This is a genomic window from Microbacterium sp. Leaf288, from assembly GCF_001422925.1.
Taxonomy (GTDB): Bacteria; Actinomycetota; Actinomycetes; order Actinomycetales; family Microbacteriaceae; genus Microbacterium.
On the sequence record NZ_LMNI01000010.1, the window covers coordinates 912,188 to 969,858 of the forward strand.

At 69.7% G+C, this 57,671-nt stretch carries 47 protein-coding genes, 1 tRNA gene and 3 rRNA genes (2 of these 51 running past the window's edge); 24 read left to right on the forward strand and 27 right to left on the reverse strand.

All coding sequences use genetic code 11. From position 1 onward, the window contains the following. A protein-coding gene (locus tag ASF40_RS08355; RefSeq protein ID WP_056367843.1) for a DUF6328 family protein crosses the window boundary here: on the reverse strand, positions 1-27 show its 5' portion. Its footprint begins 486 nt before the window's first position; 27 of the gene's 513 nt are visible here — the first part of the coding sequence; it begins with the start codon at positions 25-27; its stop codon lies beyond the left edge, outside the window. 92 nt (positions 28-119) lie between these two features. On the opposite strand from ASF40_RS08355, the gene ASF40_RS08360 reads away from it, so the two are divergent. Then, positions 120-193: transfer RNA gene (locus ASF40_RS08360), tRNA-Met, on the forward strand. Positions 194-259: 66 nt separating this feature from the next. Here ASF40_RS08360 and ASF40_RS08365 read toward each other — a convergent pair. After that, complete coding sequence (locus ASF40_RS08365; RefSeq protein WP_235560170.1) at positions 260-688, reverse strand: MarR family winged helix-turn-helix transcriptional regulator; 429 nt, start codon at positions 686-688, stop codon at positions 260-262. Between the two features lie 126 nt (positions 689-814). On the opposite strand from ASF40_RS08365, the gene idi reads away from it, so the two are divergent. Genes idi through ASF40_RS08400 form a run of 7 tightly spaced genes read left to right on the forward strand, consistent with a single transcriptional unit; the run spans position 815 to position 6,424 of the window. Next, positions 815-1,366 (forward strand): isopentenyl-diphosphate Delta-isomerase, encoded by a 552-nt coding sequence (gene idi / locus ASF40_RS08370; RefSeq protein WP_056367847.1) that lies wholly within the window; start codon positions 815-817, stop codon positions 1,364-1,366. Next, a complete protein-coding gene (locus ASF40_RS08375) occupies positions 1,363-2,418 on the forward strand; it encodes a polyprenyl synthetase family protein (protein ID WP_056367849.1) in 1,056 nt (351 codons plus the stop codon). The genes idi and ASF40_RS08375 overlap by 4 nt, the downstream gene beginning before the upstream one ends. Then, positions 2,415-3,296, forward strand: coding sequence for a phytoene/squalene synthase family protein (locus ASF40_RS08380; RefSeq protein ID WP_056367851.1), 882 nt, complete (start codon positions 2,415-2,417; stop codon positions 3,294-3,296). The genes ASF40_RS08375 and ASF40_RS08380 overlap by 4 nt, the downstream gene beginning before the upstream one ends. After that, positions 3,293-4,858 (forward strand): phytoene desaturase family protein, encoded by a 1,566-nt coding sequence (crtI, locus tag ASF40_RS08385; protein WP_056367853.1) that lies wholly within the window; start codon positions 3,293-3,295, stop codon positions 4,856-4,858. Before ASF40_RS08380 ends, crtI begins: the two co-directional genes overlap by 4 nt. A 2-nt stretch (positions 4,859-4,860) precedes the next feature. Further along, a complete protein-coding gene (locus tag ASF40_RS08390) occupies positions 4,861-5,214 on the forward strand; it encodes a lycopene cyclase domain-containing protein (RefSeq protein ID WP_056368364.1) in 354 nt (117 codons plus the stop codon). Continuing rightward, entirely contained in the window at positions 5,211-5,534 is a 324-nt protein-coding gene (locus ASF40_RS08395) for a lycopene cyclase domain-containing protein (protein ID WP_056367855.1), read from the forward strand. The genes ASF40_RS08390 and ASF40_RS08395 overlap by 4 nt, the downstream gene beginning before the upstream one ends. Beyond that, on the forward strand, positions 5,531-6,424 hold the full coding sequence (locus ASF40_RS08400) for a prenyltransferase (protein ID WP_235560171.1): 894 nt from the start codon (positions 5,531-5,533) through the stop codon (positions 6,422-6,424). Before ASF40_RS08395 ends, ASF40_RS08400 begins: the two co-directional genes overlap by 4 nt. A gap of 55 nt (positions 6,425-6,479) precedes the next feature. Here the strand turns inward: ASF40_RS08400 and ASF40_RS08405 are convergent, their stop codons facing one another. Together ASF40_RS08405 and ASF40_RS08410 are read right to left on the reverse strand one after the other, a co-directional pair. Then, on the reverse strand, positions 6,480-9,389 hold the full coding sequence (locus ASF40_RS08405) for a UPF0182 family membrane protein (RefSeq protein WP_056367857.1): 2,910 nt from the start codon (positions 9,387-9,389) through the stop codon (positions 6,480-6,482). 94 nt (positions 9,390-9,483) lie between these two features. Beyond that, complete coding sequence (locus tag ASF40_RS08410; protein ID WP_056367859.1) at positions 9,484-10,611, reverse strand: YlbL family protein; 1,128 nt, start codon at positions 10,609-10,611, stop codon at positions 9,484-9,486. Positions 10,612-10,756: 145 nt separating this feature from the next. Between ASF40_RS08410 and ASF40_RS08415 the strand changes: the two genes are divergently transcribed. Next, a complete protein-coding gene (locus ASF40_RS08415; protein WP_056367862.1) occupies positions 10,757-12,202 on the forward strand; it encodes a zinc-dependent metalloprotease in 1,446 nt (481 codons plus the stop codon). Between the two features lie 783 nt (positions 12,203-12,985). On the opposite strand, the gene ASF40_RS08420 is transcribed toward ASF40_RS08415, so the two are convergent. Beyond that, on the reverse strand, positions 12,986-14,758 hold the full coding sequence (locus ASF40_RS08420; RefSeq protein ID WP_056367864.1) for an ATP-dependent helicase: 1,773 nt from the start codon (positions 14,756-14,758) through the stop codon (positions 12,986-12,988). Further along, on the reverse strand, positions 14,755-15,669 hold the full coding sequence (nudC, locus tag ASF40_RS08425; protein ID WP_056367866.1) for an NAD(+) diphosphatase: 915 nt from the start codon (positions 15,667-15,669) through the stop codon (positions 14,755-14,757). Before nudC ends, ASF40_RS08420 begins: the two co-directional genes overlap by 4 nt. Before the next feature lie 77 nt (positions 15,670-15,746). On the opposite strand from nudC, the gene ASF40_RS08430 reads away from it, so the two are divergent. Then, positions 15,747-17,105: a phosphotransferase gene (locus ASF40_RS08430; RefSeq protein ID WP_056367868.1), complete on the forward strand. Its 1,359-nt coding sequence runs from the start codon at positions 15,747-15,749 to the stop codon at positions 17,103-17,105. Positions 17,106-17,153: 48 nt separating this feature from the next. Here ASF40_RS08430 and ASF40_RS08435 read toward each other — a convergent pair whose 3' ends face one another. Both ASF40_RS08435 and ASF40_RS08440 read right to left on the reverse strand, forming a co-directional pair. Further along, the gene (locus ASF40_RS08435) at positions 17,154-20,507 is read right to left on the reverse strand and encodes an ATP-dependent DNA helicase (RefSeq protein ID WP_442922688.1); all 3,354 of its coding nucleotides are present in this window, start codon (positions 20,505-20,507) and stop codon (positions 17,154-17,156) included. 5 nt (positions 20,508-20,512) lie between these two features. Continuing rightward, the gene (locus tag ASF40_RS08440) at positions 20,513-23,734 is read right to left on the reverse strand and encodes an ATP-dependent DNA helicase (protein WP_056367871.1); all 3,222 of its coding nucleotides are present in this window, start codon (positions 23,732-23,734) and stop codon (positions 20,513-20,515) included. 182 nt (positions 23,735-23,916) lie between these two features. Here ASF40_RS08440 and ASF40_RS08445 point away from each other — a divergent pair, with 182 nt between their 5' ends. Both ASF40_RS08445 and ASF40_RS08450 read left to right on the forward strand, forming a co-directional pair. Then, positions 23,917-24,141 (forward strand): DUF3107 domain-containing protein, encoded by a 225-nt coding sequence (locus ASF40_RS08445; protein WP_045296833.1) that lies wholly within the window; start codon positions 23,917-23,919, stop codon positions 24,139-24,141. Between the two features lie 13 nt (positions 24,142-24,154). After that, positions 24,155-24,445 (forward strand): hypothetical protein, encoded by a 291-nt coding sequence (locus ASF40_RS08450; protein ID WP_056367873.1) that lies wholly within the window; start codon positions 24,155-24,157, stop codon positions 24,443-24,445. 65 nt (positions 24,446-24,510) lie between these two features. Here ASF40_RS08450 and ASF40_RS08455 read toward each other — a convergent pair whose 3' ends face one another. Then, positions 24,511-25,224 (reverse strand): ferritin-like fold-containing protein, encoded by a 714-nt coding sequence (locus tag ASF40_RS08455; protein WP_056367874.1) that lies wholly within the window; start codon positions 25,222-25,224, stop codon positions 24,511-24,513. A gap of 212 nt (positions 25,225-25,436) precedes the next feature. On the opposite strand from ASF40_RS08455, the gene ASF40_RS08460 reads away from it, so the two are divergent. Both ASF40_RS08460 and ASF40_RS08465 read left to right on the forward strand, forming a co-directional pair. After that, a complete protein-coding gene (locus ASF40_RS08460) occupies positions 25,437-26,975 on the forward strand; it encodes a DEAD/DEAH box helicase (RefSeq protein ID WP_056367876.1) in 1,539 nt (512 codons plus the stop codon). 107 nt (positions 26,976-27,082) lie between these two features. Further along, the gene (locus ASF40_RS08465; protein WP_056367878.1) at positions 27,083-27,514 is read left to right on the forward strand and encodes an SHOCT domain-containing protein; all 432 of its coding nucleotides are present in this window, start codon (positions 27,083-27,085) and stop codon (positions 27,512-27,514) included. A 53-nt stretch (positions 27,515-27,567) separates the two neighbouring features. On the opposite strand, the gene ASF40_RS08470 is transcribed toward ASF40_RS08465, so the two are convergent. After that, on the reverse strand, positions 27,568-28,431 hold the full coding sequence (locus ASF40_RS08470; protein ID WP_056367880.1) for a PHP domain-containing protein: 864 nt from the start codon (positions 28,429-28,431) through the stop codon (positions 27,568-27,570). Between the two features lie 83 nt (positions 28,432-28,514). Between ASF40_RS08470 and ASF40_RS08475 the strand changes: the two genes are divergently transcribed. The 3 genes from ASF40_RS08475 (at position 28,515) to ASF40_RS08485 (ending at position 32,819) form a co-directional block, all read left to right on the forward strand. Beyond that, positions 28,515-29,537, forward strand: a complete 1,023-nt coding sequence (locus ASF40_RS08475; RefSeq protein ID WP_056367882.1) for an endonuclease/exonuclease/phosphatase family protein — start codon at positions 28,515-28,517, stop codon at positions 29,535-29,537. Positions 29,538-29,575: 38 nt separating this feature from the next. Continuing rightward, positions 29,576-30,997: an aminopeptidase P family protein gene (locus ASF40_RS08480; protein WP_056367883.1), complete on the forward strand. Its 1,422-nt coding sequence runs from the start codon at positions 29,576-29,578 to the stop codon at positions 30,995-30,997. Positions 30,998-31,079: 82 nt separating this feature from the next. Further along, complete coding sequence (locus ASF40_RS08485; protein WP_056368371.1) at positions 31,080-32,819, forward strand: gamma-glutamyltransferase family protein; 1,740 nt, start codon at positions 31,080-31,082, stop codon at positions 32,817-32,819. Between the two features lie 6 nt (positions 32,820-32,825). Here the strand turns inward: ASF40_RS08485 and ASF40_RS08490 are convergent, their stop codons facing one another. Beyond that, the gene (locus tag ASF40_RS08490) at positions 32,826-33,974 is read right to left on the reverse strand and encodes a citrate/2-methylcitrate synthase (protein ID WP_056367885.1); all 1,149 of its coding nucleotides are present in this window, start codon (positions 33,972-33,974) and stop codon (positions 32,826-32,828) included. A 115-nt stretch (positions 33,975-34,089) separates the two neighbouring features. On the opposite strand from ASF40_RS08490, the gene ASF40_RS08495 reads away from it, so the two are divergent. Further along, the gene (locus tag ASF40_RS08495) at positions 34,090-35,289 is read left to right on the forward strand and encodes a citrate/2-methylcitrate synthase (protein ID WP_056367887.1); all 1,200 of its coding nucleotides are present in this window, start codon (positions 34,090-34,092) and stop codon (positions 35,287-35,289) included. Here ASF40_RS08495 and ASF40_RS08500 read toward each other — a convergent pair. Beyond that, positions 35,265-35,963 carry an alpha/beta hydrolase family protein gene (locus tag ASF40_RS08500; protein WP_082496931.1) on the reverse strand — a complete coding sequence of 233 codons (699 nt, stop codon included), beginning with the start codon at positions 35,961-35,963 and terminating at the stop codon, positions 35,265-35,267. The two genes, ASF40_RS08495 and ASF40_RS08500, sit on opposite strands and share 25 nt — an antisense overlap. Continuing rightward, positions 35,960-36,700, reverse strand: coding sequence for a general stress protein (locus ASF40_RS21445; RefSeq protein ID WP_056367889.1), 741 nt, complete (start codon positions 36,698-36,700; stop codon positions 35,960-35,962). Before ASF40_RS21445 ends, ASF40_RS08500 begins: the two co-directional genes overlap by 4 nt. A 40-nt stretch (positions 36,701-36,740) precedes the next feature. Here ASF40_RS21445 and ASF40_RS08510 point away from each other — a divergent pair, with 40 nt between their 5' ends. The 3 genes from ASF40_RS08510 to ASF40_RS08520 are packed head-to-tail and all read left to right on the forward strand — an operon-like array spanning position 36,741 to position 39,744. Further along, on the forward strand, positions 36,741-38,069 hold the full coding sequence (locus tag ASF40_RS08510) for a magnesium transporter MgtE N-terminal domain-containing protein (RefSeq protein ID WP_056367891.1): 1,329 nt from the start codon (positions 36,741-36,743) through the stop codon (positions 38,067-38,069). Next, positions 38,069-38,596: a DUF1003 domain-containing protein gene (locus ASF40_RS08515; protein ID WP_056367892.1), complete on the forward strand. Its 528-nt coding sequence runs from the start codon at positions 38,069-38,071 to the stop codon at positions 38,594-38,596. Before ASF40_RS08510 ends, ASF40_RS08515 begins: the two co-directional genes overlap by 1 nt. Then, positions 38,593-39,744, forward strand: coding sequence for a P-loop NTPase (locus ASF40_RS08520; RefSeq protein ID WP_056367895.1), 1,152 nt, complete (start codon positions 38,593-38,595; stop codon positions 39,742-39,744). The genes ASF40_RS08515 and ASF40_RS08520 overlap by 4 nt, the downstream gene beginning before the upstream one ends. A 12-nt stretch (positions 39,745-39,756) precedes the next feature. Here ASF40_RS08520 and ASF40_RS08525 read toward each other — a convergent pair whose 3' ends face one another. Further along, entirely contained in the window at positions 39,757-40,137 is a 381-nt protein-coding gene (locus tag ASF40_RS08525) for a hypothetical protein (RefSeq protein ID WP_056367896.1), read from the reverse strand. A 72-nt stretch (positions 40,138-40,209) separates the two neighbouring features. Between ASF40_RS08525 and ASF40_RS08530 the strand changes: the two genes are divergently transcribed. After that, entirely contained in the window at positions 40,210-40,845 is a 636-nt protein-coding gene (locus tag ASF40_RS08530; RefSeq protein ID WP_056367899.1) for an O-methyltransferase, read from the forward strand. 63 nt (positions 40,846-40,908) lie between these two features. Here the strand turns inward: ASF40_RS08530 and ASF40_RS20845 are convergent, their stop codons facing one another. From ASF40_RS20845 to ASF40_RS08555, 6 genes are all read right to left on the reverse strand, one after another. After that, entirely contained in the window at positions 40,909-41,082 is a 174-nt protein-coding gene (locus ASF40_RS20845) for a DUF3117 domain-containing protein (RefSeq protein ID WP_019179788.1), read from the reverse strand. Between the two features lie 95 nt (positions 41,083-41,177). Continuing rightward, positions 41,178-42,401, reverse strand: a complete 1,224-nt coding sequence (locus tag ASF40_RS08535; RefSeq protein WP_056367901.1) for a hypothetical protein — start codon at positions 42,399-42,401, stop codon at positions 41,178-41,180. After that, a complete protein-coding gene (dapE, locus tag ASF40_RS08540) occupies positions 42,383-43,459 on the reverse strand; it encodes a succinyl-diaminopimelate desuccinylase (RefSeq protein ID WP_056367903.1) in 1,077 nt (358 codons plus the stop codon). Before dapE ends, ASF40_RS08535 begins: the two co-directional genes overlap by 19 nt. A 224-nt stretch (positions 43,460-43,683) precedes the next feature. Then, a 5S ribosomal RNA gene (gene rrf, locus ASF40_RS08545) occupies positions 43,684-43,800 on the reverse strand. Between the two features lie 126 nt (positions 43,801-43,926). Further along, positions 43,927-47,031, reverse strand: a 23S ribosomal RNA gene (locus ASF40_RS08550). A gap of 416 nt (positions 47,032-47,447) precedes the next feature. Then, positions 47,448-48,956, reverse strand: a 16S ribosomal RNA gene (locus ASF40_RS08555). Together the 16S, 23S and 5S rRNA genes form the textbook arrangement of a ribosomal RNA operon. Positions 48,957-49,521: 565 nt before the next feature. On the opposite strand from ASF40_RS08555, the gene dapD reads away from it, so the two are divergent. After that, on the forward strand, positions 49,522-50,478 hold the full coding sequence (gene dapD, locus ASF40_RS08560) for a 2,3,4,5-tetrahydropyridine-2,6-dicarboxylate N-succinyltransferase (RefSeq protein WP_056367906.1): 957 nt from the start codon (positions 49,522-49,524) through the stop codon (positions 50,476-50,478). A gap of 245 nt (positions 50,479-50,723) precedes the next feature. Here dapD and ASF40_RS08565 read toward each other — a convergent pair whose 3' ends face one another. The 6 genes from ASF40_RS08565 to ASF40_RS08590 form a co-directional block, all read right to left on the reverse strand. Beyond that, on the reverse strand, positions 50,724-52,022 hold the full coding sequence (locus ASF40_RS08565) for a citrate synthase (protein WP_082496932.1): 1,299 nt from the start codon (positions 52,020-52,022) through the stop codon (positions 50,724-50,726). Between the two features lie 189 nt (positions 52,023-52,211). Further along, positions 52,212-53,333 (reverse strand): succinyldiaminopimelate transaminase, encoded by a 1,122-nt coding sequence (gene dapC / locus ASF40_RS08570; protein ID WP_056367909.1) that lies wholly within the window; start codon positions 53,331-53,333, stop codon positions 52,212-52,214. A 1-nt stretch (position 53,334) separates the two neighbouring features. After that, positions 53,335-53,655 carry a ferredoxin gene (gene fdxA, locus ASF40_RS08575; protein ID WP_018170155.1) on the reverse strand — a complete coding sequence of 107 codons (321 nt, stop codon included), beginning with the start codon at positions 53,653-53,655 and terminating at the stop codon, positions 53,335-53,337. Positions 53,656-53,702: 47 nt separating this feature from the next. Beyond that, on the reverse strand, positions 53,703-54,104 hold the full coding sequence (locus ASF40_RS08580; protein ID WP_056367910.1) for a DUF6113 family protein: 402 nt from the start codon (positions 54,102-54,104) through the stop codon (positions 53,703-53,705). A 67-nt stretch (positions 54,105-54,171) separates the two neighbouring features. Next, positions 54,172-54,486, reverse strand: a complete 315-nt coding sequence (locus ASF40_RS08585; RefSeq protein ID WP_056367912.1) for an AzlD domain-containing protein — start codon at positions 54,484-54,486, stop codon at positions 54,172-54,174. Beyond that, positions 54,483-55,244: an AzlC family ABC transporter permease gene (locus tag ASF40_RS08590; RefSeq protein WP_056367915.1), complete on the reverse strand. Its 762-nt coding sequence runs from the start codon at positions 55,242-55,244 to the stop codon at positions 54,483-54,485. The genes ASF40_RS08585 and ASF40_RS08590 overlap by 4 nt, the downstream gene beginning before the upstream one ends. Positions 55,245-55,474: 230 nt before the next feature. Here ASF40_RS08590 and ASF40_RS08595 point away from each other — a divergent pair, with 230 nt between their 5' ends. After that, the gene (locus tag ASF40_RS08595) at positions 55,475-57,544 is read left to right on the forward strand and encodes a pectate lyase family protein (protein WP_056367916.1); all 2,070 of its coding nucleotides are present in this window, start codon (positions 55,475-55,477) and stop codon (positions 57,542-57,544) included. Between the two features lie 64 nt (positions 57,545-57,608). Here the strand turns inward: ASF40_RS08595 and typA are convergent, their stop codons facing one another. Further along, a protein-coding gene (gene typA / locus ASF40_RS08600; protein WP_056367918.1) for a translational GTPase TypA crosses the window boundary here: on the reverse strand, positions 57,609-57,671 show its 3' portion. The gene runs 1,851 nt beyond the window's last position; the window shows 63 of its 1,914 coding nt (coding positions 1,852-1,914); its start codon lies beyond the right edge, outside the window — the gene reads right to left on this strand; the stop codon is at positions 57,609-57,611.

The following is a 57,671-nucleotide window of genomic DNA, read 5'->3' on the forward strand; positions in this document are numbered from 1 at the left end:
AGGGTCGGTGTCGCGCTCGGTGGGCATGGGTTCATCCTCGCCCGCTGCCCGCGATCGGGGCAAGCAGACCACCCCGTGTCACGACCACCCCAAACCCCGTGCTAGGCTATTCCTTGTGCCGCGGGGTGGAGCAGCTCGGTAGCTCGCTGGGCTCATAACCCAGAGGTCGCAGGTTCAAATCCTGTCCCCGCAACAGAGAACACAGAAGAGGGCGTCCCGAAAGGGACGCCCTCTTCTGTGTTTGTCCCGCGTTGTCGCTTCAGTCCTCCGGGTCCATCGCACCGCACAGGTCGTCGAGGAACCGCGCGACCACGGCGAGTTCCTCTTCGTCGTAGTCCATCGCGACGCTTCGCATCGCCCGCAGCCGGTCGCCGAAGACCCGGAAGAACGCATTGCGCGCGTCCTCCGTGAGCACCACCACGCGCCCCCGCCCGTCGCTGGGATGCGGTCGGCGCTGAACATGCCCGGAATCCACGAGTCGATCGAGCAGCTTCGTGGTCGATGCTGTCGAGATGCGCAGATGGCGGGCGATGTCGCGCGGGCTGACCGACCGCCCTTGCCGCTCCCGGATGATGAGCAGCCGAAGGGCCGCGACATCGGAGGCGTTCATGTCCATGTCGCCCTTCATGCCGCTGTGCATGCGCTCCATCGCGTCGCTGACGGCGCGGATGGACGTGAGCACACGCATCACCGCATGCTCATGCTCTGTCTGTGGCAGCCATCGCTCGGACATCATGGAAGTTCCCTCCGACCCGTTGTAGCATCGCACGAGAGGTATTGCTAGTTTATCTAGCAATCTGAGAGGAATGATGGGATGCCCGACACCGACCACGTCGTCCTGCTCGACGATGACGGCCGCGCCATCGGCACGGCCCCGAAATCCAGCGTGCACGGCCCCGATACCGCCCTGCATCTCGCGTTCTCCTGCCACGTGGTCAACAGCGACGGCCAGGTGCTGATCACCCGTCGGGCCCTCACGAAGCGTACGTGGCCCGGCGTCTGGACCAACTCGTTCTGCGGGCATCCGCGTCCTGCCGAGCCGGTGCTCTCGGCGGTCCGCCGCCACGCGGATTTCGAACTCGGGCTCACGCTCACCGACCTCCGGGTCGCGCTTCCGTTGTTCCGGTACCGCGCCACCGACGCCAACGGCGTCGTCGAGCACGAGGTGTGCCCGGTGTACACCGCCTACACCGACGACGAGCCCGTGCTCAATCCGCTGGAGGTCGTCGACGCGCGGTGGGTCGAACCCGAGGCGCTCGCCATCTCGCTCGAGGCGACCCCGTGGGCGTTCAGCCCGTGGCTGGTGCTCCAGGCCCAGCAGCTCCACCTCTTCGAGACGCCATCGCGCGAGAGACGCGCGTCATGATCCCCGCGGCAGCCGACCCCGATCTGCGGATCGCGATCGACGGGGCGCTCGCGCGCATCCGCGAGCGCGCGTCGGAGCTCGGCCCCGCGTTCGGCGTCCTGGGCGACGCGATCACTCGTGCAGCGCAGGGCGGAAAGCGTCTGCGTCCCGCCCTGGTCACCGCATCCTTCGACGCGTTCCGCTCCGACGAGGCCGACACGTCCGCGGTCCTCTCCGTCGCGGCGGCCTTCGAGCTGCTGCACACGGCGTTCGTGGTGCACGACGACGTGATCGACCACGACACGATGCGCCGCGGGGTGCCCAACATCGGCGGCGAGTTCCGGCGGCGGGCAGCGGACGACGGCGCCGACCCCGACGGGGCGGCACTGGTGGGCGACGCCGCCGCGATCCTGGCCGGCGACATCCTGCTCCACGAGGCCTTCCGCCTGGTGGCGATGGCTCCCACCGACGGTGCGACGCGGGACCGGCTCCTGACCCTGCTCGACGACGCCGTCCTGATCTCGGCGGCGGGCGAACTCGCCGACGTCGAGAACAGCGTCGCGACGCGGCATCCGTCCCGCCTCTCGACCCTCGATACGGCGTTCAACAAGACCGCGGTGTACACGTTCCGCGCTCCGCTCCAAGCGGGCGCGCTCCTCGGGGGCGCCGACGGCGACGCTCTGCGCGTACTCGGCGAGGCCGGCGGGCGCCTCGGGCTCGCCTTCCAGCTCGTCGACGACCTCATCGGCGCCTTCGGGACCACGGCGCAGACAGGGCGTGACACCGGACCCGACCTCCGCGAGAACAAGCGCACCCCGCTCGTGGCGCTCGCGCGCGAATCGGGCGCCGCGCCGCGCGTCGACGAGGCGCTCGCCCTCGCGCGCACCGGACCCGTCGCGGTGCGCGAGGCTCAGGTCGTGCTGGAGGAGACCGGAGCACGCCAGCGCCTGGTGCAGCTCGTCGCGGACACGTTGACCGCCGTGCGGGCGGCGTCGCACGATCCCGCACTCCCCGACCGGGCCGGCGCACTCCTGCGCACCCTCGCCGACGGCATCGAAGGACGGATCCCATGAGCACCGTGCGCACCGCGACCCCCACGGGACTCGCCCTCTACAACCAGGCGGCGGCGGATGCTGCGGCAACCGTGATCGCGCGGTACTCGACGTCGTTCGGGCTCGCGTGCCGGCTGCTCGGTCCGCGACCGCGACCGCATGTGCGCAACGTCTACGCGCTGGTGCGCATCGCGGACGAGATCGTCGACGGCCCCGCCGAAGAGGCCGGGCTGCCTCCGGAGGTCGCCGGCGAGATCCTCGACCAGCTCGAGCAGGAGTCACTCTCGGCGATCGCGCGCGGCTTCAGCTCGAACCTCGTGGTCCACGCGTTCGCCGGGACGGCCCGCGAGTGCGGCATCGGCGAGGATCTCGTGCGTCCCTTCTTCGCGTCCATGCGCACCGACCTCGGCACGCACAGCCACGACGCCGCCTCGCACGACGCCTACGTCTACGGCTCGGCGGAGGTCGTGGGGCTGATGTGCCTGCAGGTGTTCGTCAACGCCGGGGCGCAGCATCCGGTCACGCCCTCTCCTGAGCTCGTCGACGGCGCCCGGCGCCTCGGCGCCGCCTTCCAGGACGTCAACTTCCTGCGCGATCTCCACCACGACGAAGCCGTGCTCGGACGCGACTACCTCGGTCTCTCGTCGGCCGATGGGGAGCGCGCTGCGGTGCTCGATCGCATCGATCGCGATCTGGCCGCCGCGGCCAGCGCCATCCCGGCGCTTCCCGCCGACTGCCGCCGTGCGGTGACCGCCGCGCACGACCTCTTCGCCGAGCTCGCCGTGCGCCTGCGCGCGTGCGACGGATCCGAGGAGCGGGTGCGCGTGCCCGACGCCGTGAAGGCGCGCCTTGCGGCCCGCGCGCTGCTGGGCTTCGCTCCGCGGGAGGTGCGCGCATGACACTCGTCGACGGACCGCGCCGCGCGGTCGTCATCGGCGGCGGCGTCGGCGGACTCGCCTCGGCGGCGCTGCTGGCCTCCGAAGGGTGGGACACGACCCTGTTCGAGGCGCGCGACGAACTCGGCGGGCGCGCAGGGTCGTGGGAACGCGACGGCTTCCGATTCGACACGGGGCCCAGTTGGTACCTCATGCCCGAGGTGTTCGAGCACTTCTTCCGGCTGCTCGGCACGACTGCGGAGCGCGAACTCGACCTCGTGCCGCTGGATCCGGCGTACCGCGTGTACTCGGATCCGTCGACGGGCCTCTCTCCGCTCGACGTGCGCTCCGGCCGCGCCGAGGCCACCGCACTCTTCGAGGGCGTGGAGCCCGGCGCGGGCGCCCGCCTCGACGCGTACCTCGACTCCGCCGCCGACGCTTACGAGCTCGCAGTCTCGCGCTTCCTCTACGACACGTACGAGACGACCGCGGGCCTTCGAGACCCGGCACTGCTGCGACGGATGCCGCAGCTCGCGCCCCTCCTGACGCGCAGCCTCGCCCGCCATGTCGAGCGTCGGTTCACCGATCCCCGGCTGCGTCAGATCCTCGAGTACCCGGCGGTCTTCCTCGGGGGATCGCCCTACGGTGTTCCGAGTCTGTATCACCTCATGAGCCACCTCGATCTGGGAGATCGCGTGCTCTACCCGCGCGGCGGATTCACCGAGCTCGTGGCCGCGATCGCGCGCCTGGCCGAGGCGTCCGGGGTCGCGATCGAGACCGGAGCGCGAGTCACCGCGATCACCACGGAGGCCGCAGTCGCGACGGGCGTCGAACTCGCCGGCGGACACCGCGTTCCCGCCGACCTCGTGGTGTCGGGCGCCGACCTGCACCACACCGAGACCCGGCTGCTCCCCCGCGCCGCGCAGACGTATCCCGAGGAGTGGTGGCGCTCGCGCACGCCGAGCCCCGGCGCGCTGCTGGTGATGCTCGGCGTGGAGGGGCGGCTTCCGCAGCTCGCCCACCACACGCTGCTGTTCGCCCGGGAGTGGCGCGAGAACTTCACCGACATCTTCGGCGCGCGCCCACGCATCCCGGCCCCCGCGTCGCTCTACATCTGCCGTCCCAGCGCCACGGACCCCAGCGTGGCGCCGCCGGAGCACGAGAATCTCTTCGTGCTCGTCCCCGTGCCCGCAGACCCCCAGCTGGGGCACGGGGGCATCGACGGCGGCGGCGACGCGGCGATCGAGGCGGCCGCCGACGAGGTGATCGCGCAGATCGCCGAGTGGTGCGGCATCCCCGACCTGGCGGAGCGGATCGTGGTGCGCCGCACGGTGGCACCCGGCGACTTCGCCGACGACTTCGGAGCCTGGCGCGGCAACGCGCTCGGCCTCGCGCACACGCTCGGGCAGAGCGCGGTGTTCCGTCCCCGGAACACGTCGCGCAAGGTCGAGGGCCTGTCGTACGTCGGCGCCTCCACCCTGCCCGGCATCGGGCTGCCGATGTGCCTCATCTCGGCCGAACTCGTCGTCAAGCGTCTGCGAGGGGATCGCTCCCCCGGTCCCCTCGCAGAGCCGGCGAAGGTGTGACGGTGCCGGGACTCTACCTCGCCGCCATCCTCGTCTCGGCGGCGGGCGTGCTGCTGATCGACCGGCGCTGGCGCCTCGCGGCGTGGCCCGCGCCGGGACGCACGGCCCTGGCGGTGGGGATCGGCACCGCGTTCTTCCTCGCGTGGGACGCCGTCGGGATCGCCACCGGTGTCTTCGTCAAGGGCGACAGTGCCCTGCTGCTGGGCGTCGACCTTGCTCCCCATCTCCCGCTCGAAGAGCCCGTGTTCCTGGCGTTCCTGTGCTACCTGGCCCTCGTCGCGTGGTCCGGCGCCCTGCGCCTGACAGATCGTCGGAGGGCGGATGCTGCGCCCCCGCGCTCGGAGGCGACCCGATGACCTACTCCCTCATCGTCGTGCCGTTCGTCCTCATCACCGCGATCGTGGTCGTGCTGACGGTCCGCCTCCCGGCGTTCGGGCGCAGGATGACGGCATCCGTCATCGCCGCGGGCGTCCTCGTCGTGCTCACCGCCGTATTCGACAACATCATGATCGCCGCGGGGCTCTTCACGTACCCCGAGGCGCTGATCTCGGGGGTGCGCATCGGCCTCGCCCCTCTCGAGGACTTCGCCTATCCGGTGTGCGCGGCGTTCCTCGTACCGGCGATCTTCGCGCTGCTCGGGTCGTCGCGCTCGCGTCGTGAGAAGGTGGCCTCGTGACCACCGCTGCGCCCCTGCGCGCGAGCACCGTCGCCCGGCAGCTTCTCATCGCCTCGCGGCCCGTGAGCTGGATCAACACCGCGTACCCGTTCGCCGCCGCCTATGTCATGACCACGCGCGAGGTGGATCTGACCCTCGTGCTGGGCACGCTGTTCTTCCTCGTGCCGTACAACCTCGCGATGTACGGCATCAACGACGTGTTCGACTACGAGTCGGACCTCCGCAACCCCCGCAAGGGCGGCGCCCACGGCGCCGTGCTCGATCGGCGGATGCACCGCGTGACCCTGTGGGCCTCCGCACTGCTGTGTCTGCCGTTCGTGGCCTATCTCGTGGTCATCGGGTCCGCGGTCTCGTGGCTCGTCCTCGCCGCGAGCCTGTTCTTCGTCGTGTTCTACAGCGCGCCGCCGCTGCGGCTGAAGGAGCGGCCGTTCCTGGACTCCGTGACCAGCAGCATCCACTTCTTCTCCCCTGCCGTGTACGGGCTCGTCCTGGCGGGAGCCACGTGGACACCCGCCCTTGTGGCGTTGATCGCCGCATTCGCGCTATGGGGCGTCGCCTCCCACGCGTTCGGCGCGGTGCAGGACGTCGTCGCCGACCGCGAAGCGGGGATCGCATCGATCGCCACGGCGCGCGGCGCACGCTGGACGGTGCGCTTCGCCCTCGCGTGCTACGCCGCGGCGGGGGTCGCGATGCTCGCGACGACCTGGCCGGGACCGCTCGCGGCTGTGCTCGTGGTGCCCTACCTCGTGACGGTGTGGCCGTACCGCTCGATCGCCGACGCCGAGGCGGCGGCCGCGACCACGGGATGGCGCCGGTTCCTGTGGCTCAACCAGTTCTCGGGCTTCGCGGTCACGCTGCTGCTCATCTGGTACGCGATCCTCACCGCTTAACCCCGGAACGCCGAAGGCCGGTCCCCGCGGGGACCGGCCTTCGGCGTTCCGGGGTCTACGGCTGCTCGCCGAGCTGGATGAGCTTCTCGACCGCCGCGGTCAGACGCTCGTCGGCCGCGCCGTACGCGGCCCAGTCGCCCTGCTCGAGCGCCGCCTGGCGATCGAGCATCGCCTGCTGAGCGTCCTGCAGCGCGGCCTGGTACTCATCGGTCGGCTCGGTCGGCGTCGTCGGCTCGGTCGGCGTCGGCTCCGGAGTCGGCGCCGGCGTGGCACCCGGGGTCGGCTGCACGTCGGTGTCACCCGCGTCGGCGCCGGAGTCACCGCCGAACAGCGTGTCGAGGGCCTCGTTGAGTGTGTCTTCGAAGGCGATCTTGTCGCCGAACGAGACCAGCACCTTCTGCAGCTTGGGCAGCTTCGTACCCGTCGACGACTGCACGAACACCGGCTGGACGTACAGGAGGCCGCCGCCGACCGGCAGGGTGAGCAGGTTGCCGTTGAGCACCTCGGACTGTCCCTGTTTCAGCAGGTTGATCTGCGCCGAGATCTGCGGATCCGAGTTGAACGTGTTCTGCACCTGGCCAGGACCGGGCACCGTCGTCTCGGCATCGATCACCAGCATCCGCAGCTTTCCGTAGTCCTCGCTCTTCACGCCCGCTTCGCTTCCGGCGTTCGAGTCGACCGCGAGGTAGCCCATCAGGACGTTCCTGGTGTTGCCTGCCGTCGCCGCCGGGATGAACGACGTGAACATCGAGTACGTCGGCTGATCCTGGTCGGGCATCTGCATCGTCAGGTAGTAGGGCGGCTGCAGCGCCGTCTCTTCCTGCGGGTCGTTCGGGGTCTGCCAGCGGTTGTCGCTCTGGTAGAACGAGCGCGCGTCGTCGACGTGATAGACCCCGAGGATCGTGCGCTGCACCTTGAACAGATCGGTCGGGTACCGCACGTGGCTGATCAGGTCGGCCGACATGTCGCTGATCGGCTTGATCGTCGACGGGTAGACCTTCTGCCACGACTCCAGCACCGGGTCGCTCTCGTCCCACGCGTACAGGGTGACCGATCCGTCGTACGCGTCGACGGTCGCCTTCACCGAGTTGCGGATGTAGTTGATGTCGTCGAGAGCGAAGCGCGGAGCGGGGTTGCTCGAATCCGAGATCGCCGACGTCAGGCTCACGGTCGACGAGTACGGGTAGTTGGCGCTCAGCGTGTAGCCGTCGATGATCCACACGATCCGCCCGTCGACGACGCTCGGGTAGGCGTCGTTGTCGAGCGTCAGGTAAGGGGCGACCTTCTGGACGCGATCGCGCGGATTGCGGTCGTACAGGATCTGCGAGTCCTCGTTGACGTAGTCGGAGAACAGGATCTGCTCGGCCTGGAACTTGAGCGCGTAGATGAGCCTGTTGAAGACGTTGCCCAGGCTCGGCCCGCCCTCGCCGTCGAACGTGGTCTTCGTCTCGCCGGAGCCGTCCTCGCCCGAGGGGTAGTCGAGCTCCACCGGTTCGGCCCCCGCGGGTGCCCCGACGATGGAGTACGTCGGCGAATACTCGCCGAAGTACACCCGCGGCTGGAAGTCCTCCCGGTCGGAGAGGAACCCCGAGGCGGGGATGCCGCGCTCGAGGAACACGGGGTCGCCCTCATTCGTGCGGTCGTTGCCCTTCGCGGCGACGAGGCCGTAGCCGTGCGTGTAGACGACGGCGGAGTTCTGCCAGTCGGCGGCGTTGCCGAGCTGCGCGAGGTTCAGCTCGCGCACCGACACCACGGTGTCCTGCGCGACCCCGTCGATGTCGTACCGGTCGACGTCCAGCGGGTCGGCGAACTGGTAGTACGACCGGTACTGCTCGAGCTGGCGCACGTTCGGCGAGATGATCGCGGGGTCCATGATGCGCACCTGGGCCGTGGTGGCCGCGTCGTCGCGCAGCTGGCCGGCCGTGACATCGGTCACGGCCGTGAAGTCCTGCTGGTCGAGGTTGTCGACGCCGTACGCCTCGTGCGTCATGTCGACGTTGCGCTGGTAGTAGTCCTCTTCGAGGGCGAACCGGTTCGGCTGCACCTGGAAGGTGTTGACGACCCACGGATAGCCGACGCCGACGACGATCGCCGAAACGACGAGCAGGGCGGTCGCGATGAGCGGGTAGCGCCAGCGGCCGATGATCGCGGTCACGAAGAACAGGATGGCGACGATGACGGCCGCGAAGGCGAGGATCGTCTGGCCGGGGATGATCGCGTTGACACCCGTGTATCCGGGACCCGTGATCCGATCACCCGGCTCGACGAGCGTCTTGTACCGGTCGAGCCACAGGCTCGCGGCCTGCACCAGCAGGTACAGCCCCGCGGTCACCGCGAGCTGGATGCGCGCCGACTTGGAGATCCGCAGCTCGCGCTGACCGATCCGCACAGAGCCGTAGAGGTACGAGACCAGCGCAGTGACGAGCAGGCAGATCAGCAGGACCGCCGAGACGAAGCCGATGAGCGAGCTCCAGAACGGCATGGCGAACATGTAGAAGCCGGTGTCGAGCCCGAACTCGGGGTCGGTCGTCTTGGTGGCGACGCCGTTGAACCACAGCCACGTGGTCTCCCACTGGGCCGAGGCGGCGAAGCCTGCGAAGAAGCCGAAGAAGATCGGGATGCCCCACATCGCGAGCCGGCGCAGCGGCTCGACGACCTCCTGGTAGCGGTCGAGCTGCGAGCTCAGCCGTGCATAGACGGGGCGCAGCCGGTAGGCGAGCTGGATGGAGAGCCACACCGGCACCGCCATCCCGAGGAAGCCCACCGCGAACATCACGACACGCGCGACCCACTGGGTGAGCAGCACCTCCGAGAACCCGAGCTGGTCGTACCAGAGCCAGTCCGCGTAGAGGCTGGCGAAGATGAAGAAGGCCACCACCAGCGCGGCGATGATCGCCAGGGTGATCGCTATGACGCGTCGGGTGCGAGAAGGTGTGGCCGGGGTCGGCGCGGAGGTCGTGGTCACGTTCCCATCCTAGGCGCGCGATTCTCGGCTCCCGCCTTGTCCTCCCTGGGCGAACTCTAAGAAACTCGCAACGTTTCGGGCACGATCCGCACGCTCACTTGAGCGTGCAGGTCGGGAGCGCGTCGAGATCGCCGTCCGAGCTCACCGCGTCGAGCACCGCCAGCGCATCGTCGAGATCCTCGACCGAGAACACGCGCAGATCTCCCGGGATGTGACCCACGACCTCGTCGCAGTTCGCCTCGGGAGCGAGGAACCACTGGGCGCCGGCATCGAGCGCACCCCACATCTTCTGATGGATGCCTCCGATCGGCCCGACCTCGCCGTCGGCGGTGATCGTGCCCGTGCCGGCGACCTGCTGCCCGCCGTTGAGCTCACCCGGGGTGAGCGTGTCGATGATCCCGAGCGCGAACATCATGCCGGCGCTGGGTCCGCCGACGTTGTTCAGCTGGATGGTGACGTCGATCGGGAAGTCGTAGTCCGTCGTGAGATTGACCCCGAGGATCCAGGTCGTCTTCCCCGCGTCGTCGGTGGTCTCCTTCGGGGTGACCTCCACCGTCTGCTGCTCGCCGTCGCGCTCGATGAGGAGCTCGACCGGAGCCCCCTCCCCCTCGTTGATGACCGAGCGCAGCGTCGAGACATCCGTGAGCTCCTCGCCGTTCGCCTCGAGGATGAGGTCGCCCTGCTCGAGGATCCCCTCGGCGGCGGCGCCGTCGATGACCGAGTAGACCGACAGGGTCCCTCCCACGTCGTACCCGAGCTCGGTCAGAGCAGCCGCCGTCGCCTCGTGCTGGGAGTCGACCATCATCTGGGCGCTCTCCTCGTTGCGCTGCTCGGTGGTCTGGTCCTCGGGGAAGATCGTGTCGATCGGCATGACCGCCCGGCTCGGGTCGAACCAGGCCATGGCGAGCTCGAACCACGACGGCGTGTGCTCGCGATTGCCCTGCACCTGCACGGTGAGGAGGTCGAGCGATCCGTCCGTCGGGTAGGTCTCGGCGCCCTCGACCGAGATCAGCGGCACTTCCTCGCCGTCGGCGTTCTGCGCCGTGCCGAGCGTGTTGTACACCGGACCCGGCCGCTGGATGACGTAGGAGGTCGGCAGGAACGTGATGACGAGGAGAACCACCATCGCGACGGCGAGCGCCCAGACGCCGGCGAGCGTTCGGCGGGACATCCGCGGCCGTGGGGCGGGCTCGATCGTCGTGTTCTCGTCGAACAGGGCCACGCGGGACCTCTCTTCCGTGCCTTTTCGGTGATGCGCCTGGTCGTTCGCGACCGGCGTAAGGCGTTCGGGTCCTTGCCGGGGAGTGCGACGGATGCTGCGACTAGCGTAGAACGCAACCTCATCGACCGGCTGAAAGGCGGCTGAAGTGGCAGACGACGTCACTGGCGGGGGCGACCCCAGCCCCGAGGACGACTTCCAGGAGCTCATCCGTCAGCTGTTCGGCGGCGCGGGGGGCGACTTCGACCCCGAGCAGCTGTCGCGGCTGTCGGGCATGAACATCGACCCCGCGATGATGCAGGCGGTCATGCGCCAGCTGCAGGGCGCTTTCGAGGGCGCGGATGAGACCGGCATCTCGTGGGACATGGCGAAGCGTCAGGCGCTGCACATCGCCAACCAGGAGGGCCTGGGTGTGACCGCGGGCCAGCGCACGGACCTCGACCAGGCGTTCGCCCTGGCGGCGCTGTGGCTGAGCGAGGCGACCACGATCTCGGAGCTGCCGGCTCCTCCGGCGACGCTCACGCGCGGCGCCTGGGTCGAGGCGACGCTGCCCGTGTGGCAGGAGCTCGCCGCTCCGGTCGCCACCAGCATCGCCGACGCGCTCACCTCCGCGCTGAGCGAGCAGGCGCCCGAAGACATGCAGGGACTCGTGCAGGGCGCCGGGCGCCTCATGCGCACGGTCGGCGGCTCGCTCTTCGCGTCGCAGCTCGGCCAGGTGGTCGGCAACCTGTCCAAGGAGGTCGTGAGCGGCGGCGACGTCGGCATCCCGCTGATGCCCGACGGCCAGGCCGCGATCCTTCCCCAGAACTTCGCCGACTTCGGGCGCGATCTCGAGGTGCCCGAAGACCAGCTCGCGCTGTACGTCGCGACGCGCGAGCTCGCGCACGCCCGCCTCTTCCGTCACGCGCGCTGGCTGCGCCTGCACCTGATCTCGCAGGTCACCGACTTCGCGCGCGGCGTGCACGTCGATACGGACGCCCTCGAAGATCTCGCGACGCGCTTCGACCCGTCCGAGCCCGAGGAGCTCCGTCGCGCGATCGAGAGCGGCGCGCTGCTGCCTGCCCGCTCCGAGGCCCAGGAGGCCGCCCTCGCGCGTCTGGAGAACCTCCTCGCAACCGTCGAGGGCTGGGTCGAGGTCGTCACGGAAGACGCGACCTCCCGACTCCCCTCGGCACAGCGCATCTCGGAGGCCGTTCGCCGTCGCCGCGCCGTCGGCGGTCCCGCCGAGCGGGCCCTCGGCTCGCTCGTCGGCCTCGAGATCCGCCCGCGCCGCATGCGCGAGGCCGCCGCGATGTGGCGCGCCGTGACGGATGCCGTGGGCCCGGCCGCGCGCGACGCGCTGTGGGACTACCCTGACCTCATGCCGAGCGCGACCGACATCGACGATCCCGCGGTGCTCGTCGCCCGCCTCGAGGCCCGCGCCCGCGGCGAGGAGCCGGTGCGCGACGAGATGGACGACGCCCTGGCTCGCCTCCTCGCGGGCGAGGAGCCCGACGGATCGGCCGCGGACGAGGCATCCGATCCCCCGTCTGAGTCCGACGGGGCCGACGACGAGGATGAGAGCGGCGCGCCCGACGACCACCGGCCCGTGTAGGCGGCGGGCCGGGGTCGGGTCGCCGGTTCCTCCCCAGGCCGTCGCGGCGCAGCGAAGTCGCCTCGCGGCCTGTGGATACCCGTTGTGAACCCCGGACTTCCGACAGGATCGGGCGCATGCTGCGACTCGACCCCTCGTATCCCCCGGTGTGGCGGACCGACTCGACGATCCAGTTCGGCGCCGACCCGGTCGCGGTCCTCGACGATCCGCGCCCCTGGCAGCAACGCCTGCTCCGCGAGCTGGAGCGCGGCATCCCCGATGGCGCCGCGGTCCCCTTCGCGCAGGCGCTCGGTGCTCCGGACGCGTCCGCCGCGTCACGGTTCCTGTCGCGCATCCGCCGAGCACTCATGACGGACGCCACGGCCCGTCGCCTTGTCACGATCCAGTGCGCCGAGGATGTGCCCGACCGCCATCGTGACGCGGTCGCCGCGGGCCTCGCCGCGGAGGGGTACGACGTCCACACTGCTCACCGCTTCGACGGCATCGGCGGCGCCGGCACGGATGCCGCGGCCGTCGTCTTCCTCGTGCATCGCGTCGTGGCGCCTGGCGCAACCGCCGCTCTCATGGGCGCCGACGTCGATCATGTTCCGATCGCGCTCACCGGCTCGGGCGCGGAGGTCGGTCCCTTCGTGGAGCCGGGCCGCAGCGCGTGCCTCGCCTGCGTCGCGGCTCACCGCCGCGACAGCGATCCCTCGTGGCCCGCTGTCGCTGCGCAGCTGCTCGGGCGCCCTGTCGAGAGTGAGCCCTCGGTGCTGTGGGAGGCGGGGATGGTGGCCGGGCGCCTCATCGCGGAGCGCGCGCGGAACCCCTCGGCCGGCCGGACCCGGTCGGTGACCCTGCGCGCCGGCTCGCTGCATCGGCACGTGCGGTCGCACCTCCCGCACGCAGAGTGCCGTTGCCGATCTCTCGCAGGAACCGCGACGGCTGCCGCTCCCGTACGCCTCGAGCCCACGACAGCGACAGTGTTCGCCCAGCCCGCGTGATGCCGACGTACGCGAGGCGCCGCTCTTCGTCGACCTGCTCGAACGTGGTGGCGTAAGAGATCGGAAGGAGCCCCTCCGCGACGCCGATGAGGTGCACGTGCTCCCACTCCAGGCCCTTGGCCGCGTGCAGCGTCGCGAGCGTCACCGTGCGCCTCGCGGGCTCGTCGTGGGCCTTGGCGCGGGCGGTGAGCTCGTCGGCGAAAGCCCGGAGGGTGGTCCCCACGGGCGCCTCCTGGGCGAGACGCAGCAAAGCCGCTCGGGCCTCCCACGCGTCGCGGAGAGCGCCGCCGGCCTCCGGCGGCTCGTCCGTGAGGCCCCGCGAGCGCAGGATGTCGCGCACGGTGTCGACGAAGCCGCTCTCGATGGGTGCGACCGAGGCCGCACGCAGCTCCATGACGGCCTGCCGCACCTCGGGCATGTCGAAGAAGCGGCGTCCGCCGAGCACCGTGGTCGCGATCCCCGCATCCGAGAGGGCGGCGACGAGCTCCGCGGACTGCGCATGAGCGCGGTAGAGCACCGCGATGTGGCCTGGGTCCGCGCCCTCGGCGATCTGCGCGGTGATGCGCGCGGCCACCGCGCGCGCCTCGTCTCGGTCGTCCTCGAACGCGGTCACCGTCGGGACCGGGGCCGAGCCGGCGTCGGCGTCGCGGTCGGCGGCCGCCGAGAGGTGCAGCGCGCCGGGTCGACCGCGCATGAGCTCGTTCGCGACGGCCAGGATCGGGGCATCCGATCGATAGTTCGTCTCGAGGCGTACGACGCGGGCGCCTTCGAAGCGCGAGGCGAAATCGAGGAGGTACGCCGCATCGGCGCCGGCGAACGAGTAGATGGTCTGGCTCGCGTCGCCGACGACGCAGAGGTCGCGGCGGTCCCCCAGCCACAGCTCGAGCAGGCGGTTCTGCAGGGGCGAGACGTCCTGGAACTCGTCGACCGTGAAGTGGCGGTACTGCTCGCGAACGGCCTTGGCGACCTGCGGCTCGGCCTCGAGCATGCCGGCGCAGGCGAGCAGCACGTCCTCGAAATCGAGCTGACGGCGTTCGTCCTTGAGCTTCTCGTAGGCGTGCTGCAGCGCCACGACGCGCTCGACGCCGAGGCGGCCGACGCCGTTCGGGCGGGCCGCCGCGTACGCGTCGACGCTCAGCATCGAGACCTTGCGCCATTCGATCTCGGACGCGACGTCGCGCAGGGTGGCGACGTCGGGCGCGAGCCCGATTCCGTCGGCCGCATGGGCGAGCATCCTCACCTTGTTGTCGACGATGCCCGGCGCGGTGTCCCCCGCGAGCGTCGGCCAGAAGAAGTTGAGCTGCGCGAGCGCGGCCGCGTGGAACGTGCGGGCCGACACCCCGCCGACACCCATCGCCCGCAGACGCCCTCGCATCTCACCGGCGGCCTTGGTCGTGAAGGTCACCGCCATGACGCGTCCGGGCGAGTACGCGCCGGTGTCGACACCGTGGGCGATGCGGTGTGTGATGACACGGGTCTTTCCGGTGCCGGCGCCGGCCAGCACCGCGACGGGCCCGCGCAGGGCGGTCGCCGCCTCGAGCTGATGCTCGTCCAGCCCCGCGAGGGCGCTCACGCCCGCTCCGCGTGCCAGTCGGCGATGAGCCGGTGCGCGATGGACGCCCGCCCGGGAAGCACGACGTCACCGTCGCCGGCGAGCGCCCGGCCGATCTCGTCGCGCGTGAACCAGCGGACCGCGGCGATCTCCTCGCCGTCGGCACGCGCCGCCGCATCGTCGCGGGACTCGGCGAGGAATCCGACCATGAGCGAGCGGGGGTACGGCCATGCCTGGGACCCGCGGTAGGTCACCGTGCCGACCTCGATGCCGGACTCCTCGGCCACCTCGCGGCGCACGGCCGCCTCGAGCGACTCGCCGGCCTCGACGAAGCCTGCGAAGCACGAGAACCGGTCGGCACCCCACAGGGCGTTCGAGCCGAGGAGCAGCAGATCAGGGTCCGCCGTGCTCGTGATCGCGACGATCACCGCGGGATCGGTGCGCGGGAAGTGCTGCCGCCCGCAGTTCGGGCAGCGGCGCGACCAGCCCGCGTCACCGAGGATGGTGCGGGTGCCGCACGCCGGGCAGAAGGGCGCGTCGAGGAGCCAGCGTCCGAGGCTCAGCGCCTCGACGAATGCGCCGGCGTCGCGGGGCGACAGCTGAGCACCGACCGTGCGCAGGCCCGCCCAGCCCGCCGGGGCGGCGAACAGATCGCCGTCGTGCGACGCGAACACTGCGGCGAGCAGGGCGGCGCCGTCGGCATCACGCCCGAGGAAGGCCCACTCAGCCCCCTCCGGCACGTCCGCCGGGGTGCGCCATTCGAGCGCGTCGGGTGCGGCGAGCGGTGCGGAGTCGCCGGCCACGACGAGGACGCGGGACGTGGCATCCGTCTTCGCCGTCTCGAGGAGGTCGGGAATCAGCCTCTCATCGGCCGCGCGATCGAGTCCGGGGTGCGCCAGCGGATTGAGGCTGGTGCTGTCGGGCGCCGTCATCGAACATGCTCCGCTTCGTCGTTCAGGGCCGGGCGTGGCGCGGGGACGGACGAGCGCGACCGACCTACCCTGGGCACATGGCACGCTCACCCCTCACTCTAGCCGCGTCGGTCACGTCGGCTCTCCCGCGGGTCGGCGTCGTCGGAGTCGGCGCCCTCACCGAGGGAGCGGCCGGCCGATTCGACGCGGCGGTCGCCGATCTCGACGATGGGCGGCGGGTGGTCGTACGTGTCCCTGCCGATGCCTCGTCCGCTCCCGAACTCGCCGCGGAAGTGCGCGCGCTGCGCGCGCTCACCCCCGGTGTGAGGGGCCTCCTCCCCTTCCGCGCGCCCGAGCTCCTCGGCGAGACGGGCCTCGGCGACACACGTGTCGTGGTCGTCGACTTCCTTCCCGGCTACCGCGTCGATGCGGCGCACCTGCCGCCGGGACGCGGCGCGGCGACCTCGCTCGGTGCCGCACTCGCGGCGCTTCATGCGCTTCCGCATTCGATCGTCAAGAGCGAGGGCCTGCCGGCGCGCACGCCGCAGCAGGTGCGCGCCGATGTCACGCGAATGATCGAACGCGCCGTCGCGACCCGCCGACTGCCGGTGAGCCTGGCCGAGCGCTGGCACCGGGCCGTCGACGCCGACGAGCTGTGGCGCTTCGAGTCCGCCGTCGTGCTCGGCGGCGCGGGGGCCGCCTCGTTCCTCTTCGAGGACCTCGACGGCGTTCCCACCGTGACCGGACTGCTCGAGTGGCACGGGCTGTCGATCGGTGACCCCGCGACCGACCTGCAGTGGCTCGCGTCGGCCCCCGACGCCGCCGATGACGTCTACGCCGCTTACGTCGCCGGCAGCGGCCGCGCTCCCGACGTCCGGTCGCGCGAGCGCGCGCGCCTGTACGCCGAGCTCGAGTTCGCGAAGTGGCTCGTGCACGGCCACGACGCCGATCGCGACGACATCGTCGCCGACGCCGTCGAGCTGCTCGAATCCCTCGCTGGCGGGGTCGCCGGCGACGACATCCTCTCGCCGGGCGCACTCGACGTCGACGATGCGATCGCCCTTCTCGAACGCACGCCCGGCGCGAGTGCACCGACCATCGACACGTCGATGCAGACCGATGCGTACGACCCCGAGGAGCTGGCGCAGTGGGTCGCCGACCAGGACCATGCGCGACGCGAGACGGGGCCGGTGCCACCCGCGCCGGAGTCCTTCGACACGCAGGAGATCGCCGCCGAGGAGCTCGCCGCATTCCGGCCCGTCGATCTCGACCCGGCCGCAGTGGAGCTGCCCGCGATCCACCCGGACGACGACCTCTCCACCGCGCCCATCACGCTGCCGACGGGCGCGGCCACGAACGGGTCCGGTTCCCGCGACGACCGCGACAGCGGTCTGGATGCCGAGGCCGAGGCGGAGCGCGCGTCCGAGGCGGCGCTGCGCCGCTGGATGGCCGACTGAGGCGAGCCGCGACACCGTGCGGCCCGGACCGGTTCTCGCGCCGGGGGCTCAGCTTCGCAGGATGACGTCCTCGGCGACGTAGTAGAGCGCGACATCGATCTCGTCGAGCGGCACGCCGTGCTTCGAGTGATAGGCCTGTCGGTACAGCTCGAGCTGCAGCATCCGTTCCTCCTTCTCGGCCGGGGTGCGCGGCGCGACGCCGGTCTTCCAGTCGACGATCTCGATGCGCCCGCCGCGGTCGTCGCGCTGGTACACGGCGTCGAGCTTGCAGATCACGATGTGCGGCAGGCCGTCGGGGCCGATGGTGGTGAAGTCGATCTCGGTCTCGACCTCGATCGGCTGGAGCGCGGCCCACTCCGACGCGAGGAAGCGTTCGCGCAGGGCCGTCAGCGCGGCGGCGTCCTCGACCGAGGCCTCCGTCCCGGGAAGGTCCTCGTCCGTCTCCCACAGCGCGTCATCGAGCGAGCCGCCGAGTCCTGCGCGCCCCGAGCGCTGTTCGACCCAGGCGTGGAACAGAGTGCCGAGGCGGGTCTGACGGAAGGGGCGCTCGGGCATCGGCCGGGCGATGCCGGCGAGAGTGCCCTCGAGGTCGGCCACATACTCCTTGTAGCGCGACGCCGCGATGCGCGTCGGCGCCGTGTGCACCGGGCGCGCACGGCGCGCCTCGCGCTCGGCGAGCAGCAGCGCCGCCTGCGCATCGATCTCCGCACGCGGTGCGCCCAGCGCGGCTTCGACCGTGCCCGCAGCGCCTGCCACCGCTGCCCTGCGGGCACCCAGCGGATCGATCGGCCACTGGAGCACGCGCCGCTCCCCCTGGTACGGATCGTCGCCGGGCTCGTCGTCGGAGAGCGGCACCTCGAGCGCCTCGGCGATCTCGGCGAAGAACGTGCTGCGGGTGCGCGGGCGCTTGGTGCCCGACCACGTCGCACCGGTGAGCAGCAGGTGATCGCGGGCGCGGGTGACGGCGACGTACGCCAGTCGGCGATCCTCTTCGAGCTGCCGAGCCCGGTTCGCCTCGACGAACGTCTCGATCGCCTCCTTGAGATCCTGCTGCGTCTCGGCCGACTGCCAGCCGAGCGCCGGCAGCCAGGCCGAGTCGCCGCGGAACGCGTACGGCAGGACGCCGAAGCCCAGCCACGCCTTCGTGTCACGGGGTGCGCTGGGCAGCTCGTCCTTGACGAGCCGCACGACGGCGACGGCGTCCCACTCGAGACCCTTGGATCCGTGGATCGTCAGCAGCTGCACGACGTCGTCCTCAGGCGGCTCGGTGCGCGGCGCGAACTCGTCCAGCTGCTCGGCGTGGTCGAGCCACGCGAGCAGGCTCGACAGCGACCCGGTCTCGTCGGCGGCGAGGAAGGCGTGCACCTCGTCGACGAACGCCCGCAGCTGCGCCGAGGCGATGCGCGCGGGGCCGCGTGACTCGTTCGCGGCGAGCTCGATGTCGAGCCGCAGCTCGAGCTCGATCAGCCGCACCAGTTCAGGGATCGGGATGCCGCTCGCCTGACGGAGTCCCGCGAAGACGGATGCCGCGTCCCGCAGTCGCTCCCGCGCCTCGGGCGTGAAGCCCGCGAGCCAGCCGTGATCCGGCTTCTGTCGCAGCACGAAGTCGAGGGCATCGACGAGCGACCCGTCGTCGTCGCCCGCGCTGCCACGGATGCGCTCGACCACTTCTGGCGCGAGGGGCTGCAGCGCGGTGTCGTGGCGTGCGAGGCGGCGGGACAGCGCCGCGAGCTCGCGCAGGTCGGGGAGCCCGATCGCCCACCGCGGCCCCGACAGCAGCCGGATGAGCGCGGAGCCGGCAGATGGGTCGCTGATGACCCGCAGCGCGCAGACGACGTCGACCACCTCGGGCGTCGACAGCAGCCCGCCGAGTCCGAGGATGCGGTGCGGGATGCCACGGCGCCCGAGTGCGTCGCCGAAGCGCACCATGTGCTTCTTGCTGCGGAACAGGATCGCCCCCGTGGTCGACCGACCGTCGTCGGCGCGCTCGGCGCGCACCCGTGCGAACCAGTCCGCGACGCGGTCGGCCTCGGTGTCGAGGTCTCCGTCGAAGCCGAGCTCGACCATGCCGGCGGGCGCTCCCGGCCGCGGCTGCAGCTCGCCGACCGCGACGGAGGCGGATGCGGCGAGCGGCGCGAGCACGGCGTTCGCCGCCGTCAGCACTGCGGCGCTGTTGCGCCAGCTCGTCAGGAGCGAATACTGCGCGCATGCCGCGCCCGGCGCGAAGGCCGATGAGAAGCCGCCGAGGTTTCCGGCGCTGGCCCCGCGCCACCCGTAGATCGCCTGGTGCGGATCGCCGACCGCCATCACCCCGGTGCCGGCGAAGAGAGTGGCCAGCAGGTCGGTCTGCACGACGGAGGTGTCCTGGTACTCGTCGAGCAGGACGACGCGGTACCGGTCGCGCAGCTCGTCGGCGACCGCGCGGTGGCTCGCGACGACCTCCAGCGCGCCGGCGACCTGATCGGAGAAGTCGATGACCCCGAGACGGAGCTTCTCCGCGGCGTACTCGCGCGCGAGGTCGGCGAGCAGCGCGAGCGCATCGACGCGGTCGGCCGCGTCGGAGACGTCGGCGTACACCGTGGTGCGCCGATTCGTCGACGGCAGCTCCCGTACCGCGCGGAAGCGCTCGGGGAACGCAGCCAGCGCGTCGAAGTCGACGAGATTGTCGACGCCGTCCCGCGCGATCCGCAGGGCCGCGTCGACGATCGTGCGCACCGCCTCGCCGCGCTCCTCGAGGCGCGGGTCGTCGGAGGCGAACACGACGCGACGCATGAGGAGCCACGCCGCGGACTCCGAGAGGACCGCGGCCTCGGCATCGCGTCCGATCCGGAGCGCGTGCTCGCGCACGATCTGGTCGGCGAAGCTGTTGTAGGTCGCGACGCTCGGCCGGTGCAGCAGCGTGTCGTCGACGGAATCGTGCGGGACGGCGCCCACCGTCTGCGCGAGCGCGTCGAGCAGGCGGTGGCGCTCCGCGGTCGCCCGTGCCCCGTCGGCGCCGGACCGCTCGAGCTCGCCGAACACGTCGAGCCGACCCTCGCCCGCGAACGCGGGCAGCGCCGGCAGCAGGCCGCGGCGCTCGAACTCCGCCAGACGTGCGAGGCGTTTCTGGATGCGCTCCGCGAGCTCGCCCGCGGCCTTGCGTGTGAACGTGAGCCCGAGCACCTCGTCGCGGCGGACGATGCCGTTCGCCACCAGCCACACGACACGTGCCGCCATGGTCTCGGTCTTGCCGCTGCCTGCCCCCGCGACGACGAGGGCGGGCGCCAGGGGCGCCTCGATCACCGCGATCTGCTCGTCGGTCGGCGGGAACTGTCCGAGTGCGGCCGCGATCACGCGCGCCGGCAGCAGCGCAGTCGGGGACACGGATGCCGGGGCCACAGGCTGCCGACTCGCTCCCTGCACGATGGTCACGAGGCGCTCACCGCGCCGACGGTGTGGATCCGGCACAGCCCGTAGGAGTGCTCGTCGCGGCAGTGCTCCTCGTACGGTGCGGTGAAGCTCTCGCCGCGCATGACGGCGACGGCCGTGCGGATCCGGCCGACGAACGCGTCACGGCGCTCATCGTCGAACGGCGGCTGCCACGGGGTGACGTAGTCGGACCCGGTCGCGCTCGGCCGCAGCACGAGGAGCTTCGCGCCACCGGGCGCATGGCCGTTCGCCTCCGGGATCGCGCCCGACTCGAAGGCCAGCTGGTACGCACCCAGCTGAGGGTTGTCGAGCACCTTGGCGTCGGTCTGCGGCTCGCGCTTGCCGGTCTTGAGATCCATGATGACGACGGTTCCCTCCGGCGTGAGCTCGACGCGGTCGATGTAGCCCGACAGGATCACGCGGTGCTCGGAAGCCTCGGGGACAGCCATCGGCGTCCCGTCTTCCAGCGGGATCACCACCTCGAAGTGCGGCTCGGCGCCGATCAGCGTGCCGCCCGCGTCGTCGAAGCGCCGCAGGTAGAGGTGCAGACGCCGCACCAAGTCGCGCGCACGGGTCTGCTCGGCGCGGTCGCGCCACGCCGCCTCGAACGTCAGCTCGCCCCAGCGCGACTCGACCTCGGCCCACAGCGCCGTTTCATCGTGACCGGCCGCGTGCTCGAGCGCCGCGTGGATGATCGTGCCGAGGCCTGCGGTGGTGCCGCCGGGGTCGCCGCCGAGATCGGCGATGACCCAATTGAGCTCGCACTCCTCCAGGGCGTGCAGCCGGGAGGGCGAGACGCGGACGTCCTCTCTCGACAGGTCGCGCAGCGGGCCGGTCGATGTCGGCCCCGGGACGCCGTACCATTCGCGCGGCGACGCACCCGGCACCCCGGCATCCGCCAGCAGCGCGAGCTGTTCCGCGGCGCGCGCCGCGGGCGCGGCGAGCGACCCGGGAACGGCGGCCGCCCGTGGACCGGCGGCGGTCAGGGTGCGCCGGTGCCGCGCCACGAGCCCGCGAAGGGACACGGGGTGGTCCAGATCGAAGGGCTCCGGGTCGGGCAGCAGCTCGAAGAACACGCTCGGGCCCGAGTCGTCGTCATCGACGGCCGTCACGATCACGCGGGCCGTCGCCCGCGACAACGCGCGCGCGAGCAGGCGGAGTTCGTCGTGCAACGCCGCGCGGCGGCGGTCGAACGCGCCGAGCGTCTCGCCGTCGGCACGGGTGGCCGCGTCTGCGAGACGCCACGTGTCGAGAAGGCTGCCGCGCAGTCTCGTGTTCGGCCAGACACCGTCCTGCACGCCGGCCACGACCACGGTGTCGAACTCGAGCCCGAGCGCTCCGGCAGGCGTCATGACACGCACGCTGCCGTCGCGCGTCGGCGCTTCGAGACGGTCCTCGGCGACGCCGATGTCGAGGATCGACCGCACGAACACGCGCGGATCGGCGTCGAGCGAGCGCTCGACGAATCGCTTCGCGGCCTGGAACAGCGCGACCAGGGCGTCGAGGTCGCGGTGCGCCTGCTCTGCCAGTGGACCGTTGCCGCGCGCGAGCTCGCCCCATGTGCGCTCGAGTCTGCTGCGGTCCCACGCGGTCCACAGCAGCTCGTGCGCCGTGGCACCGCGGTCGAGGTCTTCGCGCAGCACCTCGAGCGTGCGCGCCAGCGATGCCGCGCGCCGGGCCTCGCGCGTGTCGAGCAGGTCGAACTCGAGCGGCTGGCGCATCGCCGAGAGCACGAGGTCGCGACCCGAGCGCTCGGCGACGCCCTCACCCTTGTCGCTCTCCGCGGCTGCCGTGGTGTCCGAGGCCTCCGCCGCGCTCTCGATGATCCGGCGCAGCTCGGCGTGCCGCAGTGCCGAGCGCAGCCGGCGGAGCTCGATGACGTCGAGTCGTCCGTACGTGCCGACGAGCGCCGCCGAAACCTCTTCGAACGTCCACTCGTCGCGCGACGCCAGCTCGATGAGCCGCAGCAGGTCGGCCACAGGCCGCACGGCGCCGAGGGCGCGCCCCGGTCCGCTCGAGCGCGCCGGCACCTCTCGCGCCGACAGCTCCGCCTCGAGCGCCGCTACCTGCCGGGTGTCGTGCGCGATGACGGCACAGCCGCTCCACGGCACGCCGTCGTGCACGTGGCGCTCGCGGAGCACCCGCGCGATGGCGTCGTACTCCTCGGCCGCGGAGCGCAGGGTCAGCACCCGCACGGAGTCGTCGGCCTCGGCGCCCGATGCCGCACCGCGGTGGGCCACGACGCCGACCGCGCCGATGCGCTGAGTGACGCGACCGACCAGCTCGCGCTGCCACGCGCTCCCGCGATGCCCTGCGGTGAGCACGTGCACGGCACCCAGTGATGCCGCGAGGCGGGCGAAGTTCTCGGGCGTCGCGCCGCGGAACGTTCCCGACCCGACATCGGGGTCGCCGAAGGCGAGCACGGCGGCGCCTCGGGCGCGCACCGCCTCGAGCATCTCGACGCCGCCCAGGGTGAGCTCCTGCGCATCGTCGACCATGACCACGCGCACCCGGTCGACAGCAGGGCTTCCGGCCGGTGCCGTGCGCAGCAGCCCGACCGCTTCGCGGACCAGACCCGCGGCGTCCCGGTGCGCCCCGCGCATGGCGCCTCGCACCTGGAGGTATTCGCCGAAGAACGACGACAGCGACACCCAGGCCGGCAGCTCGTGACGCTCGCCGAGCTCGCGGAGGCGGCGCGGCCCGATGCCGAGGGTGGTGCACTCGGCGAGGAACGTGCGCACCTCGGTGCGGAACCCGGCCGTGCCGCGGATCGCCGGGCCCAGCCAGTCCGGCCAGCGCACGACCCCGACCGCCTCGTCCTCGTCGTCGCCCTCGAGCAGATCGCGGATGATCTGGTCCTCGTCGCCGCCGGTGAGAAGCTGCGGCGGATCCGCCTCCGCCGCGACGGCGTGCGCCCGCACGACCTGGAAGGCGTACGAGGCGACCGACCGCGCGAGCGGCCCCGTCGTCGCGACTCCGACCGCGAGGCCCAGGCGGTCGCGAAGCGCCGTCGCGGTCTGACGCGACGGGGTGAGCACGAGCACGGCATCTGGATCCACGCCGGCCCGGATCACGGCGGCCACGCGCGCGATCAGCGTCTCGGTCTTGCCGGTGCCGGGTGCGCCCACCACGACGCCCGATGCCTCCCGCGGCAGCGCCAGCACCGTCTGCTGCGCCGCGTCCGGGGTCCACGCCGCACGATCCGCCTTGCCCGAAGTCACCCTCCGACGCTAGCGCGAGGGCGCGACATCCGCCGTTCGCCCAGAGCGTTCCGGCGACGGGCGGATGCCCCTGCGCGGTGTCGTAGAGTTGCCATGCGTCCGGGGAGCCCTCAGCCTTTCCGCCAGGAGGAGCCCTCAGCCATCTGGCACACAACTATCGCCCCGCGCAGGAGGTCAGTCACGTGGAGATCCGCATCGGCATCGCGAACACCGGCCGCGAGCTCAACTTCGAGACGAACGAGCCGGCGGCAGACGTGAAGAAGTCCGTCGCCGCGGCGCTCGACGCCGGCGCCACGCACGTCACCTTCGCCGATGCGAAGGGCAACTCGTACATCGTCCCCACCGCGGGCCTCGCGTACATCGAGCTCGGCTCCGAGGAGTCGCGCCGCGTCGGTTTCGTCGCCTGAGCGGACCCCGGACATGCAGATCCTCATCGCGTTCATCGTCGGCGCGGTCGTCGGCATCGGCATCCACTTCCAGCTGCACCAGCGCCTGACGCGCGGGGTCGTCCTTGCGCCCATGATCGGCGCCGTGTCGGCCGGTGCCGCGTGGTCGATCCTGACCTGGCTCGGGGTCGGGATCGACACGCCGTGGCCGTGGCTCGCGGCGCTCATCGTGCCGATGGTCGTCACCTACCCGGCGATCACCCTCATCTCCCGCGCCCGCGTCGCCCACGACGCGCGCGAGAAGGCGCGCCTCGGCATCGGCTGATGACGCTCGGCTGAGCGCGACCCGAACCCCGCCGCGACCCGCGGCCGCAGCATCCGTTCTGCGCGTCAGGCCGCCAGGCCCATGGCGTCCATGCGGCGCGAGTGCGCGGCCATGAGCTCGGTGAAGACGGGCTCCACCTTCTCCTCGGCCACCGGGCCGAGGTCGGTCGGCCGCAGCGCGGCGCGCGCGATGAGCAGGGTGTCGCCGACGAGGCGGCGCCCCCACAGCGCCAGCAGCGATTTCCATTCCGGGTCGCTCGCGATGGCCTGGGAGATCAGCTCGACGATGGCCTGGCGGTCGTCATCGGCCTGCAGGATGTGCGCGACGCGGTCGCCGGTCTCCCCGTAGCTCGCCGACAGGGCCAGGTAGAAGTCGTCGAGCATGCCCGCGGTGATGTGCACCGAGAGCATCGTCTCCTGCGTGCGCACGCCGTGCGTGGCCGCCCGGAAGGCGTCCAGCGGCTCCCGGAACGGTCGCATGATCTCGGTGGGGTCGTCGCCTCGCTCGCGGATGAGCGCGACGAGCGCCTCGTGCTTGGTGAGGGCCGCACCGGCGGCACGGGACACGGCCTCTTTCTCTCCCAGCTCGGGGATCGACTGGATGAGCTCGGTGAGCGTCTCGAAGAAGCCGAGCTGCAGATAGGCCGCCTGGCCGAGGAACGTGTCGATGTCCGGGGCGAGCTCCTCGAAGTCGACGCGATTGCCGCCGCTCAGCTCGTCACGCGAGCGCAGCTGCAGCTTGCGCCCCGTGTCGCGACGCTGCCAGAACCACTTCACCATGGACGAAAGCCTACGAGGGGACACCGCCTCCGCGCTCGCGGCGGGGTCCTCCGGTATCGTGGGTGTCGGCCCCGGCGTCGGATCGGGGCGCCCGCGCCTGTGGGAAAGAAGGGCGTGGATCGCTTTTCCGCCCGCGCGGCGACCTCGCAGAGGCCTCGGACGCGCCAGGGCATGAACCCAGGCAGCATCCCACTGCCGGACAGGCACCCATCGTGACGACCTTCGCCGAACTCGGCGTTGATCAGGACATCGTCGACGCGCTCTCCACAAAGGGCATCGTCGACGCATTCCCCATCCAGGAGCAGACCATCCCCCTCGGCCTCCCCGGCCAGGACATCATCGGCCAGGCCAAGACCGGCACCGGCAAGACGTTCGGCTTCGGCATCCCCGTCGTCCAGCGCCTCGGCGTCGACCCGGCCCCCGGAGTCAAGGCACTCATCGTGGTCCCCACCCGCGAGCTGTGCGTCCAGGTCTATGAAGACATGGACATGCTGACCTCGAACCGCTCCACGAGCGTCGTCGCCATCTACGGCGGCAAGGCCTACGAGGGCCAGATCGACCAGCTCAAGGCCGGCGCGCAGATCGTGGTGGGAACGCCGGGCCGGCTCATCGACCTCAACAACCAGCGACTGCTCGACCTGTCGAACGCGACCGAGGTCGTGCTCGACGAGGCCGACAAGATGCTCGACCTCGGCTTCCTCCCCGACATCGAGAAGATCTTCTCCAAGGTCCCGGCCGTCCGTCACACGCAGCTCTTCTCGGCGACGATGCCCGGCCCGATCGTCGCGCTCGCGCGGCGGTTCATGTCGAACCCGATCCACATCCGCGCCACCGACCCCGACGAGGGCCTCACGCAGGCGAACATCAAGCACCTCGTCTACCGGGCGCACTCGCTCGACAAGGACGAGGTCATCGCCCGCATCCTGCAGGCCGAGGGCCGCGGCAAGTCCGTGATCTTCACCCGCACCAAGCGCGCCGCGCAGAAGCTCGTCGACGAGCTGAACGACCGTGGCTTCAACGCGGGCGCGGTCCACGGCGACATGAGCCAGGAGTCGCGCGAGCGCTCGATGGCGGGCTTCAAGGCCGGCAAGAAGGACGTCCTCATCGCGACCGACGTCGCCGCGCGCGGCATCGACGTCGACGACGTCACGCACGTCATCAACCACACGATCCCCGACGACGAGAAGACGTACCTGCACCGCGCCGGCCGCACCGGCCGCGCGGGCAAGACCGGCATCGCGGTCACCTTCGTCGACTGGGAGGACCTGCACAAGTGGGCCCTCATCAACCGCGCCCTCGAGTTCGGCCAGCCCGAGCCCGTCGAGACCTACTCGTCGAGCCCGCACCTGTTCTCCGACCTCGACATCCCCGCAGGCACGAAGGGCCGCATCGTGACGGCCCCGAAGACCCAGGCGGTCCGGGTCCAGCCCGAGAGCGCGGTGGATGCTGCCGCCGAGGTCGAGACGAACGGCCAGGCTCCGCGAAGCCGGCGTCGCCGTCGCCGGTCGGGTTCGTCAGAGCGAGTCGGCTCCACCTTCCAGACCGCCGATGCGGGTGCCGCCGGTTCGCCGGAGCACGGCACGCCGGCGAACACCGACGGCGACCGCTCCACCGACGGGGGCGGAACCCACGACGGCGGAGGCAAGGAGCACCACGACGGCAAGCCCGCCCCGCGGCGCCGCCGTCGCCGCCGCGGCGGCAGCGGCGGCGGCGGGTCGGCCCCCGCGGGCGGCGCCACCGTCGGCGCCTGAATCCGTCTTCTCCTGTCGCGGCGCCGTCATCCGGCGCCGCGACAACGCTATGGTGAGCGCAGACGGCGCACAGGGCGCCGGTATTCCGCATTCACGAAAGGCACACGATGCGCATCATCGAGGCCGTCACCACCGGTTATGAGTACCAGGGCTTCTGGGGCTCCTTCTGGGACATCATCTGGTGGTTCCTCTGGATCTTCTTCTTCATGGCGTACCTGTTCGCGCTGTTCGCCGTGATCGCCGACCTGTTCCGCGACCACACGCTGAACGGCTGGTGGAAGGCCGTCTGGATCATCTTCCTGATCTTCGTGCCCTTCCTGACGCTGCTGGTCTACCTGATCGCGCGCGGAAACGGCATGGCCAAGCGCAGCGCGAAGGAGGCTTCGGAGCTGCAGAGCGCCCAAGACGCCTACATCAAGTCCGTCGCGGGTGCAGGCGCCAGCCCGGCCGACGAGATCGCCAAGGCGAAGGGTCTCCTCGACGCCGGCACGATCACGCAGGCCGAGTACGACGCTCTCAAGGCCAAGGCCCTGGGCTGATCGTCATGATCTGACCCGCGGCATCCGCGGTCCGAGGCGCCCTCGTCATCCCCTCACGGGTAGACGGGGGCGCTTCCCGTTGCCCGGGCGATGATGCGCGCCACCATCTCGTCGGTGGTGGTGTTCTCGCCCGGCTGATTGGGCTTGCCGAGACCGTGGTAGTCGCTGGATCCCGTCACCACGAGATCGCGCTCGCGGCACAGGTCGCGCAGGGTCGTGAGAGCGGGGTCGCGGTTCTCGCGATGACCCAGTTCGAAGCCTGCGAGGCCGGCATCCAGCATCCGTTCCATCAGTCGCATCGGAAGCAGGCCGGCACGCCCGGCCGGATGCGCGATGACGGCCACTCCCCCGGCGCCCGCGACGAGTCCCACCGCGGTCACCGGATCCGGCGCGTAGAGGGCGACGTAGTAGTCGCCGCGCGGGCTCAGGATGCCCGCGAAGGCCTCGGCGCGATCGCGGACGAGCCCCCGCGCCACCAGGGCGTCGGCGATGTGCGGCCGGCCAACTGTCGCGCCGTCGCTGGTCTGCTCGAGGATGTCGTCCCACACGAGGTCGTAGTCGCGCGCGATGCGGTCGGCCATCAGGCGGGCGCGATCCAGGCGCGAGGACCGGATGCGTGCGGTCTCGGCGCGCAGCGCCGGCTCGTCAGGGTCAGGCAGGTACGCCAGCACGTGGACGCTGCGCCACTCGTGCCGCGCCGACAGCTCCATCCCCGGGATGAACGTCATGCCGAGGGAGGTCGCGGCCTCGGCGGCCTCGGCCCAGCCCGCCGTGGTGTCGTGGTCCGTGAGCGCCGCCGTCCGCACGCCGTGCCGATGGGCGGACGCCATGACCTCGGCGGGCGGCTGCGTGCCGTCGGAGTTCGCCGAGTGCAGATGCAGGTCGCTCGGTCCTTCGAACGGCTGCAGTCGGGGCATCCTCCGAGCGTAGCGCGGCGCGATTCGCGCGACGCCCGCGCGCGCTGACGGATCTCACAGCCTGCTCGCATAGAGTCGCCGTCGTGCTTCGCCTGCTCGGGATCCTCGTCACCGTGCTGTGCGCCATCGCCGCTGCGGTGCTGACCTTCCCGGGTTTCTTCCGCGTCGAGCGCTTCTATCCCGTCGCCCAGATCGTGTCGTTCCGGGGCATCCTCGCGCTGGCGTTCGCCGCCGCGGCGCTGCTGGCGCTCCTCCTCGCGATCGCCCGCCCGATCCGCGCGTTCGCCTTCTCGATCGCGGTGGTCGCGGGGCTCGCGACCGTCGCGAACGTCGCCGTGCTGTCGTCCCGCGGCGGCCTGGGCAGCGACCCGCTCCCGGCGAAGACCGAGGCGTCCGTCCGCGTCATGACGTGGAACACCGCCGGCGCGGCGACACCGCCCGAGACGATCGCGAAGATCGCTGTCGCGATGGACGCCGACATCGTGGCATTGCCCGAGACGACCATCGAGACCGGGGAGAGCGTCGCCCTCGCGATGCGCGACCTCGGCCATCGCATGTGGGCGCACCACGCCTCCGACCCGTCGACCGAATGGGACGCCGGCTCGACGACGCTCCTGATCTCGCCCGAACTGGGCGACTACGCCGTGATCGAGTCCTCGCTCGACGGCAGCAGCAACACCTCGACCGTGCCCAGCGCGGTGGCCATGCCGGTCTCGGGCGACGGGCCCATCGTCGTCGCAGTGCACGCCGTCGCCCCGCGCCCGAGCTACATGCAGAACTGGCGCGACGACCTCCAGTGGCTTGCCGATCAGTGCGGCGACGGCAACGTGATCATGGCCGGAGACTTCAACGCGACGGTCGACCACATGTCGGGTCTCGGGCTCGACGGCGCCACGATCGGCCACTGCACCGATGCCGCGACCGAGACCGGCAACGGCGCGCTGGGCACGTGGTCGGCCGACATGCCGGCCATCCTCGGCGCCCCGATCGACCATGTGATGGCGACGGCGCAGTGGCGGGCGACGGGCTCGCTCGTGCTGCGCTCGCTCGACGATTCCGGCTCCGACCACCGCCCGCTCATCGTCCAGTACGACCCCGCCGGCTGAACTGCCCGCGCTCCCACGCGCGTGCGAGACTGGGAGGCATGAGCAGCGCAGCCAGCGAGCAGTCCCCCGGCGCCACGAGCACCACCGAGACCTCGACCAGCACGAATCGCCGTCAGCCGTACGGGCAGGGCTTCCTCGACACGATCTCGACCGGATGGGCCGAACGCCCCGAGTCCGCTCCGCCGGCACGCCCTCAGGCCGCGTTCACGGCGGCGCGTCGCGACGCCCTCTCGGCGGCCTTCCGAGGCAAGCGCCTCGTGATCCCGGCGGGCGAGCTCACGCAGCGCAGCAACGACACCGACTACCCGTTCCGCGCGCACTCGGCCTTCTCGCACCTGACGGGGTGGGCCTCGGACGCAGAGCCCGGCGCCGTGCTGGTGTTCGAGCCTCGCTCGTCAGGTGGCCACGACGTCACGCTGTACTTCCGCGAGCGTGCCGACCGCACGACGAGCGAGTTCTACTCGGATGCCTCGATCGGCGAGTTCTGGATCGGCCCGCGCCCCGCTCTGGCGGGCGTCGCCTCCGACCTCGGCCTCGCGACGGCGCACATCGACGACTTCGAGGCTGGTGACGGGGACGTCGTGCTCGACGAAGACGACGACCTCACCCGGTTCGTCTCGGAGCTGCGCCTCGTGAAGGACGCCTATGAGATCGGCCAGATGGAGCTCGCCGTCCAGGTCACCGCATCCGGTTTCGACGACATCGTCGCGAACCTCCCCGCGATCGTCGAGCACCCCCGCGGCGAGCGCGTCGTCGAGGGTGTCTTCCACCAGCGCGCGCGCAGTGACGGCAACGCGGTCGGGTACGACACGATCGCGGCGTCGGGGCCCCACGCGTGCTACCTGCACTGGACGCGAAATGACGGCGCCGTCGTCCCCGGCGACCTCATCCTGATCGACGCCGGCGTCGAGATCGACAGCCTCTACACCGCCGACATCACGCGCACGCTGCCGGTGAGCGGCCGCTTCACGGACGTGCAGCGCAAGGTCTATGAGACCGTGCGCGAGGCCGCCGACGCCGCGTTCGCCGTGGCGAAGCCGGGCGTGAAGTTCCGCTCGATCCACGAGGCGGCGATGCAGGTCATCGCGACGCGCGTGGCCGAATGGGGTCTCATCCCCGTCACCGCCGAGGAGGCGCTCGACGCCGAGAGGGGCGGCCACCACCGTCGTTACATGGTGCACGGCACAAGCCACCACCTGGGCATCGACGTTCACGACTGCGCGCAGGCACGCCGCGACATGTACTACGACGGCATCCTCGAGGCGGGCATGGTCTTCACGATCGAGCCCGGACTGTACTTCCAGATCGACGACATCACGGTCCCCGAGGAGTACCGCGGCATCGGCGTGCGCATCGAGGACGACATCCTCATGACCGCCGACGGACCGGTCAACCTGTCCGCCGCGATCCCGCGCACCGCCGACGAGGTCGAGGCCTGGATCGCCCGCGGCGGCCGCTGAACCCTCATCGGTCGTCAGCTTGTCGAAATACACCTCCCCGTCGTCCTTCACGACGCGCCCGACGCTGACGGGCACGTTCGGCATGTCCGCGTCCACGCACTGGCTCGCGACGGCCACCGCACAGGCGGTGCTGGAGCGGGGCGGCAACGCCTTCGACGCGTCAGTCGCGGCGGCCTTCGTTCTCCACGTCGTCGAGCCTCATCTCAACGGACCCGGCGGCGATCTCGTGGCGATCTTCCAGCCGGTGGATGCTGTGGCCCCGACCGTGCTCATGGGTCAGGGGCCGGCTCCCGCCGGCGCCACGATCGAGCACTACCGCGGCGAGGGTCTCGACCTCACGCCCGGCGCCGGAGGCCTCGCGGCCGCAGTGCCCGGCGCCGTGGACGCCTGGCTCCTGCTGCTGCGCGACCACGGGACGTGGGAGCTCAGCGACGTCCTCTCGTACGCCATCGGCTACGCGCGCGACGGGCACCCGCTCGTGGCGGGCGCCGCCGCCACGATCGCGCGCGTCGCCGAGCTCTTCCGCGACGACTGGACGACGTCGGCAGACCTGTGGATGCCCGACGGCGAGCTTCCGGTCGCCGGTCGAGTCGTGCGGAACCCGGCCTACGCCGAGGTTCTCGACTCGCTCGTCCACGCGTCGTGCACCGTGCGCGACGACGGGCCGGTCGGACGCGCTGCCCGCATCGACGCCGCACGGCGCGAATGGAAGACGGGGATCGTCGCGCACGAGGCATCCGCGTTCCTGTCGCAGCCGCACCGCCACTCCGGCGGGGGCCGGCACGCGGCGGTCATCACCGCGGACGATTTCGCAGGCTTCGACGCCGGCTACGAGCCCGCCGTCACGCGGGAATTCCGCGGCCGCACGATCGCGAAGGCCGGCGCGTGGACGCAGGGCCCCGCGCTGCTGCAGACGCTGGGACTGCTCGAACCCCTCGCCGACGAGCTGCTCGACCCGTCACAGGAGGCGGGCGCGCACACGATCCTGGAGGCTCAGAAGCTGGCGTACGCCGATCGCGACGCATGGTTCGGGGACGACGACGTCGACCTCGACGCGCTGCTGTCGGCCGAGTACCTCGACGACCGGCGCTCTCTGATCTCGTCGGAGGCCTCCACCGAGTTCCGCCCGGGTGCGCTCCCCGGCCGCGCGCCGTTCCGTCCCCCGCTGCGCACGACCTACGACGCGCCCGCCGTCGGCACGGGTGAGCCGACGGTCGCCAAGACCGGCGAGACGCGCGGAGACACGTGCCATCTCGACGTCATCGACCGGTGGGGCAACATCGTCTCGGCGACCCCCTCGGGCGGGTGGCTGCAGTCCTCCCCGACGGTCCCGGCACTCGGGTTCTGCCTCGGCACACGTCTGCAGATGACGTGGCTCGAGCCGGGGCATCCGTCGTCGCTCGTTCCGGGGAGGCGCCCGCGGACGACCCTCACCCCCACGCTGGTGCTTCGTGACGGCACACCGGAGTTCGCGATCGGCTCCCCCGGCGGCGATCAGCAGGACCAGTGGCAGCTGCTGGCCCTGCTGCGCATCATCGTCGGCGGCTATACGCCGCAGCAGGCGATCGATGCGCCCGCGCTGCACACCACGTCGATGCCCGAGTCCTTCTGGCCTCGCACGTGGACGCCCGCCGGTGCCGTGGTCGAGAACCGGCTCGGCGAGGCGCTGATCGAAGGGCTCGAGCGCCGCGGCCACCGCGTCACGCGGGCGGGCGACTGGGCGCTCGGCCGCGTGTCGGCCGTCGGACGCGATGCCGCCACCGGCGTCCTGTGGGGTGCGGCGAACCCGCGCGGGATGCAGGGGTACGCCGCCGGACGATAGTGCCGCTCAGGCCGCCGCCACCCGGACCGAGGGCCCCACGTACCGCGCCGACGGGCGGATGATCTTCGGGTCGCGCGCCTGTTCGAGGATGTGCGCCGTCCACCCGATCGTGCGCGCGACCGCGAACGTCGGCGTGAACATCGAGCGCGGGATCCCGCATTGCTCCATCACGAGCGCCGCCCAGAACTCGACGTTGGCGTGGAGCTCACGGCCGGGCTTCGCCTCGGCGAGCAGCCGCTCGGCGCTCTGCTGGAAACGCAGGGCGAGCTCGACCCGCGGCCCACCCCTGCGCAGCGCGACGCGCTTCATCAGCTCGGCGCGCGGGTCCGCGGTGCGGTACACCGCGTGCCCGAACCCCATCAGTCGCCGCCCTGCCGCGAGCTCCCCACGGATCCACGGGTCGATGCGGTCGTCGGTGCCGATGGCGTCGAGTCCGTCGAGCGCACGGGACGGAGCACCTCCGTGCAGGGGTCCCGTGAGGGCTCCGAGCGCGCCGACGAGGCAAGCCGCGGCATCCGCGCCGGTCGAGGCGATGACCCGGGCGGTGAAGGTGGAGGCGTTGAAGCCGTGGTCCATGACGGCGATCAGATAGGCGGTCAGAGCACGCTCGGTCGCCTCGTCCGGAACGCGTCCGGTGACCTGCCGGAGGTATTTCGCGACGACGCCCCGGCCCTCCAGCACGGGCAGCTCGCGCTCTCCGCGACCGCGCCGCCAGAGGGCGCCGACGAGCATCGGCGTCGCGGCGGCGAGGGCGATCGCATCGGCGAGACGTCCGCTCTCGTCGAGATCGTAGAGCGGACGGATGCCGCGCCTCGCGCCGAGCAGCGGCCAGGCGGCCGCGAGCCCGGCGAGCACGTCCGGCGTCGCTGCCGACACCGCGTCGACGACGGGCCCGAGGTCGCCGCGCCGCCCGGTCGTGGCATCGGAGACTCGGGCGGCGAACCCCGGGCGGGAGGCATCCGTCGCGTCCTGGCCGGTGACGAGGAGCTGCCAGGCGTCTTCGAAGCTCGCGGTCTCCGCAAGCTCGATCGCCGACCGATCCCGGTACTGATAGAAGCCCTCCGCCCCGCGGACATCGCTCACGGTGGTCTCGGCGACGATCACGCCGGCGAGGCCCCGCGGCGCGTCGATCGGGGTGAGGCGTGTCGTCGTCATGTCGGCTCCTTGCTCGAGGTCTCCGGGAGGTCGACCGCACCATGGGCGATCGTTCCCGCTACAGTCAGTGTCGGAACTTGATCACGCTTTCGTCAATCTTGATCGGATCAACATCATGAGCGACCTTCCCCGCCTGACCGCGGCTGAGGCGGCGGCTCGTCTCGGCGTCAAGCCGGAGTCCCTGTACGCGTACGTGTCGCGGGGACTGCTGTCGCGAGAGCGCGATGCCGCGGGCTCGTCGTTCGATCCGCTGGAGGTGGAGGCGTTCGCGCGCCGGCGCCGGCGCTCCCCGAGTGCTGCCCCCGGCTCGCCGGCCCCGGGTACGCCGCTCATGGTGCTCGACACCGGACTCGCCCACATCGAGGACGACGAACTGCACTATCGCGAGCGGTCGGCGGCGCGGCTCGCGCGCGGGTCGTCGTTCGAGGAGGTCGTGACCTGGCTGTGGGACGTACCCGCGCTCCGTGCCCCGTCGCCTGCCGACCTCGTCGTCGCTCGGCGCACGATCGAGGCGCTGGGCCCGACCGCGCCGCCGGTCGACCGCCTGATCGTCGCGGTGGCGGCTCTCGCGGCCACCGACCCCCTGCGCGACGACTCCGATGCGTCGCAGCTGGTGCGCGTGGGGGCGCGGCTCGTCACGGGCCTGGCCGGCGCGCTCGCTCCCGCCGGCCAGGAGCCGGACGTCGCACGGACCCTGTGGGGCGCACTCGCTCCGCATGACCTCCCTGGCGGACCCCGCCTCCTCGACGCGGCACTGGTGCTCGTCATCGACCACGATCTCGCCGTCTCCACCCTGGCCGCGCGTGTCGCGGCGTCGGCCCGCGCCTCCGGATACGCCGTCGTCACCGCCGCTCTCGGCGCTTTCGATGCGCCCCTGCACGGCACCGCGAGCCGGGCGGCCGCGCAGCTGCTGCGGGCCGTCCGCGACGGCGACGCACCGTCGACCGCGATCGCGCGCGCCGTGCGCGACGGGGGTCGCGGCATCCCCGGGTTCGGGCAGCCGCTCTATGCCGGGGGCGACATGCGCGCGCGCGTGCTCCTCGAGCTGCTGCGGGAGGCGCCGCAGAGCGCGCGCGTCCTCGCCGCGGTGGACGCCGTCGCCGACGAGGTGGCGCGCCGTGCGGACGTGCGTCCGAACCTCGACCTCGCGTTGGCTGCCCTCACCCTGTGGGCGGACATGTCCGATGACGCCGGGTCGGTGATCTTCGCGATCGGACGCATCGTCGGCTGGATCTCGCACGCGGTGGACGAGTACAACGAACGCCCGATGCGCCTGCGACCGCGGGGGCGTTACGTGGGTCCTGCTCCGGAGTGAGCCCGGCGCAACCACTCGGCGACCATCGGTGCGAGGCCGGCCGCGATCTCGGCCGGCGCACGCTTGTGCCCCTTCACCTCGAACGAGTGCCCACCGCCGTCGATCCAGGCGATCTCGGCGACCTGGCACGACGCGACGGCCTCTTCGAGCTGCTCATGCGGGTCGATGAAGGGGTCGTTCGTGCCTTCGACGAAGAGCTGCGGCTGCGACACGTCCGGCAGGTGTGCAGTGCGAGCCTTGTCGGGGTTCCCCGGCGGATGCAGCGGGTACCCGAGGTACACCAGGCCCGCAGGAGCGATCACACCCTCCGCCGCCGCCATCGACGCCATGCGTCCGCCGTACGACTTGCCCATCGCGAACACGGGCGCACCCGCGGCGCGCTCTGCCAGCTCGGCGTGGACCGCCGCCCACGTCGCGATCGCGTGCGCCGCAGGTCCCGGCATCCGTCTCCCCGCCTCCACGTACGGGAAGTTGAACCGCAGCGTGGCGACGCCCTCTCGCGCCAGCGCGTCGGCGAATCCGGTGAGGAACGGATGCCGATACCCCGCGCCCGCACCGTGCGCCACGGCCGCGAACGCCCATGCCGATGACGGCATGACGAGGTCGGCCGATACCTCGGCGCTCCCGTTCGGGAGCGCGACGGTGATCCGCGAGGGATCCCCGTCTTCGTTCATGCGCTCCTGCTGTCGTCCGCGTGCGGCGCGTCGGCGTGATCCTGCCTCGCGTCGGTCGGCGGCTCGGGCTCGGTCGGCTCGCCGGGGCGCTCGACCGGCTCGGGACTCACGGCGTGCGCTCCGGGTGCGGCCTCATCGCCGGGCTCGCCCTCGGCATCGGGCTTCGCCGCGACCCGCTCGCCGTACTTCGGCGGCTCGGCGGACGGAGCCGCGGAGCCCGGGGCAACCGGTGCCGTCGGTACGACCGGAACGGCGGGCGTCACGGCGGTCTGGGGGCCGAGCACCTGACGCGCCCGGCCGACGCTGTTGTCGGTGACGGTGACCTCGTAGTGGTCGGCGACGACCTGCATCACGGACGCGTAGTCGCGGCGCCGGCGCACGAACGAGTACGCCACGATGCTCAGCAGCATTCCGATCGCGATGCCGACGAACAGCACGCCGACGAATGCCTGGATCGGCACGGACGGCGAGCCGATGACGAGGATCGCCGAGAAGAGAAGGCCGAGGAGGAGTCCGTTCACCGCGCCCGACCGCGCGGCCGACGCGTAGCCCAGACGGCCGGTGATGCGCTCGATCGAACGGAGTCCCTGCCCCACGATCGCGATGTCGCGTGCCGGAATGTCGGCCGCGATGAGGGACGACACCGCCTTCTGCGCCGCCTCGTACGTCGGGAAGTTCGCCACGGTCTGCCCGACCGCGTCAGAACTCTGCGGAGAGCGCCCTCCCATCATGGTCATCTCCCCATCCTCCCACGGCGCGCGGACTACGCTGGGACGTGTGAGCACGCAGAGGGTTTTCGTCGCGCGCCTGTCCGGGTGCTCGGTCTTCGACCCCGCCGGCGACCGCCTCGGCAAGGTCCGCGACGTCGTCGTCATCTACCGCAAAGACGATCCGCCCCGTGTGATCGGGCTCATGGTCGAGATCCCCGGCCGGCGGAACGTGTTCGTCTCGATCGGCCGCGTCACCTCGATCGCGACCGGCCAGGTCATCACCACCGGGCTCATCAACGTCCGACGCTTCCAGCAGCGCGGCGGCGAGGTGCGCGTCATGGCGGAACTCCTCGGCCGCAAGGTGTTCTTCGCCGACGGATCCGGAACCGCGGTGATCGAGGACGTGGCGATCGAGCGCAACCGTCTCGGCGAGTGGGACGTCGGGCAGCTCTTCCTGCGCAAGCCGAAGACGACGGCCTCCCCCTTCGCCAAGGGTCCCACCACGTTCGCGAACTGGGACGCGGTGCGCGAGAGCCAGGTGCCCGGCGAGGCGCAGTCCGCCGAGCAGCTGGTGGCGACGTACTCCGAGCTGCGGCCCGCCGACCTCGCGAACACGCTGCTCGACCTGCCCGAGGAGCGGCTGCTCGAGGTCGTCGACGAGCTCCCCGATGACCGTCTCGCCGACGCCCTCGAGGAGATGCCCGAAGAGGAGCAGGTCCACATCCTCGAAGCCCTCGACGACGAGCGCGCCGCCGACATCCTCGACGCCATGGAGCCCGACGACGCGGCCGACGTCCTCGGACAGCTGCCCGAGGACCAGCGCGAAGAGCTCCTCGAGCTCATGGAGCCCGAGGAGGCGGAAGACGTCCGCGCCCTTCTCAAGTACGGCCCCGACACTGCGGGCGGCCTCATGACGAGTGAGCCCATCGTGCTCTCCGCCGATGCGACGATCGCCGAGGCCCTCGCGCTGATCCGTCGTCACGAGCTGCACCCCGCGCTCGCGGCCGCTGTCTTCGTGACCCTTCCTCCGTACGAGACCCCCACGGGGCGCCTGCTCGGCACCGTGCACTTCCAGCGGATGCTGCGCTACCCGCCGCACGAGCGGCTGGGGGCGATCATCGACGACACGCTCGACCCGGTGCCGGCGACGGCGTCGGCGGCCGAGGTCGCTCGTCTGCTCGCCTCGTACAACCTCGTCTCCCTGCCCGTCGTCGACCCCGCCCATCGGCTGGTCGGCGCGGTCAGCGTCGACGACGTGCTCGACTATCTCCTCCCCGAGGACTGGAGATCGCACGATGCCGAGGAGGATGAACGCCCGGCATCCGAGTCCGTACCCACCACGACCGCCAGCACGTCTGTGCTCGGCAAGCCATCCGGCACAGGGAGGAGGCGCTGATGGCACGCAGCACCCGCCAGCCGTCGCTCGACGCCCCTCGTGGCCGCTCGGGCATGCTGCAGCGCACCCCACAGCCGTCCAGCGACCGCTTCGGCCGCTTCTCGGAGGCGTTCGCGCGCGCGATGGGCACGTCGGGCTTCCTGATCGGGATGACGATCTTCGTGGCCGTGTGGCTGGCGTGGAACATCTTCATGCCCCCGCAGCTGCAGTTCGATCCCGCGGCGACCAACTTCACGCTGCTCACGCTGATCCTGTCGCTGCAGGCGTCGTATGCCGCGCCCCTCATCCTCCTCGCTCAGAACCGGCAGGACGACCGCGACCGCGTGCAGATCGAGCAGGATCGGCAGCGAGCCGAGCGCAACCTCGCCGACACGGAGTACCTCGCGCGCGAGGTCGTCGCACTGCGGATGGCCGTCAACGACTTCGCCGACCAGGTCCTCACGCGCGACGTCCTCCGCAGCGAGCTGCGCGCCATGCTCGAGAAGCTCGAGAGCTCCCCTGAGGTCGAGGACGGCGCCGCCCGATGAGCCCGGCCTCCGCGGACGCCGTCCGCACCGCCGTCGGCGCTGTCTCCGACCCCGAGCTGCGCAGACCCATCGGCGAGCTCGACATGGTCCGTGACATCTCGGTGGACGACGGCGTCGCGCACGTCGCGATCGCCCTCACGATCGTGGGGTGTCCCGCGGCTGACCGGATCGCGTCCGACGTGCGCGCGGCCGCGGCATCCGTTCCCGGGATCACGGACGTCGCACTCGAGGTGGGGGTCATGACTCCGGCCGAGCGGCACGCGCTCACCGAGCGGCTGCGCGGCGGACGAGCGCGCGAGATGCCCTTCGGTCCCGGCACGCTCACGCGCGTCATCGCCGTCACGAGCGGCAAGGGCGGCGTCGGCAAGTCGACCGTCACCGCCAACCTCGCCGCCGCGCTGGCCGCACGTGGGCTCGCCGTCGGGCTCATCGACGCCGACGTGCACGGGTTCTCGATCCCGGGCCAGCTCGGGCTCGTCGCGGCAGACGGCACCGTGCCGCAGCCGACGCGCGTCGACGACCTCATGCTGCCGCCCGTCGCCTACGGCGTGAAGGTGATCTCGATCGGCATGTTCCTGCGCCGCTCCGCCGCAGACACGCCGGTCGGCGCCGTCGCGTGGCGCGGGCCCATGCTGCATCGCACCGTGCAGCAGTTCCTCACCGACGTCTATTTCGGCGACCTCGACGTGCTCCTGCTCGACATGCCGCCCGGCACCGGCGACGTCGCGATCTCGGTGGGGCAGCTGCTGCCCAACGCCGAGGTGCTCGTCGTCACGACGCCGCAGGCGGCGGCGGCCGACGTCGCGGTGCGCAGCGGTGTCGTCGCGCGTCAGACCGGGCAGCGTGTCATCGGGGTGGTCGAGAACATGGCCGCCATGACACTTCCCGACGGCACGACGGTCGATGTGTTCGGCGCGGGCGGAGGCGCCGCGGTCGCAGAGGCGCTCTCGCAGCCGGATGCCGAGGTGCCGCTGCTGGCTTCGGTGCCGCTCAGCCCGACGCTGCGGACGGATGCGGATGCCGGGACCCCGGCGGTCATCGCACACCCCGACGACCCCGCGGCGCGGGCCATCGCCGGCATCGCTGAGACGCTGGCTCAGACGCCGCGCGGACTGTCGGGCCGCTCGCTCCCGTTCCGCCCGCGCTGAACAGCGCCGGGGTCAGGTCGCTTCGCTGTCGTAGGGCGTCGGGCCCTCGATCGGGCTGCGGTACGGCGACCGCACCGGCGTCGTCGGCGGCATGGGTGCGGACGGCGCCTGGGAGGCCGCGATGCTCGCGACCGGGGCGTCGTCGAGGAGCGCCTCACGGATGATGCGACGCGGGTCGTACTGGCGAGGGTCGAGCGTGCGCCAGTCGACGTCGTCGAAGTCCTCGCCCATCTCGTCGCGCATGCGCGTCCGTGCGGTCGTCACCCAGGTCCGCGCCCGTTTGGTCAGGCCGGCGAGCGACTCCGCATAGCGGGGCAGCCGCTCGGGTCCGAGGATGAGTGCCGCGACGAGTCCGATCAGCAGCAGCTTCTCGATCGTGAGGCCGAAGATCATGCCTTCAGATTACCGCCGTGCCTGTGCGGCCAGCGCCGCGCGGCCGCGTAGGCTGGCGGGCGGAGGATGCCGATGGGAGAGCAGAACGCGAACCAGCGGTTCGTCGACGAGGCGACGAGCGAGCCGGAGCACATCGCGCGTGCCCGCGCGCATGCGCTCGAGCTCGGAGCCGCACCGATCAGCCCGGCGATCGGCGCCCAGTGCGCGGTCATCGCAGCGGTGTCACAGGCGCTCAACATCGTCGAGATCGGCACGGGTGCCGGAGTCTCCGGGCTCTGGCTGCTGCACGGCTCCCCCCGCGCGACCCTCACCACCATCGACAAAGAGCCCGAGCATCTCGGCGCCGCCCGCCAGGCGTTCGCCGAGGCCCGGATCCCTCCGGCTCGTGCCCGCTTCATCACCGGCCGCGCCTCGGAGGTGCTGCCGCGCATGAACGAGGCGTCCTACGACATCGTGCTCGTGGACGCCGATCCCGAGGGGGTCATCGAGTACGTCGAGCACGGTCTGCGACTGGTGCGGGCCGGCGGGACGGTGCTCGTCCCCCGCGTGATGGCCGGTGGGGCCGTCGCCGACCCGGTGCGGCGGGACCCCGTGACCACCGCGTACCGCTCGCTCATTCAGGAGACGCAGGCCTCTCCCGCGGTGATCGGCGCACTGTCGATCACGGGCGAGGGACTGCTGCAGCTCACCACCGTCTCCACGCCCTGACTGCTCCGCACCGCATGCAAGAACGGCCGGTCCGATCGGACCGGCCGTTCTTGCAACGAGCGACTACGCGGCGTTGACGACGCCCCCCAGGACGTCGTAGAGCTCCTTGGCCTCAGCGTCGTTCACCGAGACGACCAGACGACCGCCTCCCTCGAGCGGCACGCGCACGATGATGAGTCGACCCTCCTTCACGGCCTCCATCGGCCCGTCTCCGGTTCTCGGCTTCATGGCTGCCATTGCGGCTCCTTTTCATCGATGGTCTGCACGTCAAGTTTATCGTGAGGGCCGACGCCCCGGGCACGCCTGGGGAAAGCGGCATCCGTCATCCGGCGTCATGGGACCTGCCAGTTCGTGCTTCCCAGGGCATACATGTTGTAGATCCACCACCACTGCCCCACGAGACACGCGATCAGCACGCCGATCCGCCAGATGCGAGAGCGCGGAACGGCGAACGCACCCCACAGCGGCGACAGCGGCACCAGCAGGCGGAAGATGCTCGACTGCGGAAAGAAGACCAGCAGGAGGTAGACGAGGTAGCTCGCACTCCACAGGCGGATCTCGATACCGAGCCGGCGCACGTGCGGCAGCGCGACCAGGGCCACCGCGATGAGGAGCAGTCCCCCGCCGACGAGGGCGTACCCGAGGGCAAGCGGGAGGTGCCACATCGTCTCGAACCAGTAGGAGATTCCCGCGAGGAACGGCTCGAGCGGCGTGAACGTCGCGTCGCCGAGGATCCAGTTGCGCCGCCAGGCCATCTCCGTGACGAGATAGGCGTCCGGGTTCCCCGTCACCCATCCCGCGATGAACTGCCACGCGAACCCCGCCACCGCGGCGAGAAGGCCGGCGGCGATGATGTGCCCGATCTCCGGTGCCCGCAGCGGTTCACGCGCCCGTGTGAACCAGCGCCAGATGCCGAACAGCGCGAGGAACAGGGCGAACGCCAGCACGCCGGGTCGTGTGAACGCCATCAGCGGGATCAGGGCATACAGCCACACATAGCGCCGGCGTGCCACCGCGAGCAGCGCGCAGAACAGCCAGAACAGGTTGAGCGCCTCGGCATATCCGACGTGGAAGAGCGCCGCGAGCGGTCCGCTCGCGAAGAACGCCACAGCCCAGAGCGTCGCCGACTCGTCCAGCCGCCTCCGCAGCAGGTAGTAGAGGGCGACGGATGCCCCGTACCCGGCGACCAGCGACACGATGAGGGCGCCGGTGTGCCAGAGGCCGAACGGGACCGAGACCCACTGCGCGAGCCACGGATAGATCGGGAGGAACGCCCAGGCGTTCTCAGCGACCTGGCCGGCGTCATTGAGCGGCAGCCGGCTCGGGTAGCCGGAAACCGCGACCAGCCAATACCACTCGCCGTCCCACGCGACGACGGTGTCGCCCAACCGGGCATCCGCACCCATCCGGGACGTGAAGCCGGAGAGCTCGGTGGCCGCGAACAGGAACAGCGTGGTGACCATCCTGGCGACGACGTAGATCGCCGCGACCCGCGCAGCAGTCCGAGCCGCAGACGGACGCGTCACCGGCGACAGCGTCAGCTGCTCGCCAGCCACGCGCGCAGACCCTGCTCGACCGCCTCGATCTGCGCGACCGGCACGCGCTCCTCGTCGTGGTGCGCCAGGTGGGGATCGCCGGGTCCGTAGTTCACCGCGGGCACTCCGAGCGCGCTGAAGCGGGCGACGTCGGTCCAGCCGTACTTCGGCCGCGGCTCGGCGCCGACGGCTGCCAGGAACTCCTGCGCGAGCGGGGCGTCGAGCCCCGGACGGGCGCCGGCTGCAGCATCGACGACCTCCACCTCGAACCCTGCGAGCACGTCACGCACGTGGCGCTCCGCCTCCGCGACGTCACGGCTCGGGGCGAAGCGGTAGTTGACCTCCACCTCGCACAGATCGGGGATCACGTTGCCGGCCACACCGCCGTTGATGCGCACCGCGTTGAGCCCTTCTCGATAGACGAGGCCCTCTACGGCGACGTCACGCGGGACATAGGCGGCGAGACGCTCGAGGATCGGAGCGGCTTTGTGGATCGCGTTCTCGCCGATCCAGGCACGCGCGCTGTGCGCGCGCACCCCATGCGTGCGGACGATCGCACGCAGGTTGCCGTTGCAGCCGCCCTCGACAGCGCCGTCGGACGGCTCGCCCAGGATGGCGAAGTCGCCGGCGAACAGGTCGGGGCGTGTGCGCGCGAGTCGCGTGAGTCCGTTCAGGTCCGCGTCGACCTCTTCGTGGTCGTACCACATCCACGTGATGTCGACCCGGGGGTCGGAAAGCTCTGCCGCGAGTTTCAGCTGCACCGCCACCCCGGCCTTCATGTCGACGGTGCCGCGGCCCCAGACGTAGGGCTCCCCCTCGACCTCGATGTCCTTCGTCGGCACGTTGCCGTTGATCGGAACGGTGTCGATGTGCCCGGCGATGACGACGCGCTGCGCGCGACCCAGGTGGGTGCGGCCGACGATCGTGTCGCCGTCGCGGTACACGTCGAGGTGCTCGAGCGCGGAGATCTCCGCGAAGATCGCGTCAGCGAGCGTCTTCTCGTCGCCGGAGACGCTCGGAATGTCGCAGATCATGCGAGTGAGTTCGACAGATGACAGGGACAGGTCGAGCGCCGGCATCCCTCGAGTCTACCGAGCGCGAATATGTGCCGTTAACGCGGAATGGCCACCCGTGTGGGTGGCCATTCCGTGAATGGGTGTCCGGCGGTGTCCTACTCTCCCACAGGGTCCCCCCTGCAGTACCATCGGCGCTGAGAGGCGTGACCACGTTGAGTCCGAGGCGGCTCGAGCATCGTGTTAACGCGGAATGGCCACCCGTGTGGGTGGCCATTCCGTGAATGGGTGTCCGGCGGTGTCCTACTCTCCCACAGGGTCCCCCCTGCAGTACCATCGGCGCTGAGAGGCTTAGCTTCCGGGTTCGGAATGGGACCGGGCGTTTCCCTCTCGCTATGGCCGCCGAAACTCTTTCGATGAGTTCGGTGCTTTCACAACGTGAAAAGTTCTCTTTTTTGTTGTGTTCCCGACCGTACATCGGGAACCACTCAGTGGACGCGAGCWATCTCGACCCCTCCAAGGGAGGGGGAGGTGTTTTCAAGTCATCGGCTTATTAGTACCAGTCAGCTGCACACGTTGCCGTGCTTCCACATCTGGCCTATCAACCCAGTAGTCTGGCTGGGAGCCTCTCACCCGAAGGTATGGAAGTCTCATCTTGAGGCCGGCTTCCCGCTTAGATGCTTTCAGCGGTTATCCATCCCGAACGTAGCTAACCAGCGGTGCACTTGGCAGTACAACTGGCACACCAGAGGTTCGTCCAACCCGGTCCTCTCGTACTAGGGTCAGATCCTCTCAAACTTCCTACGCGCGCAGCGGATAGGGACCGAACTGTCTCACGACGTTCTAAACCCAGCTCGCGTACCGCTTTAATGGGCGAACAGCCCAACCCTTGGGACCTACTCCAGCCCCAGGATGCGACGAGCCGACATCGAGGTGCCAAACCATGCCGTCGATATGGACTCTTGGGCAAGATCAGCCTGTTATCCCCGAGGTACCTTTTATCCGTTGAGCGACAGCGCTTCCACAAGCCACTGCCGGATCACTAGTCCCGACTTTCGTCCCTGCTCGACCTGTCAGTCTCACAGTCAAGCTCCCTTGTGCACTTACACTCGCCACCTGATTGCCAACCAGGTTGAGGGAACCTTTGGGCGCCTCCGTTACTTTTTGGGAGGCAACCGCCCCAGTTAAACTACCCACCAGGCACTGTCCCTGAACCGGATTACGGTTCGAAGTTAGATATCCAGAGTGACCAGAGTGGTATTTCAACAATGACTCCACCATAACTGGCGTCATGGCTTCACAGTCTCCCACCTATCCTACACAAGCCACACCGAACACCAATACCAAGCTGTAGTAAAGGTCACGGGGTCTTTCCGTCCTGCTGCGCGTAACGAGCATCTTTACTCGTAATGCAATTTCGCCGAGTTCGCGGTTGAGACAGTTGGGAAGTCGTTACGCCATTCGTGCAGGTCGGAACTTACCCGACAAGGAATTTCGCTACCTTAGGATGGTTATAGTTACCACCGCCGTTTACTGGGGCTTAAATTCTCAGCTTCGCCTTGCGGCTAACCGGTCCTCTTAACCTTCCAGCACCGGGCAGGCGTCAGTCCGTATACATCGTCTTGCGACTTGGCACGGACCTGTGTTTTTAGTAAACAGTCGCTACCCACTAGTCTCTGCGGCCACCACACCCTTTTCCAGGCAAGCTGGTATAAGTGGATGGCCCCCCTTCTCCCGAAGTTACGGGGGCATTTTGCCGAGTTCCTTAACCACGATTCTCTCGATCTCCTTGGTATTCTCTACCTGACCACCTGAGTCGGTTTGGGGTACGGGCGGCTAGAACCTCGCGTCGATGCTTTTCTCGGCAGCATAGGATCACCCACTTTTCATCCGCATCGTGTCTCAGCCTGTATGAGTCACGGATTTGCCTATGACTCGGCCTACGCACTTGCCCCGGGACAACCATCGCCCGGGATGGGCTACCTTCCTGCGTCACACCTGTTAATACGCTAACCGCACCAGAATGGGGTCGTACGCTAGGCCCCACGCCATCACCCGAAGGATCCGGTCATGGGGATTCAGATACTTAGCACTACTGGATTAGTTTGGGCGGTTCTTCGCCGGTACGGGAATATCAACCCGTTGTCCATCGACTACGCCTGTCGGCCTCGCCTTAGGTCCCGACTTACCCAGGGAAGATTAGCTTGACCCTGGAACCCTTGGTCTTTCGGAGGACGTGTTTCTCACACGTCTTTCGCTACTCATGCCTGCATTCTCACTCGTGTGGCGTCCACGGCTGGGTCACCCCGCCGCTTCACTCGCCACACGACGCTCTCCTACCCATCAACACGGCTGGACCACGAAGGCCTACCAATAATGTCAATGCCACAACTTCGGTGGCGTGCTTGAGCCCCGTTACATTGTCGGCGCGGAATCACTTGACCAGTGAGCTATTACGCACTCTTTCAAGGGTGGCTGCTTCTAAGCCAACCTCCTGGTTGTCTAAGCAACTCCACATCCTTTCCCACTTAGCACGCGCTTAGGGACCTTAGATGGTGGTCTGGGTTGTTTCCCTCTCGACTATGAAGCTTATCCCCCACAGTCTCACTGCTGCGCTCTCACTTACCGGCATTCGGAGTTTGGCTGACGTCAGTAACCTTGTAGGGCCCATCGGCCATCCAGTAGCTCTACCTCCGGCAAGAAACACGCAACGCTGCACCTAAATGCATTTCGGAGAGAACCAGCTATCACGAAGTTTGATTGGCCTTTCACCCCTATCCACAGCTCATCCCCTCAGTTTTCAACCTAAGTGGGTTCGGCCCTCCACGACGTCTTACCGTCGCTTCAGCCTGGCCATGGATAGATCACTTCGCTTCGGGTCTAGGACATGCGACTGAATCGCCCTATTCAGACTCGCTTTCGCTACGGCTACCCCACCCGGGTTAACCTCGCCACATATCGCTAACTCGCAGGCTCATTCTTCAAAAGGCACGCTGTCACACCTACCAGGGGTGCTCCAACGGTTTGTAAGCAAACGGTTTCAGGTACTATTTCACTCCCCTCCCGGGGTACTTTTCACCTTTCCCTCACGGTACTTGTCCGCTATCGGTCATCTGGGAGTATTTAGGCTTATCAGGTGGTCCTGACAGATTCACACGGGATTTCTCGGGCCCCGTGCTACTTGGGATACGCTCCACGCCAGAACACGCATTTCGACTACGGGGCTGGCACCCACTCTGGCCCGCCTTTCAAGACGGTTCGTCTATACGCTTCTGTCACGTCGACCACTCGGCAGAATGATCAGGAACGTCCCGCAACCCCCCACATGCAACGCCTGCCGGCTCTCACACACATGAGGTTTAGCCTGATCCGATTTCGCTCGCCACTACTCACGGAATCACGGTTGTTTTCTCTTCCTGTGGGTACTGAGATGTTTCACTTCCCCACGTTCCCTCTACCCGCCCTATATATTCAGGCGGGAGTCACTAGGTCGGCACGCCGCCCAGCGGGGTTTCCCCATTCGGACACCCTCGGATCAAAACTTGCTTATCAGTTCCCCGAGGCTTATCGCAGATTGCTACGTCCTTCTTCGGCTCCAGATGCCAAGGCATCCACCGTTTGCTCTTAAAGACTTGAAAACATGAGAATCAAAACTCAGCCACACTCAAAAAAGAGTGCGACAGAAATTGACTAATGATCTTTAAGATCATCAACACAAAACAACCCCRAAGGGTCATCTTGCAAAGATGCTCGCGTCCACTGTGTAGTTCTCAAAGTACGGGCGGCACCCCCACCACACGACCAAACAGCCGGCAGCAGAAGCCCTAGAGAGTTGCACACCACCCAAAGGCGGCGTCCGGTCCCTCAGGACCCAACAGCGTGCAGGCACCCCGCTCACCAACCCCCACCCTCCAACCACACCCCGAAAGGTGCGGCGTACTAGTAGGAACCAGCTGCGCTGATGCCATGTCAAATGTTCCACCCACGAGCCCCAACCAGGAACATTCGTCCTGATCTGGGTCCTGCAACCCTTACGGGTTGAGGTGCTCCTTAGAAAGGAGGTGATCCAGCCGCACCTTCCGGTACGGCTACCTTGTTACGACTTAGTCCTAATTACCGATCCCACCTTCGACGGCTCCCTCCACAAGGGTTGGGCCACCGGCTTCAGGTGTTACCGACTTTCATGACTTGACGGGCGGTGTGTACAAGACCCGGGAACGTATTCACCGCAGCGTTGCTGATCTGCGATTACTAGCGACTCCGACTTCATGAGGTCGAGTTGCAGACCTCAATCCGAACTGGGACCGGCTTTTTGGGATTCGCTCCACCTCACGGTATTGCAGCCCTTTGTACCGGCCATTGTAGCATGCGTGAAGCCCAAGACATAAGGGGCATGATGATTTGACGTCATCCCCACCTTCCTCCGAGTTGACCCCGGCAGTATCCCATGAGTTCCCACCATTACGTGCTGGCAACATAGAACGAGGGTTGCGCTCGTTGCGGGACTTAACCCAACATCTCACGACACGAGCTGACGACAACCATGCACCACCTGTTCACGAGTGTCCAAAGAGTCCCCTATTTCTAGAGTGTTCTCGTGTATGTCAAGCCTTGGTAAGGTTCTTCGCGTTGCATCGAATTAATCCGCATGCTCCGCCGCTTGTGCGGGTCCCCGTCAATTCCTTTGAGTTTTAGCCTTGCGGCCGTACTCCCCAGGCGGGGAACTTAATGCGTTAGCTGCGTCACGGAATCCGTGGAAAGGACCCCACAACTAGTTCCCAACGTTTACGGGGTGGACTACCAGGGTATCTAAGCCTGTTTGCTCCCCACCCTTTCGCTCCTCAGCGTCAGTTACGGCCCAGAGATCTGCCTTCGCCATCGGTGTTCCTCCTGATATCTGCGCATTCCACCGCTACACCAGGAATTCCAATCTCCCCTACCGCACTCTAGTCTGCCCGTACCCACTGCAGGCCCGAGGTTGAGCCTCGGGATTTCACAGCAGACGCGACAAACCGCCTACGAGCTCTTTACGCCCAATAATTCCGGATAACGCTTGCGCCCTACGTATTACCGCGGCTGCTGGCACGTAGTTAGCCGGCGCTTTTTCTGCAAGTACCGTCACTTTCGCTTCTTCCTTGCTAAAAGAGGTTTACAACCCGAAGGCCGTCATCCCTCACGCGGCGTTGCTGCATCAGGCTTCCGCCCATTGTGCAATATTCCCCACTGCTGCCTCCCGTAGGAGTCTGGGCCGTGTCTCAGTCCCAGTGTGGCCGGTCACCCTCTCAGGCCGGCTACCCGTCGACGCCTTGGTGAGCCATTACCTCACCAACAAGCTGATAGGCCGCGAGCCCATCCCAGACCGAAAAATCTTTCCAACCCCCACCATGCGGTAGAAGCTCATATCCAGTATTRGACGCCGTTTCCAGCGCTTATCCCAGAGTCCAGGGCAGGTTGCTCACGTGTTACTCTGATCCACCAAGCAAGCTTGGCTTCACCGTTCGACTTGCATGTGTTAAGCACGCCGCCAGCGTTCATCCTGAGCCAGGATCAAACTCTCCATAAAAAAATGATGCTGCAAACAATCGGAATAAGACCGAAAGCAGCGAGTTCAATCATGACCAAAAACGAATATCAAACTGACATCCATGAATTGATCCAAAAAAGACCCCCACCAACCAAAAAATGGTCGACAGAGAAAAAATTGGCATTTGACAAGTGCACGCTGTTGAGTTCTCAAAGATCGGACGCACCAACCAGCAACGAATCCCACGACCCGCTACCCCGACTGGGCAACTTCTCTATCTTACACATCCGCTCTCGCTTGTCAAGTCGGCGGGGCAAGGCACAAGACCTCACCACAGCCGGAGACCAGCAGTCACAGAAGTGGAAGAAACCCATCCTAAACCGGAACCCGGCCCGCTCGCCAGAGCAGATCGGATGGGGTGGTTCGCTGCTTGAGGGGAGCGAGACCTTCCGGCCTTCCGCTCTACCCTTTGGGGCGAACAACAAGAACATTACGTGGATCCCACCCGCCGGTCGAATCAGCCCCGCATCCCGGGCGTGTCGCCACGGTTCTCCCCCGGAAACACGCGGAACTCCACCGGGGCCCGCGCGCTAGCGTTGAAGCCATGACCGAAGAACGATGGGTGTGGGGCGTCGGCCTCGCGACGACCGCCGAAGACGGAACCGTGCTCGACACGTGGTTCCCTTCCCCCACTGCCGGACGCATCCCGCTGGGCTACGACCCCCAGATGCCGCCGGACGAGCTCGACCGCCTTGCTGTCGCCGACGAACGGCGCGCCGTCACGGTGGATGTCGTCGCCATCGAGACCGATCTCGATGCTGCGCCGACCTCGACTCCGGACGCGTACCTGCGCCTTCACGCGCTGTCGCACCTTCTCGTGCGCCCCAATGAGGTGAACCTCGACGGGATCTTCGCGCACCTGCCGAACGTGGCGTGGACCAACGCGGGGCCGATGCATCCCGACGCGCTCACCCGCCTGCGCCCGTTCCTCATCCGCGAGGGCATCCAGGTACAGGGACTCGACAAGTTCCCCCGCCTGCTCGACTACGTGACGCCGGCCGGCGTCCGCATCGCCGACGCGTCCCGCGTGCGGCTCGGCGCCTACTTGTCGCCCGGCACCACCGTCATGCACGAGGGCTTTGTGAACTTCAACGCCGGCACCCTCGGCCAGAGCATGGTCGAAGGCCGCGTCTCGCAGGGCGTGGTCGTGGGCGACGGCAGCGACATCGGTGGCGGCGCCTCGATCATGGGCACCCTCTCCGGCGGCGGAACCCACAAGGTGTCCGTCGGAGCCCGCACCCTGCTCGGCGCGAACGCCGGCATCGGGATCTCGCTCGGCGACGACTGCATCGTCGAGGCCGGCCTCTACGTGACCGCGGGCACCAAGGTCGTGCTTGCGGACGAGCCCCGTCGGGCCGACGGGACGCTTCCCACGGCGAAGGGTGCCGACCTCTCCGGCAGCACCGGACTGCTCTTCCGCCGCAACTCTCTCACCGGAGCGGTCGAGGCCGTGCGCCGCGCAGGCGTGGGTGTCACCCTCAACGAGGCGCTGCACGCCTGAGTCCCGCGCACTGAGACCGCTCCGTCATCCACGACGGGGCGGTCTCGTCGTTTGCGGTCGTCGCCGCGACCGTGGTGCTGACGGTCCGGCCATGTGGACGGACGGATGCTGCGACCCACGGCTCGCTCGAGAACGCCGGCCCACCAGCACTCGTCGACGTCGGCTCACTCACCGCGGCGGGCACGACCCCGCTCAACGACGATGCCGCGCCCCGACTCGGGGGCGCGGCATCCGTCAGTTCCGGGTCAGGACAGACCGGGGTAGTTGCGCTCTTCGGCGCCGATGTACAGCTGCTGCGGACGGCCGATCTTGGTCTGAGGGTCGCCGGCGGCCTCGCGCCACTGCGCCAGCCAGCCGGGCAGGCGCCCGATCGCGAACAGCACCGTGAACATGCGGGTCGGGAAGCCCATCGCCTTGTAGATCACGCCTGTGTAGAAGTCGACGTTCGGGTACAGGCGGCGGTCCTGGAAGTACGCGTCGTTCAGCGCGATCTCTTCGAGCTCCTTCGCGAGGTCGAGCAGCGGGTCGCTGACGCCGAGCGCCGACAGCACCTCATGGGCCGATTCCTTGACGAGCTTCGCACGCGGGTCGTAGTTCTTGTAGACGCGGTGCCCGAAGCCCATGAGCTTCACGCCGTCTTCCTTGTTCTTCACGCGCTCGACGAAGCGCTGCACGCTTTCGCCGGAGTCTCGGATGCGCGCGAGCATGTCAAGCACGGCCTCGTTCGCGCCGCCGTGCAGCGGACCGTAGAGCGCGTTGATCCCTGCCGAGATCGACGAGAACTGGTTCGCGCCCGTCGAGCCGACCAGGCGCACGGTCGAGGTCGAGGCGTTCTGCTCGTGGTCCTCGTGGAGGATCAGCAGGCGCTCGAGAGCGCGCGACATCACCGGATTGACCTCGTACACCTCCGAGAGCACGCCGAAGTTGAGCTTCAGGAAGTTGTCGACGAACCCGAGCGAATTGTCGGGGTAGAGGAACGCCTGGCCGATGCTCTTCTTGTGCGCGTACGCCGCGATCACGGGCAGCTTCGCGAGCATGCGGATCGTGTTCAGCTCGACGTGCTCGGGGTTGTTGGGGTCGGACTGGTGCTCGTAGTACGTCGAGAGCGCGGACACGGCCGACGACAGCACCGACATCGGGTGCGCGGTGTGCGGCAGCGCCGAGAAGAACCGCTTGAGGTCCTCGTGCAGCAGCGTGTGCCGACGGATCTTCTCATCGAACTCGGCCAGCTCGTCAGCGGTCGGGAGTTCGCCGTAGATGAGCAGCCACGCGACCTCGAGGTAGGTGCTGTTCTTCGCGAGCTGCTCGATCGGGTAGCCGCGGTAGCGCAGCACGCCTTCGTCGCCGTCGATATAGGTGATCGCGGACTTCGTCGCCGCGGTGTTGACGAAGCCGTAGTCGAGAGCCGTGTAGCCGGTCTGGCGGGTGAGGGTGGAGAGGTCCACGCTCGGTGTGCCGTCGGTGCCCCGCAGAAGCGGGAACTCGGCGGTGCTGCCACAGATCGTGAGGGTGGCCTTCTCCTGCTGGGTGCCCGCGTCGCTCACGGCGCCTCCTCGCGATTTCTGGTCGTACCGGGGGTGTCGTCCAGTCCTGTGCGGCGCCATGGGGAGGGCTGCAGCAGAACGGAGGGGCGGGACGGGGGATGCCGCGTCGCCGCGCTTCTTACAGCCTAGTGCGCCGCCACGCCTACTGTTGACAAGGCCAAAGGCTCGCGGCATCCGATAGAGGAATCCTCAGATCGCGATGTGTGATGCGGCGCGCAGTCGTGCGGCCGCGGCCGCGATGCGCTCGTCGGTCGCGGTGAGCGACAGTCGGATGTGCTGCGGGAAGTGCGTGCCGTAGAAGTGGCCCGGACCGGCGAGGATGCCGAGATCGGCGAGACGCCCGAGACTCTCCCACGCTTCGCGCCCCTCGGTCGCCCAGAGGTACAGCCCGGCCTCGCTCGCGTCGATGCGGAATCCGGCGGCCTCGACGGCGGGGCGCAGCACATCGCGTCGACGACGGTACAGCTCCTTCTGCGCGGCGACGTGGACATCGTCCTCGAGGGCGGCGGTCATCGCCGTCTGGACCGGAAGCGGGAGCATGAGGCCGAGGTGCTTGCGCGCCGTGAGCAGACGAGCGATCACGGCGGGATCGCCGGCGAGGAACGCCGCGCGGTAGCCGGCGAGGTTCGACTGCTTGCTCAGCGAGTACACCGAGAGGATGCCGCGGAGGTCGCCCGCGGTCACGCGGGGGTCGAGCGCGGACGGCACCGGTTCGGCGTCCCATGGGGCATCCCACCCCAGTTCCGCGTAGCACTCGTCGGACGCCAGCACGGCGCCGAGCTCGCGCGCCCGCTCGACCGCCGCGCGCAGGGCGTCGACGTCGAGCACGCGGCCGTCGGGATTGCCCGGGGAGTTCACCCACACCAGGCGGGTGTCCTCGGGCCAGTCTGCGGGCTCGTCCGCGGCGACGGGCGTCGCGCCGACGAGGCGCGCGCCGACCTCGTACGTGGGATATGCCGCACGGGGGTGCACGACGACGTCGCCGGGTCCGAGACCGAGCAGCAGCGGGAGCAGGGCGACGAGCTCCTTGGACCCCACGGTCGGGAGCACGTTCTCGGGGGTCAGCCCTGAAACGCCCCGGCGGCGGGCGTACCAGCTCGCGATGGCCGCCCGAAGCTTCGGGGTGCCGACCGTCTGCGGGTACGCGTGCGCGTCGGTCGCGGCGCGGAGTGCGTCCGCGACGACGGCGGGCGTCGCGTCGACGGGTGACCCGATCGACAGATCGACGAGGCCGTCGGGATGCGAGCGTGCTCGCGCGGCATACGGCGCGACCGCGTCCCAGGGGTAGTCGGCGAGGTCGGCGACCCCCACGTCAGTGTTCCTGCGGCGGGAGCGCCTCGATGATCGGGTGATCCTTGTGGATGACGCCCACCTTGGCGGCGCCGCCCGGGGAGCCGATGTCGTCGAAGAACTCGACATTGGCCTTGTAGTAGTCCTGCCACTCGTCGGGCAGGTCGTCCTCGTAGTAGATCGCCTCGACGGGGCACACGGGCTCGCAGGCGCCGCAGTCGACGCACTCGTCGGGGTGGATGTACAGCGATCGATCGCCCTCGTAGATGCAGTCCACGGGACACTCGTCGATGCAGGCGCGGTCCTTGACGTCCACGCAGGGAAGGGCGATCACGTACGTCACGGCATCAGTCTAGCCGCGGCATCCGCAGCGCATCCGCCGTGCGACGATCAGGTGGAGCGCTCCGAGGGTGCGTCCGCCCGCACAAACGTGTCGGGCCACGCGATCACCACGGCGGAGATGATCGGCACGAGGATCGTCCACACGATTCCGGGGTTGAACTCTCCGTCCGGCGCCTGCGGCACCACCACCGAGCCGCCGGGACCCGCGCCCGAGAAGACGAGCGTCGCGGTCATGAGGCCGATGGCCACGGCAAGGGTCGCCCACCGATCGGACGTGAGCAGCCGCACCGCGAGGAGCAGGGCGGCAGAGCCGACCACGGCGAGGATCAGGCCGAGCGGGAACCAGCCGATCGCGTACGCGTGGGCCACCGTGCCGGCGACGCCGTAGACCAGTCCCACCAGCAGGGCGACGATCCAGCTGCCGATGCGGGCGGGGACGGAGGGGCGCATGCCTCGATCGTACCGACCGCACCTGTGCGCTGCTGCGCGCTCGACGGGGGTCGGGACGGAGCCCCGGCTACGCCGCCCAGCCCCACAGACGCAGGAGTGCCGCGACGAGCGCGGCCGCGACGACCACGACGAGGAAGGGCGCCCGCAGCATCAGCAGACCCGCGGCGACGAGCACGGCCGGGACCCGGGCATCGACCACGACCGCCTGCCCCGCGCCGAGAGTCTGCACGGCGACGAGGGCGGCGAGCAGCGCCACGGTGAGCAGATCGGCGATGCGCATCGGCGTCGGGGCCTCGACCCACTTCGCGGGGATGAGATAGCCCACGGTCTTGAGCGCGACGCAGATGATCGAGGCAACGAGGATGGCCGTCCACATGGTCACGGCAGCCCCTCCCTCTCGGCGACGTCGTCGGGTTCGGTCTCGACCCGGTCGTCCTTGCCGAGCCAGTTCGTCCAGCCGACCACGATCGCGACGAGGGCAGCGATGATGACCGGGAGACCGGGCATGAGCACGGGCGTGAGCACCGTCGCCACGACGGCCGCGGCCACGCCGACCACGATGGGCTGGCGGGCGCGCAGGCGCGGCCACAGGAGGGCGAGGAACGCGGCTGCCGCGGCGGCGTCGAGTCCGTACGCCCGCACGTCGCCGAGCACGTCGCCGAGCAGCGCGCCGGCGAGCGTCGACAGATTCCACCCGATGTAGATCCCGATGCCGGTGACCCAGAACCCCAGTGTCCGGGCGTGCGGCGAGCGCTGGGCGAGCGCCACCGCGGTCGACTCGTCGATCGTGAACTGCGCCGCCGCGGCGCGGCGCCAGAAGCCCGCGCCGACCACCGGAGACATCCGGATGCCGTAGGCCACGTTGCGCACTCCGAGCAGCGCCGCGGATGCGATCGCCGCCGGCACGGCGGCCAGCCCCCCGGCCCCCACGATGCCGACGAACGCGAACTGGGATCCGCCGGTGAACATCACGAGACTCAGGACGCACGTCTGCCAGACGTCGAGCCCGGCCGCGACGGCGAGAGCGCCGAACGAGACGCCGTAGGCACTTGTCGCGAGCGCGACGCCCAGCCCTTCGCGCACCGCCCGCCTCCCCTCGCCGGCGCTGTGTGCGTCGTCGAAGTGCGGATCGAGGGTCACCTCGTCATGCTACCGACGGGTCCGACACCGGACGCCGGTCCGCGTGCGGGACGGTGGCCTCGTCCGGCGCCGCCGTGCACGCGGGAATGCTCGGGTCGCAGCATCCTGGGATTGCGCTTTCCTACTCCGCTTGCCATGCTGGGCGTGAACCGGCAGAAAACGCTTCCTCAGCTCCACGGTCGCCCCCGCGTCGTCCTCATCACGGATTCTGCACAGGACGAAGGAGTCCCATGCGCACACCGTCCCCCCTGCCCGAGCGCGCCGCGCCATCGCGCTCCCGCCGACCGCGGGCGCTCGCCGTGGTCGCCGCCGCGGGCCTGGCCGCAGCGCTCGTGCTGCCCGCCTCTCCGGCGACCGCTGCCGCCGCCGCACCCGGTGCGGCTCCGTCCGTCGACCTCGGCCGCGAGGTCATCGCGCCCGGCGACGGTTGGGCGTCGTGGAGCGGCGACACGTACCCCGAGCGCGCACAGCGCCTCGCCGCGCCGACCACGGGGGGCTCCTCCGCCTCCCCCGCGGACGTGTATGTCGCCGGCACGTGGCAGGAGTTGCGCGACGCCCTCGCCGGCAGGGCGGGCGGATCGCAGAACGACGCGCGCTACAACACCGTGCCGCGCATCGTCTACGTCACGGGCACGCTCGACCCGTGGCTGCGCGCCGACGGCACGCGGACGACCTGCGACGACATCGCCGCGCAGATCACCGTCGCGGGATCCGGCGCGCCCTTCTCGATGGACGACTACATCGCCGCGTTCGGACCCGGGGTCGACCCCTCCGGCCCTCTCGAGGCCGCTCGCGCCGAGGCCGCGGCGCTGCAGGCGCGGCTCACGCTGCAGCACGTCGGCTCGAACGTCACTCTTGTCGGCGTCGGCGACGACGCGCACGTGGTCGGAGCGTCCCTGCGAATCCGCGACGCCTCGAACGTCATCGTGCGCAACCTCACACTGTCCGACGCGTACGACTGCTTCCCGCAATGGGATGCCAATGACGCGGGCGGCAACTGGAACTCGGCGTACGACAACCTCTCGGTGTGGACGTCGACGAGCGTGTGGATCGATCACAACACGTTCGACGACGGAGACCACCCCGCGGCGAGCCTCGACACGGTCTACGGGCGTCCGTTCGAGGTGCACGACGGGCTCGTCGACATCACCCACGGCTCCGACCTCGTGACGATGTCGTGGAACTGGCTGCAGCATCACGACAAGACCGACATCATCGGCTCATCGGACTCGCGCCTGCAGGATCGGGGCCAGCACCGCGTCACGCAGCACCACAATCGGTGGACCGACATCGGCCAGCGCGGCCCGCGGGTGCGCTTCGGCGACGTGCACGTCTACAACAATCTGTACGAGCAGACGGATGCCACGACCCAGGCCTCGTCGGACGGCTACGACTTCTTCCAGTACTACTGGGGAGCGGGTCGCGAGAGCAGCATCGTCGCCGAGTCCAACGCCGTCGAGCTGATCGACCCCGCGAGCGCCTCGCGGATCATCGCCGGCTGGGGCGGCACCGAGCTTTCCGCCACCGACACGCTCGTGAACGGGGAGATCGTCGACGTGCTCGCGGCGTACAACGCCGGCGCCGCCGCCCCGCTGTCCCCCGCGGTTCGGTGGGATCCCGCTGACGCCTACGCGTACACGCTCACACCCGTCGGCGACGTCGCCGAGGCGGTGCGTGCGGGGGCCGGCGCGGGCGTGCTCGCCTCGGGCACGCCTGGCGCCACCGACGCACCGGCCGCGTTCACACTGTCGCACGACAACGGCTGGGACACGGGCCTGCGCGACGGCGACTACCGGGTGACGGCCGACCTCTGGTGGGGTCAGAACGCCACGGTGGTCAAGCTCTACGAGAACGGCACGCTCGTCGGCGCGCAGTCGATGGCCGGGGTGTCCCCCGCCGCACAGCGCACCACGTTCGACATCGCCGGCAGGACGAACGGCGCGTACGCGTACGAGCTCGTCGCGCTCAACCCTCACGGCGAGTCGCGGTCGCGCAAGCTCACGGTGACGGTGACGGATGCCGCACCCGCCGTCGCCGTACTGAGCGCCTCCGGTGTCCGGACCGGCGACGTGACGATCACGGCGAACCTGTGGTGGGGCACCAACGCGAGCGAGTACGTGCTGTTCCAGGACGGCGTCGAAGTCGACCGTCAGGCGCTCACGTCCGCGACACCCGGTGCCCAGCGCGCGACGACGTCGTTCGGCGCACTGTCTCCCGGCACGTACGAGTTCACCGCGGTGCTCTCGAACGCCGCGGGATCGACGGCTGCGCGACCGGTCGCGGTGACGGTGAGGGACTGACGACGACGGATGCTGCGACCCCGCGCTTCGAGAAGCCGCGGGGCCGCAGCATCCGTGTCACTGCTTACGCGTTGGCGTCCTGCCGCTTGAGGCGCGAGGCGGCGCGGCCGCGCTCGGTGGCGTCGAG

What these genes read in the sequence shown, in the direction of transcription:
- ASF40_RS08525 (WP_056367896.1), bottom strand. Translation starts at nt 40,137, where the DNA reads ATGATCTTCGGCCTCACGATCGAGAAGCTGCTGCTGATCGGACTCGTC.
- ASF40_RS08455 (WP_056367874.1), bottom strand. Translation starts at nt 25,224, where the DNA reads ATGGTGAAGTGGTTCTGGCAGCGTCGCGACACGGGGCGCAAGCTGCAG.
- nudC (WP_056367866.1), bottom strand. Translation starts at nt 15,669, where the DNA reads ATGACGGCGCCCGACAGCACCAGCCTCAATCCGCTGGCGCACCCCGGA.
- ASF40_RS08465 (WP_056367878.1), top strand. Translation starts at nt 27,083, where the DNA reads ATGCGCATCATCGAGGCCGTCACCACCGGTTATGAGTACCAGGGCTTC.
- ASF40_RS21445 (WP_056367889.1), bottom strand. Translation starts at nt 36,700, where the DNA reads ATGACCATGATGGGAGGGCGCTCTCCGCAGAGTTCTGACGCGGTCGGG.
- ASF40_RS08500 (WP_082496931.1), bottom strand. Translation starts at nt 35,963, where the DNA reads ATGAACGAAGACGGGGATCCCTCGCGGATCACCGTCGCGCTCCCGAAC.
- ASF40_RS20845 (WP_019179788.1), bottom strand. Translation starts at nt 41,082, where the DNA reads ATGGCAGCCATGAAGCCGAGAACCGGAGACGGGCCGATGGAGGCCGTG.
- ASF40_RS08490 (WP_056367885.1), bottom strand. Translation starts at nt 33,974, where the DNA reads ATGACGACGACACGCCTCACCCCGATCGACGCGCCGCGGGGCCTCGCC.
- ASF40_RS08375 (WP_056367849.1), top strand. Translation starts at nt 1,363, where the DNA reads ATGATCCCCGCGGCAGCCGACCCCGATCTGCGGATCGCGATCGACGGG.
- ASF40_RS08595 (WP_056367916.1), top strand. Translation starts at nt 55,475, where the DNA reads ATGCGCACACCGTCCCCCCTGCCCGAGCGCGCCGCGCCATCGCGCTCC.
- dapD (WP_056367906.1), top strand. Translation starts at nt 49,522, where the DNA reads ATGACCGAAGAACGATGGGTGTGGGGCGTCGGCCTCGCGACGACCGCC.
- ASF40_RS08450 (WP_056367873.1), top strand. Translation starts at nt 24,155, where the DNA reads ATGCAGATCCTCATCGCGTTCATCGTCGGCGCGGTCGTCGGCATCGGC.
- dapE (WP_056367903.1), bottom strand. Translation starts at nt 43,459, where the DNA reads ATGCCGGCGCTCGACCTGTCCCTGTCATCTGTCGAACTCACTCGCATG.
- ASF40_RS08480 (WP_056367883.1), top strand. Translation starts at nt 29,576, where the DNA reads ATGAGCAGCGCAGCCAGCGAGCAGTCCCCCGGCGCCACGAGCACCACC.
- ASF40_RS08470 (WP_056367880.1), bottom strand. Translation starts at nt 28,431, where the DNA reads ATGCCCCGACTGCAGCCGTTCGAAGGACCGAGCGACCTGCATCTGCAC.
- ASF40_RS08495 (WP_056367887.1), top strand. Translation starts at nt 34,090, where the DNA reads ATGAGCGACCTTCCCCGCCTGACCGCGGCTGAGGCGGCGGCTCGTCTC.
- ASF40_RS08515 (WP_056367892.1), top strand. Translation starts at nt 38,069, where the DNA reads ATGGCACGCAGCACCCGCCAGCCGTCGCTCGACGCCCCTCGTGGCCGC.
- crtI (WP_056367853.1), top strand. Translation starts at nt 3,293, where the DNA reads ATGACACTCGTCGACGGACCGCGCCGCGCGGTCGTCATCGGCGGCGGC.
- idi (WP_056367847.1), top strand. Translation starts at nt 815, where the DNA reads ATGCCCGACACCGACCACGTCGTCCTGCTCGACGATGACGGCCGCGCC.
- ASF40_RS08520 (WP_056367895.1), top strand. Translation starts at nt 38,593, where the DNA reads ATGAGCCCGGCCTCCGCGGACGCCGTCCGCACCGCCGTCGGCGCTGTC.
- ASF40_RS08530 (WP_056367899.1), top strand. Translation starts at nt 40,210, where the DNA reads ATGGGAGAGCAGAACGCGAACCAGCGGTTCGTCGACGAGGCGACGAGC.
- ASF40_RS08580 (WP_056367910.1), bottom strand. Translation starts at nt 54,104, where the DNA reads ATGCGCCCCTCCGTCCCCGCCCGCATCGGCAGCTGGATCGTCGCCCTG.
- ASF40_RS08485 (WP_056368371.1), top strand. Translation starts at nt 31,080, where the DNA reads ATGTCCGCGTCCACGCACTGGCTCGCGACGGCCACCGCACAGGCGGTG.
- ASF40_RS08380 (WP_056367851.1), top strand. Translation starts at nt 2,415, where the DNA reads ATGAGCACCGTGCGCACCGCGACCCCCACGGGACTCGCCCTCTACAAC.
- ASF40_RS08430 (WP_056367868.1), top strand. Translation starts at nt 15,747, where the DNA reads ATGGCACGCTCACCCCTCACTCTAGCCGCGTCGGTCACGTCGGCTCTC.
- ASF40_RS08365 (WP_235560170.1), bottom strand. Translation starts at nt 688, where the DNA reads ATGCGTGTGCTCACGTCCATCCGCGCCGTCAGCGACGCGATGGAGCGC.
- ASF40_RS08395 (WP_056367855.1), top strand. Translation starts at nt 5,211, where the DNA reads ATGACCTACTCCCTCATCGTCGTGCCGTTCGTCCTCATCACCGCGATC.